This window comes from Kitasatospora sp. NPDC058492 (assembly GCF_042720685.1).
Lineage (GTDB): Bacteria > Actinomycetota > Actinomycetes > Streptomycetales > Streptomycetaceae > Kitasatospora.
In genome coordinates this window covers 8,898-64,475 of the sequence record NZ_JBHXMU010000019.1, presented here as the reverse complement: position 1 = coordinate 64,475, position 55,578 = coordinate 8,898, and the positions used below count along the sequence as shown (strand labels likewise).

General features: G+C 72.4%; 54 protein-coding genes and 2 pseudogenes (1 of these 56 cut by a window edge). 24 read left to right on the top strand and 32 right to left on the bottom strand.

What is annotated here, in order from left to right; translation table 11 throughout:
- A protein-coding gene (locus ACFWPI_RS15170) for a Crp/Fnr family transcriptional regulator (RefSeq protein WP_380370703.1) crosses the window boundary here: on the bottom strand, positions 1 to 116 show its beginning. The gene continues 601 nt to the left of window position 1, outside the view; the window shows 116 of its 717 coding nt (coding positions 1-116); it begins with the start codon at positions 114 to 116; its stop codon lies off the left edge, out of view.
- Positions 117 to 353: 237 nt separating this feature from the next.
- On the opposite strand from ACFWPI_RS15170, the gene ACFWPI_RS15165 reads away from it, so the two are divergent.
- From ACFWPI_RS15165 to ACFWPI_RS15145, 5 genes are all read left to right on the top strand, one after another.
- A complete protein-coding gene (locus tag ACFWPI_RS15165) occupies positions 354 to 1,133 on the top strand; it encodes a hypothetical protein (protein WP_380370705.1) in 780 nt (259 codons plus the stop codon).
- Complete coding sequence (locus tag ACFWPI_RS15160) at positions 1,124 to 1,876, top strand: hypothetical protein (RefSeq protein ID WP_380370707.1); 753 nt, start codon at positions 1,124 to 1,126, stop codon at positions 1,874 to 1,876. Before ACFWPI_RS15165 ends, ACFWPI_RS15160 begins: the two co-directional genes overlap by 10 nt.
- Entirely contained in the window at positions 1,873 to 2,169 is a 297-nt protein-coding gene (locus ACFWPI_RS15155; RefSeq protein WP_371516154.1) for a DNA-binding protein, read from the top strand. Before ACFWPI_RS15160 ends, ACFWPI_RS15155 begins: the two co-directional genes overlap by 4 nt.
- A 209-nt stretch (positions 2,170 to 2,378) precedes the next feature.
- Entirely contained in the window at positions 2,379 to 3,203 is an 825-nt protein-coding gene (locus ACFWPI_RS15150; RefSeq protein WP_380370709.1) for a hypothetical protein, read from the top strand.
- A gap of 74 nt (positions 3,204 to 3,277) precedes the next feature.
- Entirely contained in the window at positions 3,278 to 7,501 is a 4,224-nt protein-coding gene (locus ACFWPI_RS15145) for a hypothetical protein (RefSeq protein ID WP_380370711.1), read from the top strand.
- Positions 7,502 to 7,570: 69 nt separating this feature from the next.
- On the opposite strand, the gene ACFWPI_RS15140 is transcribed toward ACFWPI_RS15145, so the two are convergent.
- The 3 genes from ACFWPI_RS15140 to ACFWPI_RS15130 form a co-directional block, all read right to left on the bottom strand.
- On the bottom strand, positions 7,571 to 8,557 hold the full coding sequence (locus ACFWPI_RS15140) for an aldo/keto reductase (protein WP_380370713.1): 987 nt from the start codon (positions 8,555 to 8,557) through the stop codon (positions 7,571 to 7,573).
- A gap of 113 nt (positions 8,558 to 8,670) precedes the next feature.
- Positions 8,671 to 9,534 carry an ABC transporter permease gene (locus ACFWPI_RS15135; protein WP_363372650.1) on the bottom strand — a complete coding sequence of 288 codons (864 nt, stop codon included), beginning with the start codon at positions 9,532 to 9,534 and terminating at the stop codon, positions 8,671 to 8,673.
- Positions 9,534 to 10,505, bottom strand: coding sequence for an ATP-binding cassette domain-containing protein (locus ACFWPI_RS15130; protein WP_380370716.1), 972 nt, complete (start codon positions 10,503 to 10,505; stop codon positions 9,534 to 9,536). Before ACFWPI_RS15130 ends, ACFWPI_RS15135 begins: the two co-directional genes overlap by 1 nt.
- A 100-nt stretch (positions 10,506 to 10,605) precedes the next feature.
- Between ACFWPI_RS15130 and ACFWPI_RS15125 the strand changes: the two genes are divergently transcribed.
- The gene (locus ACFWPI_RS15125; protein ID WP_380370719.1) at positions 10,606 to 11,340 is read left to right on the top strand and encodes a TetR/AcrR family transcriptional regulator; all 735 of its coding nucleotides are present in this window, start codon (positions 10,606 to 10,608) and stop codon (positions 11,338 to 11,340) included.
- 47 nt (positions 11,341 to 11,387) lie between these two features.
- On the opposite strand, the gene ACFWPI_RS15120 is transcribed toward ACFWPI_RS15125, so the two are convergent.
- The 5 genes from ACFWPI_RS15120 to ACFWPI_RS15100 all read right to left on the bottom strand — a co-directional run bounded on the left by ACFWPI_RS15120 (position 11,388) and on the right by ACFWPI_RS15100 (position 14,995).
- Positions 11,388 to 12,806, bottom strand: coding sequence for a PLP-dependent cysteine synthase family protein (locus ACFWPI_RS15120; protein ID WP_380370722.1), 1,419 nt, complete (start codon positions 12,804 to 12,806; stop codon positions 11,388 to 11,390).
- 151 nt (positions 12,807 to 12,957) lie between these two features.
- Entirely contained in the window at positions 12,958 to 13,335 is a 378-nt protein-coding gene (locus ACFWPI_RS15115; RefSeq protein WP_063346728.1) for a hypothetical protein, read from the bottom strand.
- A gap of 261 nt (positions 13,336 to 13,596) precedes the next feature.
- Positions 13,597 to 14,346: a hypothetical protein gene (locus ACFWPI_RS15110; protein WP_380370729.1), complete on the bottom strand. Its 750-nt coding sequence runs from the start codon at positions 14,344 to 14,346 to the stop codon at positions 13,597 to 13,599.
- A gap of 17 nt (positions 14,347 to 14,363) precedes the next feature.
- Entirely contained in the window at positions 14,364 to 14,555 is a 192-nt protein-coding gene (locus ACFWPI_RS15105) for a hypothetical protein (RefSeq protein WP_063346730.1), read from the bottom strand.
- Complete coding sequence (locus ACFWPI_RS15100) at positions 14,552 to 14,995, bottom strand: ATP-binding protein (protein ID WP_380370731.1); 444 nt, start codon at positions 14,993 to 14,995, stop codon at positions 14,552 to 14,554. Before ACFWPI_RS15100 ends, ACFWPI_RS15105 begins: the two co-directional genes overlap by 4 nt.
- 170 nt (positions 14,996 to 15,165) lie before the next feature.
- Here ACFWPI_RS15100 and ACFWPI_RS15095 point away from each other — a divergent pair, with 170 nt between their 5' ends.
- The 5 genes from ACFWPI_RS15095 (at position 15,166) to ACFWPI_RS15075 (ending at position 19,804) form a co-directional block, all read left to right on the top strand.
- Positions 15,166 to 16,026 (top strand): helix-turn-helix domain-containing protein, encoded by an 861-nt coding sequence (locus tag ACFWPI_RS15095; protein WP_380370734.1) that lies wholly within the window; start codon positions 15,166 to 15,168, stop codon positions 16,024 to 16,026.
- On the top strand, positions 16,023 to 16,256 hold the full coding sequence (locus ACFWPI_RS15090; protein ID WP_380370736.1) for a DUF397 domain-containing protein: 234 nt from the start codon (positions 16,023 to 16,025) through the stop codon (positions 16,254 to 16,256). Before ACFWPI_RS15095 ends, ACFWPI_RS15090 begins: the two co-directional genes overlap by 4 nt.
- 20 nt (positions 16,257 to 16,276) lie before the next feature.
- The gene (locus ACFWPI_RS15085; RefSeq protein ID WP_380370738.1) at positions 16,277 to 16,510 is read left to right on the top strand and encodes a DUF397 domain-containing protein; all 234 of its coding nucleotides are present in this window, start codon (positions 16,277 to 16,279) and stop codon (positions 16,508 to 16,510) included.
- 146 nt (positions 16,511 to 16,656) lie between these two features.
- A complete protein-coding gene (locus tag ACFWPI_RS15080; protein WP_380370740.1) occupies positions 16,657 to 17,475 on the top strand; it encodes a hypothetical protein in 819 nt (272 codons plus the stop codon).
- An 808-nt stretch (positions 17,476 to 18,283) separates the two neighbouring features.
- Positions 18,284 to 19,804: a glycosyl hydrolase family 18 protein gene (locus ACFWPI_RS15075; protein WP_380370743.1), complete on the top strand. Its 1,521-nt coding sequence runs from the start codon at positions 18,284 to 18,286 to the stop codon at positions 19,802 to 19,804.
- 84 nt (positions 19,805 to 19,888) lie between these two features.
- On the opposite strand, the pseudogene ACFWPI_RS15070 reads toward ACFWPI_RS15075, so the two are convergent.
- A pseudogene (locus ACFWPI_RS15070) lies at positions 19,889 to 19,987 on the bottom strand (IS5/IS1182 family transposase); the annotation flags it as partial.
- A 69-nt stretch (positions 19,988 to 20,056) separates the two neighbouring features.
- Here ACFWPI_RS15070 and ACFWPI_RS15065 point away from each other — a divergent pair.
- The 3 genes from ACFWPI_RS15065 (at position 20,057) to ACFWPI_RS15055 (ending at position 22,070) form a co-directional block, all read left to right on the top strand.
- Entirely contained in the window at positions 20,057 to 20,470 is a 414-nt protein-coding gene (locus ACFWPI_RS15065; protein ID WP_380370800.1) for a hypothetical protein, read from the top strand.
- Between the two features lie 84 nt (positions 20,471 to 20,554).
- Positions 20,555 to 20,773 carry a ferredoxin gene (locus ACFWPI_RS15060; protein ID WP_363372684.1) on the top strand — a complete coding sequence of 73 codons (219 nt, stop codon included), beginning with the start codon at positions 20,555 to 20,557 and terminating at the stop codon, positions 20,771 to 20,773.
- 91 nt (positions 20,774 to 20,864) lie between these two features.
- Complete coding sequence (locus tag ACFWPI_RS15055; RefSeq protein ID WP_380370745.1) at positions 20,865 to 22,070, top strand: cytochrome P450; 1,206 nt, start codon at positions 20,865 to 20,867, stop codon at positions 22,068 to 22,070.
- Here the strand turns inward: ACFWPI_RS15055 and ACFWPI_RS15050 are convergent.
- Positions 22,033 to 22,341 carry a transposase gene (locus ACFWPI_RS15050; protein ID WP_380424831.1) on the bottom strand — a complete coding sequence of 103 codons (309 nt, stop codon included), beginning with the start codon at positions 22,339 to 22,341 and terminating at the stop codon, positions 22,033 to 22,035. The two genes, ACFWPI_RS15055 and ACFWPI_RS15050, sit on opposite strands and share 38 nt — an antisense overlap.
- A 268-nt stretch (positions 22,342 to 22,609) precedes the next feature.
- On the opposite strand from ACFWPI_RS15050, the gene ACFWPI_RS15045 reads away from it, so the two are divergent.
- Positions 22,610 to 23,752, top strand: a complete 1,143-nt coding sequence (locus tag ACFWPI_RS15045) for a serine hydrolase domain-containing protein (protein ID WP_380370805.1) — start codon at positions 22,610 to 22,612, stop codon at positions 23,750 to 23,752.
- Positions 23,749 to 24,351 (top strand): hypothetical protein, encoded by a 603-nt coding sequence (locus ACFWPI_RS15040; RefSeq protein ID WP_380370748.1) that lies wholly within the window; start codon positions 23,749 to 23,751, stop codon positions 24,349 to 24,351. The genes ACFWPI_RS15045 and ACFWPI_RS15040 overlap by 4 nt, the downstream gene beginning before the upstream one ends.
- A gap of 109 nt (positions 24,352 to 24,460) precedes the next feature.
- Here ACFWPI_RS15040 and ACFWPI_RS15035 read toward each other — a convergent pair whose 3' ends face one another.
- Both ACFWPI_RS15035 and ACFWPI_RS15030 read right to left on the bottom strand, forming a co-directional pair.
- Positions 24,461 to 25,270, bottom strand: coding sequence for an alpha/beta hydrolase (locus ACFWPI_RS15035; protein ID WP_363372692.1), 810 nt, complete (start codon positions 25,268 to 25,270; stop codon positions 24,461 to 24,463).
- 147 nt (positions 25,271 to 25,417) lie between these two features.
- Positions 25,418 to 26,932, bottom strand: a complete 1,515-nt coding sequence (locus tag ACFWPI_RS15030; protein ID WP_380370752.1) for a PQQ-binding-like beta-propeller repeat protein — start codon at positions 26,930 to 26,932, stop codon at positions 25,418 to 25,420.
- Between the two features lie 171 nt (positions 26,933 to 27,103).
- Here ACFWPI_RS15030 and ACFWPI_RS15025 point away from each other — a divergent pair, with 171 nt between their 5' ends.
- The 6 genes from ACFWPI_RS15025 to ACFWPI_RS15000 all read left to right on the top strand — a co-directional run bounded on the left by ACFWPI_RS15025 (position 27,104) and on the right by ACFWPI_RS15000 (position 31,633).
- Complete coding sequence (locus tag ACFWPI_RS15025; protein ID WP_380370755.1) at positions 27,104 to 28,561, top strand: protein kinase; 1,458 nt, start codon at positions 27,104 to 27,106, stop codon at positions 28,559 to 28,561.
- A 178-nt stretch (positions 28,562 to 28,739) separates the two neighbouring features.
- Positions 28,740 to 29,441, top strand: coding sequence for an alpha/beta hydrolase (locus tag ACFWPI_RS15020; RefSeq protein WP_380370758.1), 702 nt, complete (start codon positions 28,740 to 28,742; stop codon positions 29,439 to 29,441).
- A 90-nt stretch (positions 29,442 to 29,531) separates the two neighbouring features.
- The gene (locus tag ACFWPI_RS15015) at positions 29,532 to 29,885 is read left to right on the top strand and encodes a DUF6204 family protein (RefSeq protein ID WP_063346744.1); all 354 of its coding nucleotides are present in this window, start codon (positions 29,532 to 29,534) and stop codon (positions 29,883 to 29,885) included.
- 71 nt (positions 29,886 to 29,956) lie between these two features.
- Positions 29,957 to 30,508, top strand: coding sequence for a MarR family transcriptional regulator (locus ACFWPI_RS15010; RefSeq protein WP_380370762.1), 552 nt, complete (start codon positions 29,957 to 29,959; stop codon positions 30,506 to 30,508).
- Positions 30,509 to 30,707: 199 nt separating this feature from the next.
- The gene (locus ACFWPI_RS15005; protein ID WP_063346746.1) at positions 30,708 to 31,040 is read left to right on the top strand and encodes a sulfurtransferase TusA family protein; all 333 of its coding nucleotides are present in this window, start codon (positions 30,708 to 30,710) and stop codon (positions 31,038 to 31,040) included.
- Between the two features lie 122 nt (positions 31,041 to 31,162).
- Positions 31,163 to 31,633 carry a hypothetical protein gene (locus tag ACFWPI_RS15000; protein WP_363372707.1) on the top strand — a complete coding sequence of 157 codons (471 nt, stop codon included), beginning with the start codon at positions 31,163 to 31,165 and terminating at the stop codon, positions 31,631 to 31,633.
- Between the two features lie 55 nt (positions 31,634 to 31,688).
- Here the strand turns inward: ACFWPI_RS15000 and ACFWPI_RS14995 are convergent, their stop codons facing one another.
- From ACFWPI_RS14995 to def, 3 genes are all read right to left on the bottom strand, one after another.
- On the bottom strand, positions 31,689 to 33,122 hold the full coding sequence (locus tag ACFWPI_RS14995; RefSeq protein ID WP_363372709.1) for a transcription antitermination factor NusB: 1,434 nt from the start codon (positions 33,120 to 33,122) through the stop codon (positions 31,689 to 31,691).
- An 89-nt stretch (positions 33,123 to 33,211) separates the two neighbouring features.
- Positions 33,212 to 34,156 carry a methionyl-tRNA formyltransferase gene (gene fmt / locus ACFWPI_RS14990; RefSeq protein WP_380370767.1) on the bottom strand — a complete coding sequence of 315 codons (945 nt, stop codon included), beginning with the start codon at positions 34,154 to 34,156 and terminating at the stop codon, positions 33,212 to 33,214.
- Positions 34,157 to 34,226: 70 nt separating this feature from the next.
- Positions 34,227 to 34,772: a peptide deformylase gene (gene def / locus ACFWPI_RS14985; RefSeq protein ID WP_363372712.1), complete on the bottom strand. Its 546-nt coding sequence runs from the start codon at positions 34,770 to 34,772 to the stop codon at positions 34,227 to 34,229.
- A gap of 301 nt (positions 34,773 to 35,073) precedes the next feature.
- Between def and ACFWPI_RS14980 the strand changes: the two are divergent.
- Positions 35,074 to 35,425, top strand: a pseudogene (locus ACFWPI_RS14980) (hypothetical protein); the annotation flags it as partial.
- 381 nt (positions 35,426 to 35,806) lie between these two features.
- On the opposite strand, the gene ACFWPI_RS14975 reads toward ACFWPI_RS14980, so the two are convergent.
- From ACFWPI_RS14975 to pyrR, 14 genes are all read right to left on the bottom strand, one after another.
- Positions 35,807 to 37,903 carry a primosomal protein N' gene (locus ACFWPI_RS14975; protein ID WP_380370769.1) on the bottom strand — a complete coding sequence of 699 codons (2,097 nt, stop codon included), beginning with the start codon at positions 37,901 to 37,903 and terminating at the stop codon, positions 35,807 to 35,809.
- Positions 37,904 to 37,997: 94 nt separating this feature from the next.
- Complete coding sequence (gene metK, locus ACFWPI_RS14970; protein WP_063346752.1) at positions 37,998 to 39,206, bottom strand: methionine adenosyltransferase; 1,209 nt, start codon at positions 39,204 to 39,206, stop codon at positions 37,998 to 38,000.
- Positions 39,207 to 39,356: 150 nt separating this feature from the next.
- On the bottom strand, positions 39,357 to 40,604 hold the full coding sequence (coaBC, locus tag ACFWPI_RS14965; protein ID WP_380370773.1) for a bifunctional phosphopantothenoylcysteine decarboxylase/phosphopantothenate--cysteine ligase CoaBC: 1,248 nt from the start codon (positions 40,602 to 40,604) through the stop codon (positions 39,357 to 39,359).
- Positions 40,605 to 40,758: 154 nt separating this feature from the next.
- The gene (gene rpoZ / locus ACFWPI_RS14960) at positions 40,759 to 41,025 is read right to left on the bottom strand and encodes a DNA-directed RNA polymerase subunit omega (protein ID WP_030240625.1); all 267 of its coding nucleotides are present in this window, start codon (positions 41,023 to 41,025) and stop codon (positions 40,759 to 40,761) included.
- Positions 41,026 to 41,062: 37 nt separating this feature from the next.
- Positions 41,063 to 41,620: a guanylate kinase gene (gene gmk, locus ACFWPI_RS14955; protein ID WP_380370776.1), complete on the bottom strand. Its 558-nt coding sequence runs from the start codon at positions 41,618 to 41,620 to the stop codon at positions 41,063 to 41,065.
- A gap of 48 nt (positions 41,621 to 41,668) precedes the next feature.
- The gene (gene mihF, locus ACFWPI_RS14950) at positions 41,669 to 41,995 is read right to left on the bottom strand and encodes an integration host factor, actinobacterial type (protein WP_063346755.1); all 327 of its coding nucleotides are present in this window, start codon (positions 41,993 to 41,995) and stop codon (positions 41,669 to 41,671) included.
- Positions 41,996 to 42,394: 399 nt separating this feature from the next.
- Positions 42,395 to 43,228, bottom strand: a complete 834-nt coding sequence (pyrF, locus tag ACFWPI_RS14945; protein ID WP_380370779.1) for an orotidine-5'-phosphate decarboxylase — start codon at positions 43,226 to 43,228, stop codon at positions 42,395 to 42,397.
- 100 nt (positions 43,229 to 43,328) lie between these two features.
- Positions 43,329 to 44,444: a quinone-dependent dihydroorotate dehydrogenase gene (locus ACFWPI_RS14940; RefSeq protein ID WP_380370782.1), complete on the bottom strand. Its 1,116-nt coding sequence runs from the start codon at positions 44,442 to 44,444 to the stop codon at positions 43,329 to 43,331.
- Positions 44,445 to 44,550: 106 nt separating this feature from the next.
- Entirely contained in the window at positions 44,551 to 47,859 is a 3,309-nt protein-coding gene (carB, locus tag ACFWPI_RS14935) for a carbamoyl-phosphate synthase large subunit (RefSeq protein WP_380370784.1), read from the bottom strand.
- Positions 47,852 to 49,042, bottom strand: coding sequence for a glutamine-hydrolyzing carbamoyl-phosphate synthase small subunit (gene carA / locus ACFWPI_RS14930; protein WP_063346759.1), 1,191 nt, complete (start codon positions 49,040 to 49,042; stop codon positions 47,852 to 47,854). Before carA ends, carB begins: the two co-directional genes overlap by 8 nt.
- Complete coding sequence (locus ACFWPI_RS14925; RefSeq protein WP_380370787.1) at positions 49,039 to 49,605, bottom strand: hypothetical protein; 567 nt, start codon at positions 49,603 to 49,605, stop codon at positions 49,039 to 49,041. Before ACFWPI_RS14925 ends, carA begins: the two co-directional genes overlap by 4 nt.
- Positions 49,602 to 50,906 (bottom strand): dihydroorotase, encoded by a 1,305-nt coding sequence (locus tag ACFWPI_RS14920; RefSeq protein WP_363372726.1) that lies wholly within the window; start codon positions 50,904 to 50,906, stop codon positions 49,602 to 49,604. Before ACFWPI_RS14920 ends, ACFWPI_RS14925 begins: the two co-directional genes overlap by 4 nt.
- Complete coding sequence (locus tag ACFWPI_RS14915; RefSeq protein WP_063346762.1) at positions 50,903 to 51,877, bottom strand: aspartate carbamoyltransferase catalytic subunit; 975 nt, start codon at positions 51,875 to 51,877, stop codon at positions 50,903 to 50,905. Before ACFWPI_RS14915 ends, ACFWPI_RS14920 begins: the two co-directional genes overlap by 4 nt.
- Before the next feature lie 5 nt (positions 51,878 to 51,882).
- A complete protein-coding gene (gene pyrR, locus ACFWPI_RS14910; RefSeq protein WP_063346763.1) occupies positions 51,883 to 52,530 on the bottom strand; it encodes a bifunctional pyr operon transcriptional regulator/uracil phosphoribosyltransferase PyrR in 648 nt (215 codons plus the stop codon).
- Between the two features lie 330 nt (positions 52,531 to 52,860).
- Here pyrR and ACFWPI_RS14905 point away from each other — a divergent pair, with 330 nt between their 5' ends.
- Entirely contained in the window at positions 52,861 to 53,364 is a 504-nt protein-coding gene (locus ACFWPI_RS14905; protein WP_031072501.1) for a transcriptional regulator, read from the top strand.
- Between the two features lie 124 nt (positions 53,365 to 53,488).
- Here ACFWPI_RS14905 and ACFWPI_RS14900 read toward each other — a convergent pair whose 3' ends face one another.
- On the bottom strand, positions 53,489 to 54,430 hold the full coding sequence (locus tag ACFWPI_RS14900) for a hypothetical protein (protein WP_380370790.1): 942 nt from the start codon (positions 54,428 to 54,430) through the stop codon (positions 53,489 to 53,491).
- A gap of 130 nt (positions 54,431 to 54,560) precedes the next feature.
- The gene (locus ACFWPI_RS14895; protein WP_380370793.1) at positions 54,561 to 55,388 is read right to left on the bottom strand and encodes a thioesterase family protein; all 828 of its coding nucleotides are present in this window, start codon (positions 55,386 to 55,388) and stop codon (positions 54,561 to 54,563) included.
- Between the last annotated feature and the right edge of the window lie 190 nt (positions 55,389 to 55,578).

The following is a 55,578-nucleotide window of genomic DNA, read 5'->3' as shown; positions in this document are numbered from 1 at the left end:
TTCCTCCGCTCGGTGCCCTTGAGGACGCCGTTCCACGCGGCCGGACCCACGAGCGCCTGAAAGGTCCGGTTCGGGCCCATGAGCAGCCCCGACGAGGAGTTGTTGCACAAGTTCATGGCGGGAGATTAGGGGAGCGATCGCCAACCAAGGCCCAGGTAAGACGAGTTGGCGCATGAGACACGATCCGCCCGGCACCGGCTGCTACCCTGCCGCGCCCCTTCGCCGACCACGAACGAAGTGTGGTGCAGGACACACCACTAAGGGGTCGCGGGCCCCCTAATCCTCGCCGGCCGACCGCAGACTCTTCGTCGTCAGCCCGGCGACCGCCGAACCTTGCGTTCCTGGAGACCGCCATGCCCGAACCCCCGTCACTCCCCGGCATCGTCAGTCGGCCCCTGCCGCCGCTCTCCGGCCTGCTCTGCGTCGACCTGAAGGGCTTCACCAAATTGCCCGGTGCCGTCCACGCGCCGGTCAGCGCCTACCTTGAGGAGATCCTGGACGCCGCCCTCACCGCAGCCGGCCTCGACGACCTCCGGACCACGAAGCGGTTCCCCGTCAACTCCGGCGACGGGGTCACGTTCGGCTTCGATCCCACACTGCTGGGATTTGTCGTCCACCCCTTCCTCGACCGCCTCGACGAGAAACTCGCCAAGCACAACGCCGATTCGGGCCACGTCCGACTGCGGATGCGGGTCAGCGTCCACTCCGGCCACGTGGCGCCCGAAGGCGTACCCGGCGAGGGCAACGGGCCTGCAAGGAACGAGCTGCACCGATTGCTCGACTCCCAGGAGGTCAAGGCCGTCCTGGCCAAGGCCAGCGAGGAGACGACGCACCTGGTGGCGATCGTCTCCGACCGGGTGTACGAGGACGCGGTCGTGTCCCGGCACACCGGTCTGCACCCCGACCGGTTCCGCCGCATCCTGGCGACCGTCCCCGACAAGGAGTTCGCCCGTCGGGCATGGCTGTACATCCCCACCCCCTCAGGCAACCTCCTCATCGCCCCCGACAGCGCCCCACACCAGCCCCCCAAGGAAGTCGGAAGGCTTTCCCGCGCGATCAACCGCTTTCACTCGGCACTCAAGCCCTACATCGACCCGCACCGTTCGACTGGAGGAACCGCCCCATGGCTCTGATCACGTACAACAGTGTGCTCGACGTCATCCACCAGCGGGTAACCAGCGCCGCCCATTTGCGGCCGAACGCTCTCCAGGTCGAGGTCGGCGGAGCAACCCGCCTCCTCGACCTGCCGCAGGCGCGCGCAGCCCTGTACGAGCAGCCGGTTGACGAGTCGCTGCGCCGCGAGATCTGGCGTCGTGCCGTCGCACTCGCTCAGCACGACTCGCTGGCCATGGCCATCGGCTCGACGGAGGTAGCCGGGTGGGTCGAGGCCGTGGTCTGGCTCGCGTTGCCTCGGCTCAGGCGGGTCGCCCGGCAGGCCTCAGCCCGGCTGGGGGCGGACCGCCGCGATGTCGAATCCGAGATCATGCTCGCCCTGATCGAACGACTGGCCGAGGTCTCGCCGGACGACCCCGACGTCGGCCCGCGGTTGCTCAGCGCCGCGGACCGCCGGGGCTGGGACTTCGCCCGCCGCTCGGCCTCGGGCGGACGACCGGTCGAGGACATCGTCGCGGTGGCCGACGCCCGCACCTCGGAGTCGGCCGAGGACCTCTGGGATCTCGCGATCACCCCGCCGGACCGCCCGGACGGCCTGACCGCACCGCTGCGCCTCTCCTCCCGCTCGGCGATCGAGGGCGCGCGGCTCGGCGAGCTCGCCGACCATCTCGGCCTGCGCGAGGTCGTCCAGCGCGCCCATCGGCGCCGCCGGGGCCAGCGGCTCGGGACGCTCCCCCTCCGCTCGGCGGGGGCCGACCGATGACCACCCACGCCCAGGGGGCACTCACCTTCCCCGAGCTGTTCGGACTCCCCCTGGCCGTCGACCTTCGGACCGCTGCGCGCGCGTTCGGCATCTGCCTGGCCACCGCCTACAACCTCGTCCACCGCGGCGCCTTTCCCTGCCCCGTCATCCGCACCGGGTACCGCTACCGGGTGCCCACCGTCGGCCTGCTCAGCGCCCTGGGCATCGAGGAACTCCCCATCTATGAGGATGACTTGTCCCACCTGACAATTGCGCCACCGCTCCCGGGGCTCAGCTGGAAGGACCTCGCATGATCGCTGCGGCCACGGTACCCAAGCCCAGCCTCCCGGAGCCTTCACAGGGCCACCTGACCTGTGTCGTGATCGGTCCCGCCGGGGACCGCAACGCGTACGACGCCGGCCGGGAGGTCTACCAGCGGATCGTCCGCCCCGCCTGTGCCGCCCTCGGCCTCCGGCCACTCCGCTCGGACCCTGCCCAACCGGACGAGCTTCGCTACCGGCAGGTGCTCGGGGCCGACATCGTCATCGCCGACGTGACCGACGGCAGGCCGTCCGTCATGTACGAGCTCGGCCTGCGCCACACCACCGGGCGGCCTACCCTCCAGATCGGTGAACGCAGTCGGCAACCGCCCGGCCTTCCACGCACTGGCAGGATCGTGTTCGAGCGATCCGAGACCGGGCTCGCACACGCCCGCCGGGATCTCCAGGGCGCACTGGTCAGAGCCCTCCGGAACGGCTTCACGCCGTTCCTCCCCGTGCGGATCCTGCTCGGCCTCCGTCCCCGGCAGGAGCCGACGCCGACCGCCGTCACCACCCCGACCAACCTCCTCGCCACGTTCCAGAGAACCATGCCCCCACTGACCGAGAGCCTCAAGGCGGTCACCGGGCTGGTGAACGACATCGCCTCGCTCGCCGAGGAGCTCGTGCCGGACCTGGCTACCGCACCGGACGGCACGGCGGCCGAACGCCTCAGCACCGCGATCGCCCGCCCCGCCGTGGAACTCAGGTCCTGTGCAGCGGAGTTCGCCGCGCTGATTCCCGACATCGATGCCGCTGTACACACCGCACTCAGCAGACTCGACCACCACCCGCAGACCCGCGACGACGTCCAGAACCGTGACGTCGCACGCCAGCTCACCGACATGTCCCGGTTCGCCCGCGAGGCTCTCGAAACCCTCCGGCTCCTCCGCATCACCCTGGACTGGCTCACCACCACCGCTCCCACTCTCCACGGGCCGGGCAGAGACATCGCCGCCGCGCTCGACCTCGTCACCGATGCCATGGCCCGGGTCGAGACCTGGGACCGCATCGCCCGTTCTCTGACGTGATCTGAGGCGCGGGGGGCCGCCGGCTCCCCGCGCCGCCCCCTGCACAGGCCAAACTCCGTGGAAAGGACGACGAATTGCCTCTCGGAGTAGATCTCACCCGGCTCCGTAGCGACCTCGGAGCCGCACCGGCCCAGGTGTTCGAGAAGCTCTGCGTCCATCTCTTCCCCGCGATCCTTGAGCGCGACTTCGCCCCCGCCATCGCCGGCACACTGCTGGCTCTCCGGCCCCCCGACGGCGGACTGGAGGCCTGCGCGCGGCTCGCGGACGGTCGGATGGTCGGGATCCAGGCGAAGTACCACGGAAAACTGAGCTCCGCGCTCGGCGCCGTGGACAAGTCCATCAAATCAGCCCTCACCCACCACCCTGACCTCACCGACCTCCTGGTCTTCCTCCCCCAGGACCTCACCGCCGGGGGAGGCACCATGCCTGGTACGAAGCAGTGGGAGGCGGCGGCCGAGCGATGGGCGGCGCAGGTTCACCGTGCACGTCCCGGTTCGCCCATGCGGTTCCTCGCCTACACCAGAAGCGATATCGAGCGCGCCCTCGTATCGCTCGCCGAGGAGGCCATCCCGGCGTACTTCGACCCTTCCTACCTGCGCTTGTCCGACCTCCACCGGCACGCCGCGGCCGCCGCCCACACCGTTCGCCACTGTCGGGGGCGGGTCGACATCCAGTCTCCGCTGCTCGCCACCTTCCTGTCCGACACCCTCGCCGAGCTCGACAACCCTTCGGCACTCGCCAACCGGCTTGCCGAGACCGCATGCGCCCTTCGGGTATGGGATGGCTGGCGCCCGGCACTCGACGACCTGCCCACCCCGTCCGCCGGACCAGTGACGCAGGCTACTCAGAGATGGACCCGTTCCGACGGCGACCGCGCCCTCTGCGCCGAACAGCTGGACACGACCGCGAACCTGCTCGGCACGGAGAGCCGAACCGACCCGCAGTCCCTTCGCAGACAGATCGACCAGGTGCTCCAGCTCTGCGGCCGGGCGGCCGAGAGCATCACCGGCATGCACGAAGAGCTGATGGCCGCCGTGTGCGCGGCCAAACCGTTCGATCCACTCCCGTACGTGCAACGCGACTCTGTAGGCCGTCTGCTCGCCACGCTCGACGACCTCCAGACCTGCGGGCACCGGCTCCGGACCGTATGTGACGACCCCGCTCTCGCGGCCCGACAGACCGGCGCCCTCCTCGTCGGCGGCGGCTGGGGAACCGGCAAGTCCTACGGGCTGGGCGGCTGGGTCCAGGAACGCATCACGGACGGCGCGCCCACGGCCTTCGTCTGTGGACACGAGTTCGGTCCGGGCGAGGCTTTCGAGGCCCAACTCCCTCTTCGAGTCTCACCCGGCACCCGGGCCCACGGTCTGCGCGACCTGCTCGCGGCCCTCCAACAGCAGGCCCTGCTGACCGGCCGTCGCGCCGTACTCGCAATCGACGCGTTGAACGAGGTCCGCTGCCTGCACGGGGACGTCCGAACGGCGTTCGCTTCCTTGGCCGAACTGGTGCGGTGCTACCCACTGGTGACTCTGGTCGGCACCGTCCGGATGGACACCCGGCCGGCCGGCTCCGTGGGCACCTCGGAGACGGCCGGCACCCGGGTTCATGGCTTCCTCTGGAATCCCGGGATCTCCCGCCCAGGCCAGGCCTGGCGGGTGTACCAGGACATGTACGGGCTCCCGGAACTGCTGCTCCCGCCAGACGTCTCCGAACTGCGCCGCCCGCTGATGCTCGCCGTGCTGGCCTGGTGCCTGCACCGCTCCCCGCAGCCGGCCCCTGGCCCGATCGTCACACCGACCGTCGGCGACCTCTTCCAGTCCTGGCTGCTCATACTCGACGGCGACTACGCCGCACACCTGGACGAGGCGCACGCGCTCCGCGCCTGTCCGTCGCCGGCCCCGCCGCCCCTTGTCACCCTCGCCTGTGAGGTCCTGTCCGAGCGGGTCGGAGAGGAGGGCACCCTCGAATACCGCGCAGCCTGCCAGGTGCTGGCAGACACTCCTGGATTGAGCGATCCGGCCGTACTCCTGCGTTGGCTGGAGAATGCGGGCGTACTGGCCCTGGATCCGAACACCCGACGCGTCCGCTTCGCGATCCAGCGGTTCGCCGAACACGTCCGAGCTGTGAACCTGCTTCGTGGCCGACGTCCCTCCCGGGCCGTCGCCCGGATCGTTCACGCGGTGCACCGGGCGCGCGACGGCGATCCGGAGTCCGCCCAACGTGCCGACCACCAAAGGATGCTGGAGGCGTTGGCGGGTGCGACGCCGCATGTCGTCGAGGGCGCCGAGCTGTCGGACCTGGTGCCCCGTCGACATCGGTCCCTCGTCGCCGGCGCGGTTCTGGAGTCCCTGGAGGGCCGGGACCCGAAGCGGGCCGGCCGCTCATCCCGGGCCTTCCTGATCCGACAGCTTTGCGACCCCGGGTCCGCCCCGAATGCGCTGTACTCCGTCCTGGTGAACGCGACCTGCCACAAGCACCCGCTGGGAGTGGAGTTCCTGCAGGATCAGCTGACCGCCTGGCGCCGTAGCCGGTTTGAGCGCCGATTCGCGGGGCCCATCGTCGACCTCCTCGCCGATCCGAACGGAATCGCCCTTCTCCGCAGGCTCGTCCACTGGGCCGAATCCATTGGCCCTCGGGGCGACGCAGTGGTCGAAGAGGTCACCTCGCTGCTGCTCTGGCTCTCCGGCGTCGGCCACCACAGCTTCCGCGACGCCTGCATTCGCACGGCGGCGGACCTCTGGGTGAACCGGCCGGAACTGATCAGCCGACAGCTCACCCGCTTGGGCCACCACCGGGACGAACTCGTGGCGGAGGCGACTTGGCTCGCCGCATACGGGGCCCTCGCCCGCAGCTCGCCAGCGGACTCGGACCACCGGATCACGGATCCGATCACGGCTGCGATCACGCGTGCGATCGCTCGGCCGCACCTGCGCATCCACGACGCGGTCCTCACCGTCCGGGGCGTGCTCCGCCCGGACGCCATCGCAGACAGCGCCTTCCCCGCCGTCCCTCTGCGCCGCCCGCGGGTAGCGGTCCTTCCCTTCGGCAGTCGAATCATCGCGCGGGCGGCCTCAACGCTCTCCTGGTGCCCGTTCGAGGAGGAGAGCCCGAGGCCCCGCCAGACCTGGCTGACCTCTCGGGCATGGTTCCTCACCCTCGGACTGCCCAGTCGACTTCTCCGCAGAACCGACGCCGGGGAGTTCGAGACCTCCAGCCCCGCCGTGGCCAAGGCCCTCCAGCGTGCTCAACAGGAGTGGTTCGCCGAACAGGCCACCCGTGTCCTGCAGACGGCGTCCCCGCCGGATCCGGAAGAACAGGAGGAGGCCCGATACTGTCGGCGCGCCGTCGACCCGACCCTTGGCGCAGGGTGGAGAACCCGGATCAACACCCTTGCACGATCAGAGAACTGGTGGACACCGCCGTTCTCGGCCGCCGAGGCGCGGGCCTCGGCGGCCGGACCTCCGGCAGCTCTGACAGAGGTGCTCATCCGTTCCGATCCCAACGGCGCGCCATGGCTGCTGCTCAACGGTCTCTACCACCTACGCGGCGACGAGGAGCCGCCGAAGGAGGATCTGCCACGCCTGCATCTACCGCCGCACATCATCCGCCCCACCGACTCCTGGCGGCGCGCCTCGCCCGCACACCGGATCCCCCGGCTTCCTCCCGCTCTGCGGGTCGAGTCACACCTGGTGCCACGGACCGCACTCAGCAGGGCGTTGACGCAGGGCGACGGCGTGCCGAGGCGGCTGCAGCCTCTGGAGAACTGGCCGGGCCACAGCTTCCTGGCGGAGTACTACACCCGGCCCGAGTTCGGCGTGCCGCGCGTCGACTGGTCCGTCCCACTGCCGACCGCCGTCAATCACCCGGGGAGCCAAGCTGGGCCGCCGATCTACGGGCGCTTCGCCGACCCGGTCTCCCAGCCCGTCCCCAGTCGCCGGCTCACGGAGGCGCTCAGGGGCCACTGGACCGGCCACCATCTGGACTTCACCGACCCGTCCACAGGTGACCTCCTACTGACCGATCCCGGGTTCGCCGGCGCAGGGCCCAATGCCATCCTCCTCGCAGGATCCGCCGTCGACCGCCTGCCCGGGGACGACACCGTGCTGCTCTGGGCCGTGACGCTGGTCGACCCAGGTGAGGTGCGGGCGGCGAGCTGGTCGTCGTACTGCGTCCTCGACTCGGGTTCGGTCCACACACTGCCGTTCCCCGGGCCATCGACTGACTGGTGGGTACCGGCGAGGAGATGGCCGCAGCTGGGCCTGACCGACTGGCCCGACGTCTCCTCGAACGGGTCCGATTGACCTCGCCGATGTCCGCCCCGCTGTCCTGCCCCGGTCGTACCGCCGGGGCAGGACAGCGCCCGTGCGCGGCTACCAGGCGTAGTCCTCCGGGGCGGGCTGGTGGCCGGGGAAGAGTTCGTCGAGGCGGTCGAGGGTCTTCTGGTCGAGCTTCAGGTCGAGGGCGGCGACGGCGGCGTCGAGGTGGGCGGGGGTGCGGGGGCCGATGATGGGGGCGGTGACGGCGGGGCGGGTGAGGAGCCAGGCGAGGCCGAGGTCGGCGGGCTCGGTGCCGAGGTCGGCGGCGAGGTCCTCGTAGGCCTGGAGGCGGTCGCGGTGGGTGGCGAGGAGTGCGTCGGCCTGGGGCAGGGCGCCGCGGACGCGGGTGCCTTCGCGTTCCTTGCGGAGGATGCCGCCGAGCAGGCCGCTGCGCAGCGGGGACCAGGGCAGCAGGCCGAGGCCGTAGTGCTGGAGGGCGGGGATGACCTCCAGTTCGATGGTGCGGTCGAGGAGGTTGTAGAGGGACTGTTCGCTCACCAGGCCGAGGAAGTGGCGGGAGCGGGCGGCCTCCTGGGCCTGGGCGAGGTGCCAGCCGGCGAAGTTGCTGGAGCCGACATAGATGATCTTGCCCTGGGTGACCAGGACCTCCATCGCCTGCCAGATCTCCTCCCAGGGCGTGTCCCGGTCGATGTGGTGCATCTGGTAGAGGTCGATGTGGTCGGTGTTCAGGCGCCGCAGGCTGGCCTCGACGGCGCGGCGGATGCCGAGGGCGGAGAGCTTGCCCTCGTTGGGCCAGTCGCCCATCGGCCCGTACACCTTGGTGGCGAGGACGGTGCGTTCGCGGCGGCCGCCGCCCTGGGCGAACCAGCGGCCGATGATCTCCTCGGTCCGGCCCCTGAGGTTGCCCTCGCTGTCGCGGCCGTAGGCGTTGGCGGTGTCGAAGAAGTTGATGCCCCGCTCGTGGGCGGTGTCCATGATGCCGTGGGCCTCGGACTCCTCGGTGTGGGGGCCGAAGTTCATGGTCCCCAGGCAGAGTCGGGAGACGGTCAGGCCGGTGCGGCCGAGGTGGGTGTACTCCATGGCGCCCACCTTCGGCCGTACCGGCGCCGGTGTCCAGCACATTCCGTCAGACGAGCAGGCCCACAGGCGCGCAGACGAACCGGGTCGGACGGAATCGCCGGATTCCGGCCTGTTCAGCGCCCGTGCGTGGCGAACTTCCGTACGGCGAGCGGCACGCAGAGCGCGAGCAGCAGCCCGCTCCAGAGCAGCGAGGCGAGGACGGCGTGCTGCATGGGCCAGGCGCCGCCGGCCGCGGAGGGGTTGCCGAAGAGTTCGCGGCAGGCCTGGACGACGGCGCTGACCGGGTTCCAGTCGGCGACGACCCGCAGCCACCCGGGCATGCCGCCGGTGGGGACGTACGCGTTGGTGACCATCGCGATCGGGAAGACCGCGACGGAGAGTTGGCCGGCGGCCTCCTCCTTGCCGATGGTCAGGCCGAGGCAGGTGCCGACCCAGGTCATCACGAAGCGGAAGAGCAGCAGCAGGGCGAACGCGCCCGCCGCGTCCCCGGCGCCCTCGCGGACGCGCCAGCCGGCGGCGAGGCCGACGAGCGCGAGGAGGGTCAGGACGACGAAACTGACGAGCAGGTCGGCGAGGGTCTGCCCGAGCAGCAGTCCGGTGCGGGAGACGGGCATGGAGCGCAGCCGGTCGGTGATGCCGCGGCCGACGTCGCGGGCGGCGCCGACCATGGTCACCATGATGCCGTTGGTGGCGACCATGGCGAACAGGCCGGGCATCAGGAACTCGCGGTAGTCGCCGCCGCCCGGGATCCGCATGGCGCTGCCGAAGACGTACCCGAAGACCACCACCATGATCACCGGGACGCCCAGCGAGGCGGCCAACAGGCCGGGCGAGTGGCGGTAGTTGAGGAGGATGCGGAGCATCGACGTCCAGGTGTCGACGGCCAGCCGGGCGGGTCGGGACGGTTTCGGCGCGGGGCGGGACGGTGTCGGCGCGGGGCGGGACGACATCGGCGCGGGGGTGTACGCGGCGGCCATCAGGCGGCCCTCCTCAGGTTTTCGGCGGATTCGCGGGTGAGCGCGAGGAACACGTCGTCCAGCGAGGGGGCCCGTACGGCGGCGTCCTCGGCGGTGATCCCGACGGTGTCCAACTCCCGCACCAGCGAGGGCAGCAGGACGGACACGCCGGGCTGGGTCAGTACCGTCACGGTCCGTTCGGCCGCGTCGACCTGCGCGTCGCCGCCCGAGAGGGTGGACAGCACCACGGCGGCGGCGGCGAGTTGGGCCGGGTCGGCGAGGGTGACGGACAGCTGGCTGCCGATCGCGGCCTTGAGCCTGGCTGGTGGGCCGGTGGCGATGGCGGCGCCGTGATCGACGACGACGATGTCGTCGGCGAGCCGGTCGGCCTCCTCCAGGTACTGGGTGGTGAGCAGCACGGTGGTGCCGCCGTCGGCCAACTCCTTGACGGTGTTCCAGATTTCCTGGCGGCTGCGCGGGTCGAGCCCGGTGGTGGGCTCGTCGAGGAAGAGCACCGGGGGGCTGGTGACCAGGCTGGCGATGAGGTCGAGGCGTCGGCGCATGCCGCCGGAGTAGGTGCGGACGAGCCGGTCGCCGGCCTCGGTGAGGTCGAAGCGTTCGAGCAGTTCGTCGGCGCGGGCGCGGGCGCGGCGGGCGCCGAGGCGGTGCAGCCGGCCGAACAGGTGGAGGTTGTCGCGCCCGGTGATGCCCTCGTCGACGGCGGCGTACTGCCCGGCGAGGCCGATGGCCCGGCGGACGTCCTCGGCGGCGCGGGCGACGTCGTGTCCGGCGACGCGCGCGGTGCCCCGGTCGGGGGCGACGAGAGTGGCGAGGACGCGGACGGCGGTGGTCTTGCCGGCGCCGTTGGGGCCGAGCAATCCGCAGACGGTGCCGGCGGGAACGGTGAGGTCGAGGCCGCGGAGGGCCTCGGTGGTCCCGAATCGTTTCTCCACGCCTGCCATCTCGATGGCGGGTCGGGCGGTGTCGGACATGGCTCTGCCCCTTCTCTAGGTACAGCGTACGTAGAAGCGTGAGCCAAATGCTACTACGTACGTCGTACGTATCTAAGATGGGGGGCGAGGTGATCATCCAGTGCCGTCCAACGAACCCCCCAGCAACAGCGAGCGCCCAGCCACCCCCGAGGCGCCCGAACTGATCTGGCTGCGCCCCGAACGCACCGGCCGCGGGCCGAAACCCGCCCACAGCCGGACGTCCATCGCCGCCGCGGCCGTCGAGATCGCCGACGCGGAGGGCCTGGACGCCGCCTCCATGCGCCGGGTCGCGGCCGCCCTCGGGGCGGGCACCATGTCGCTCTACAACTACGTGCCGAAGAAGGAGCACCTGCTCGACCTCATGCTCGACGCCGTCACCGCCGAGTACGAGCTGCCGGCCGCGCCGAGCGGCGACGTCCGCGCCGACCTCGCGGCGCTCGCCCGCCAGCAACTCGCCATCTTCCGCCGCCACCCCTGGCTGCCGACCCTGGTGCTCGCCCGCCCGGGCATCGGCCCCAACGCCCTGCGCTACACCGACCACTTCCTCGCCGTCACCGCCTCCACCGGCCTGGGCGGCGGCGCCCGGATGGAGGCCATGGCCCTGTTCAACGGCTTCATCTGCCAGTACGCCCAGTACGAGCAGACGGCCGCCGCGGGCGCCAAGTGGCAGGCGGAGCTGGTCGGTTACCTCACCCGGGCCGCCATGAGCGGCGAATACCCGCACCTGGCCCAGGCGTTCGCGACGTCCGGACCGCCCTCCGATCCGGACGCCGCCTTCGACCGCTCGCTGGACCGGGTGATCACGGCCATCCTGGCCCCGCCGACGCCCCGCTGAGCCCGCTGCTCAGCCCCGCCGACCGGCCCCGCCCTCAAGCCGCGCCCTCAGGCCCCGCCCTCAAGCCGGGGCCGCGACAGCACCGCCGCCGCCCGCCCGTCGACCAGCACCAACACGGCCTCGTGCGCGCCCCCCAGCGCCGCCCGCGCCTCGGCCGGCGACTGCCCGACGCCCACCGCCGGCAGCGCCGGCCCGAGCAGCGCGCCCAGCGGACCACCCGGCGAACCACCCAACGGATCGCCCGGCTTGGCGCCGCCGTCCGCGAGCGCCGCCGCCAGCACCGCCCGCGACACCGAGCCGACCACCTCCGTCGCGCTCACCCCGTACGGCCTCGCCGCCCGCGCCAGCACCACCGGCGCCACCCCGCCGGGCACGGCGCGCAGCACCTCCAGCGCCTCGCCGACCGTCGCACCGGCGTCGACCGCGACCAGCGGGCCGGCCCCGGCGAGCAGCGACCGAAGGCCGCCCGCCGACTCCGACTCCTCCTCCAGGAAGCCCCACTGCCGCATCCAGTCGTCGCTGTGCACCTTGGACAGGTACGAGCGCCCGGAGTCCGGCAGTAGCACCACGACCAGGTCGTCCGGCCCGAGCCGCCGCGCGACCCGCAGCGCCGCCGCCACCGCCGTGCCCGAGGAGGGCCCGGCCAGGATGCCCTCCTCGCGGGCGAGCCGACGGGCCGTCAGCAGCGACTCGCGGTCGGGGATGCGCTCGAAGGCGTCCACCACCTCCGAGCGGTAGGCCTGCGGCCAGCGGTCCTCGACGGTGCCGGGGTGGAGGAAGTGCCCGATGCTCTCGACGAACCACGGGCTGCCGTCCCCGCCCCCGTACATCGAGGACTCCGGGTCGGCGCCCACGACGGTCACGGAGCCGCCGGACACCTGCTGGAGGTACCCGCCGGTGCCGGTGACGGTCCCGCCGGTGCCGACGCCCGCGACGAAGTGGGTGACCCGGCCGCCGGTCTGCTCCCAGATCTCGGGGCCGGTGGTACGCACATGGGCGTCCGGATTGGCCAGGTTGTCGTACTGGTTGGCGAGCCAGGCGCCGGGGATCTCCTCCACCAGCCGCTGCACGACGTTGAACAGGTGGGCCGGGTCCTCGGCGGGCACGGCCGTCGGGGCGAGCACCACCTCCGCGCCGTACGCCCGCAGGATGTCGGACTTCTCGGGCGCCGACTTGTCGGACACCCCGGCGATCACCCGGTAGCCGCGCTGCCGCCCGACGATGGTCAGCCCGATGCCGGTGTTGCCGGAGGTCGCCTCGACGATCGTCCCGCCCGGCCGCAGCAGGCCGTCCCGCTCGGCGGCCAGCACCATGGACAGCGCGGCGCGGTCCTTGACGCTGCCGCCGATGTTGAGGAACTCGGCCTTGGCGTAGATCGGCGCGGGCAGCCCGGCGCCGAGCCGGGCGAGGCGGAACAGGGGCGTCCCGCCGATCGCGTCGAGTACGGATTCGTGCACTGCGGCCATCACGGCCCCTTTCACTGGCTGTCCGCCCGAGCCTGCCCGAACGCGCGGTCAGATAGTCGCTGGTGCTGTGACCACGTGACCGACCGCGAACCGCAGCCCCGGAGTGCCGAAAGGGACAAGTTCACGAGAAGGACAGCGACAGAAGGACGACTCAGGAGGCGAACGGCTCGATCTCCCCCGCAAAGACGATGACCTGGTCGATGAGGCTCCGCCGCAGATGGACGACGTCCGTTCCCGCCAGGCGGGGGCCTCCGTCCGGCGTGGTGAAGACCCACTGGTACCGGGCCCACTCGTCAGGCATGTCCACCGCTGAGCAGCGCGCCATCGTGCCGGTCCCCGCCGGGTGGTGCCGGATGTCCAGCACGAACTGCTCGACCGCCGCGATTCCTTCGCTGCGGCCCAACGGCCCCCAGAAGACCACGTCCGAGGTCAGGGCCTGGGAGAGCAGGGCAGTCACATAGCTGTCGTCCGAGGCGTTGAACGCGGAGATGAAGGTGTCGATCGCGGAGCGTGCCGTCTCTTCCTGCATGCCCCAGTAATACCAGCCGTTGCTCGTGCGCTCGTCCCGCGAGCCGCCTTCCGATCACGGTGGGCCATCCCGGTCACAGCACTGGCAGCCCCGGATCGTCGAGGCCGAGTCGGCGAGGGTTCTCGACCGTAAAGGGGCGCGGACAAAGGCGCGTGGCGCCTCTTGCGCGCCCCTCAGATTTGCCGCGCTCCAAAGTGCGCAACGGTACGGCCCGCGCCCGCCCCGCCGATCGGGTGTGTGCGGAGAGTGATCGGCGCGCGATCAGATCAGTGGGTCGAAGAGGTCGCGCCCCCAGTGGCCGAGCCAGGACGCGGTGGCGGACCACCGGGCCTGACCTTCCGCACCTTCCGTACCTTCCGTGGACTCGTCGTACGGCAGCACTGCGGTCGGGGCGAGCCAGCCCTCCCCCGGGTCGATGCGGACCCGCAGCACCTTGAGCGGTCTGCGCAGGGCGACGAACATCCGCAGGTCGTCGGTGTGCGGGCAGTGGGTCTCGTAACGGTCGTGGACGGTACGGCAGATGGACTTGATGTCGGTGTCCGCGAGCAGGAGGTGGCGGCTGCCGGGGCCGAGGTTGACGCAGAGGCGGCGGCGGGCGGTGTCGCGGTCCGGGTACGGCAGGTTCTGGTGGTTGTCGACGTGCAGGCCGAGGCACAGGCCGCTCTCGGGCAACCGGTGGGTGACCAGCTCGCCGGGCGGGTCCTCGGCCGGATCGAGGGCGACGTGCAGCGGATCACCGAGGAGGCCGACGAGCGCGGCGACGGTGTGGACGTCGGTGACGGTCCCGGGGAGGCGGAAGAACTCGACCAGGCCGCTGTCCTTGGTGAAGAGGCCCGGCGCGTAGCGCTCGGGGTGCTCCTCGGGGAGCGGGGACCAGTCGCCGGCGGGGACGACGGCTCCGTTCTCGTAGTCGGGCTCACCATGGACTCTGCGGACGTTGCCGATGTCGCAGCGGGCGCGGAGGGCCGCCGGGTCGCGGAAGGCGATGGCGGCGGGGTGCATGGTCGTCATGAGGGGGGCTCCTCGGTTCAGTCGTTGTCGTCGTCGGAGTTGTCGCTGTGACGGTTGATGCCGGTCATCAGGGCGGCGGCCAGGGTGGTCCACCAGACGACGTCGGCGGTGGCCGGCTCGCGCGGCGGGACGAGGTTCGAGGCGAAGCAGGCGAGGGCGAGGCTGGCGGCGGTGATCGCAGCCGTGGTGGCGAGCTTGATGGTGCTCAACTTTCGGGCGAGGGAACGTTGCTGTCCGCGGTACGGAGGACGCGCGCCCAGACGCGCTTGCCCGCGCCGCACCGCGCGATCACCCCGAAGTCGACGGCGAGCCGGCGGGCGAGTTCGATCCCACGGCCGCACTCGTTGAAACGGCCCGGACGCCGCTCCAGGAGCGGGAGGTCACTGCGGGGGTCCCAGACTTCGAGGCGGCAGCCGCCGTCGAACTCCTGAAGGTAGAGCCGGACTTCGCCGTCGCCGTGACAGGCGTGGACGACGGCGTTGGTCACGAACTCGGAGGCGATGAGGACGAGGTCGTCGACCGGGTCACCGACCCAGCCCCAGGAAGTGAGCTGGTCACGGACCAGGCGGCGGGCGGTACGGACCGAGGTTTCGTGCTCGGTGAGGGTGGTCTCCCAGGATCGGAGGACCGGGTTACGCAAGGTGGACATGAGTCACCCCACACCTTCAGTGGCGTGTTCGTTCGGTCACAGTGAGTGTGGCTGACATCAAATCGAACCCGCAACCCGAACGCAATGACAAATCCGTGGATCTTGAAACGAGTTGAGTCGCCTGCGCATCATGGCGAGACTGGACCCAAACTCAGAGGGAGGGGCGCCACTTGAGCAAGGACCTGTCAGCGATCAGGCAGATCCGCCTCGGCGACGAGCTGCGCAACTGGAGGCTGTACAACAACAAGACCCTTGCCGATTCGACAGCAGGCCTGAAGGGTTGGAACCCCGCCCGCCTCAGCAGAATCGAGCGTGCCCACCAGCAGATCAGCGCAGCCGACTTGAAGACGCTGCTGGATCACTACGGCATCGATGGACAAGAACGCGAGGACTTCGAGAGCCTGCTCAGCGACGGCCCTGCGAGGCGTTGGTGGCGTGGACTGGACTTTGCTGACAGCATCACCTCGGCCTTCGCGGAGTACCTTGATCTCGAAGCCGACGCCTCGCAAATTTCCGAGTACTTTCCTGCCGCGTTCCCCGGGTTGCTTCAAACCGAGGGCTACGCAACCGAGATGATCGCGGCCAGCCTCAGCGCTCCTAATGACGAGCAGATTGAGGCCGCCACAGAGGTCAGGATTCGTCGCCAGCGCAGGCTCACCGACAGTCACCCACTCAACTTCGAGGCGTACTTCGGAGAGGTCGCCCTGCTGGTGGCCGGAGATCAGAGGGTTCTGGCGGATCAGATCCGGCACGTCATCAAGGTGTCTCAGTACCCGAACGTGACCGTCCGCATGGTGCCACTCAGCGCTGGCAGGCCTGGAATTCTGGCATCAGGCGTGGTGCTGATGCGCTTCCCTGGGGATCCAGAAGGAGGATTCGTCTTCATCGAAGCAGTCGGCGGTATGCTCCCGCGTAGAACGGGACGCGACGTACGACGAGCCGAGCGCGCCATTGGCCGTGTTGAGCGCTGCGCGTTGTCACCCGAGGACACCATCACCGCCCTTGAGCGCAAGTTGGAAGAGCTGACGTGAGCGAGAAGCGCAACCCGTACGACCACAACCCCGCCGACGCCGGCTGGACCAAGTCCCCCTTCTCCGCTGACGACAACGGCAGCTGCGTGATCATCGCGCGCTTCCCCAACGGTGACGTCTGGCTCGGCGACGACAAGAACCCGAACCACCCCCACCTCGCCTTCGACCAGGCCGAATGGACCGCCTTCATCCAGGCCATCGAAGCCCACGACCCCCGCTTCACCGCCTGATCACCCACCGGGAGGCCAAGATGCGCGACCGCCACGACCCCTACGACCACAACCCCACCGACGCCGACTGGGCCAAGTCCCCCTTCTCCGCAGAAGGCAACGGCGACTGCGTGATCATCGCGCGCTTCGACAACGGCGACGTCTGGCTCGGCGACGACAAGAACCCGAACCACCCCCACCTCGCCTTCGACCAGGCCGAATGGACCGCCTTCGTCCAAGCCATCGAAGCCCACGACCCCCGCTTCACCGCCTGACTGCCCACCGCCCGGGCCGGGACCGCCGGGAAGCCCTGAGTGGCTGTTGCCGGCACCGGGCCGGTTCACGCTCGCGAAGGCCGCGGCTGGGCAAGGCGCCGGGTCATGAGCATCGTCGCCGAGCTGCCCGAGGCTAGGTTGGCGCGGTGCATCCGATCCGTTTCGAGGCCGCCACGACAGATGGCGTCCATCTCTTCCACTACCTCCCCGGCAATGACCTGGCGGTGACTCGGCACTGGCCTGGCCTGTGGCAGGAATGGCCTGAGGAGGGGACGCCGCACACCGAGTGGGCCGTGAACAACAACAACATGGAGGAAGTCGCCGTCTATGTGGGCCTGGTGTGGCGTCTGACGGCCGGCCTGGACCGCTATGTGATCCCGACGTACTACTGCGACGACGCCGAGCGTTTCCTGAAGCAAACGCCGATGCCGGTGAGCTGGGAGTACGAGGTCGACGCCAAAGCGCCGACCTCCACCACACGGGACAAGGGCTTCGTACCTGGTCGTACGGCGAAGCCCCTTCGGGTGGAGCCGACCGCCGCGGAGCTGGACCATGCCGGTCGTGCGGGCTTGTTCCGGTTGTCGACGCCTCGCGACCTGGTATCCGCGCTGCATGCGGTGATCTTCGATGCCTCGTCGGAGACCACGGTGTTCGCAGTCGCCCCCGGACCGGAGCGTCGCCAGCGTCTGGTGAGCGCGTTGAGCGGCCCGACTCGCCCTACTCTGGCCGAAGTCCTTGAGGGAGAAGGGGTGTTCGTGGACCTGACGATCGGCTCGGATTTCGACTACTACGACTCGGTCATGGTGGCTTCGCGCGCCGATCTGCGGCACCGGGTCGATGACCTGGCTGCCGACTATGCGCGCAGGATCTCGGCATATGAACTGCGCCTGGACGAACTCGCAAGTGTTCCGGACTTCCTCCGGGCGATGCCGGAGCTTGCCGGTGTGGACTTGGACGTTCCCTGAGCCCTCGATCACTCGATCGAGACCCTCGTTCGATCGGCAAGCCGCTTGATCGGTACGACAACAGCTTCCGAGTGCCGTCGAGCAGCTGGCGGTGGACCGCGGGGACGGCGGTGACGCGCAGGGTGTAGCCCTGGCCGCGCCGCACCGTGACGCCCTGATCGAGGGCGGTGGGCCGGCGGACTCCAGCCCGGTGGTGCGGAGGAAGTCGGCGACCGTGCCCGGCATGTCGAGCGTGACCGGCAGCTCGGGGACGGTGCAGGGCGAGGCGGTCGCGGTGGAGCACGTCGAGGACGTCGAGCACGTCGAGGATGTGCCCGGTGCCGCGTACGAGGCGGAACATCTCGCAGATGTGCACGGTCTCGCCCGGCCGCGCACAGGTGAGCGGTTCGCGGAACTTCGGGCGCTGGAGGGGGTGGAGGCCGCTGAGGGTGCCCGGGGCCTCCTCGAAACGCCGTCGGCGTCGAGGGTCAGGCGCCGAAGCCGTCCTCAAACTCCGCGCACTGCTCGCCAACGGCACCCTCGATGCGAACCACTGACCGAGGGCCGGGACCTGGAGCCGATACGGCGCCGGCGATCACAGCCGGTCACCAGCAGGCTGGTTCCACTGATCCCCGAGGCCGCACCCGGCGCCGCTCACCGCGTCCCCAGCGGTGAGTGGCGCCGGCATTACCGATCATCTGATCGACCGTCAACCAGTTCATCCGAACTGCCCCACACGCACAGCTCCCGCCATTACGCTCCCAAGCGTGATCACGCCCGGCGTCGATCCGGGCGCATTCCGTCATCACCACCACAGGGAGCGCATGCCATGAGCGAGCTGGTGTACCCGTCCGACCCCGGCCTCAACGGCCACGCCGTGGACGCGGCCGAACGCACGTACAAGATGAACGGCTTCGACCCGGCGCGAGAGGACTCGAAGCTCTCCTACACCCCCTGCCGGGTCGCCAAGCCCGCCTTCAACACCTACCACCGCAGCGGCGAGCAGACCGTGTCCGGCTTCCTGGACACCACCTGGGCCTACGACAGCCGCCTGACGGACGACACCGGCGGCCCCACCGGCGGGCCGGGCGCGGACCTGACCCGGCTGGAGGCCGCGAACGGCGCCTTCGACGAGATCGTCCTCGGCCTGGTCGGCCTCGTCGGCGGCCAGGGCAGCCTGGCGGCCGCCACCTCCCAGGCCGCCCAGGACTTCGGCATCGCCTCCTCCGAGCGCGGCGCCGTGACCTTCATCGACGCCTGGAGCGCGGCGGCCGCCTACCTCGGCTACGGGTTCGACGGCTGGGTCTCCAACGACTACCAGGACCTGTTCACCCAGCCGAAGGCCCAGGGCCTGCTGGGCGCCGCCCGGCGCCTCAAGGAGCGCAACCCGGACCTCTCTGTCGGCCTGCACATCGGCGGCTGGGACCTGAGCGAGGCGTTCCACGCCATCGCCCAGGAGCCCGCCTCCCGGCGGCGGTTCGCCCAGTCCGTCGTACGGATCTTCCGCGTCTTCCCGATGTTCTCCACCCTCCACCTGGACTGGCGCTGGCCCGGCTCGGCCGGCGCCCCGGAGGCCGGGTACGGCCCGGAGGACGCCGGGAACTACGCCGAGCTCATCCGCGAGACCAGGGCCGCGCTGTCCGCCGCCGACCGGAGCGCGACGATCGCCGTCGCGGTGCCGGCCTCCTCAGCCCAACTGGACGCGATGAACGTCCCGCTCCTCATCGAGGCCGGCGCCGACCGGCTGGACCTGATGTCCTTCGACTTCTTCGGCAGCCCCTGGTCCGAGGGGCTCGGGCACCACACCTCGCTGCGCCGCGATCAGAACAGCAGCCAGACGGACTGCGTCGACAACGCCGTCACCCACCTCATCGAACACGCCGGCGTGGCGCCTCACCGCATCCACCTCGGCTACGCCACCACCACCCGCAACGCCAAGCACGCACACATCACCGGCATTTCGCCCCTGCGCGGCAGGTACGACAACGGCGCGGGCGAGACGGTCGGCTCCTTCGCCCCCGGCACGAGCACCTGCGCCGACGTGCTGCGCAACTACCTCGACCTGGAGCAGGGCAAGGGCCGCAACGGCTTCGAGCTGTACACGGACGTCGTCGCCGACGCCGACTACCTCCACAACCCCAGCACCGGCGTCTTCCTCTCCCTCGACACCCCGCGCTCCGTCCGTGCCAAGGCCGAGTACGCCCGCGCCCGGGGCCTCGGCGGCCTGTTCGCCGAGCACGCCGAGGCCGACCCCGGTGTGCTCACCAACGCCGCCCGCGAGGGCCTGGGGCACACCGTCACCGCGACGGTCGTCGACATGAAGCCCCTCTACGTCACCGGCCGCAGCTGACGGCGGGCGGCGCCGTCCGCACCGCGGGCATCACGGGAGGTCCCGTGATGCCCGTCGTCGGCCCGCTAGGTTCTGTCCGCGCGATCACGAGCGGAGCCAGATGACCGGTGCGGCGACAGTGACCGTGCCGAGGAAGATGTACACGCGCTTGTCATACCTGGTCGCGACGGCGTGGTGCGACCGCCTCGGGACCGTCCGAGGGCCTCGCCGGCCGCCCGGGCGGCCGGCGAGCCGGGGCTCGGCCCGTGGGCGATGCTCGGCAAGACCTTCAAGGGACTGACCGACCGGACGCTCGTTTGGCAGACCGCCGAGTTGCTCGCCCGGGAGACCGGGCGGGACGCCCGGACGGTGCCGGTCCGGCCGGAACTGGTCGTCGAGGTCGCCTTCGACGGCCTCCGGCGCAGCCCCCGCCACCCCGCCGGGCTGGCCCTGCGGTTCGCCCGGGTGGTGCGCTACCGGCCGGACAAGAGCGCCGCCGAGGCCGACACGGTGGCCTCCGTAAGGGAGTTGGCCACCGCCGAAGGGCCCGTGAGGCCGTCCGCGCGGCCGGGTCCGCCGACCCGTCCGGCGAAGTACCGCGGGCTGAAACGCATAGCGCCACAATGGGGGTTCACACACAGGGGCCGAATCAGCCATTCTCGATCCGGCCACCGTACCCCTCCGTGAACGGACCAGCGATGGCTAGGTTGACCGTGACAACGAGAGGCGGCCGCCGGGCAGTCGGCGCCGCCCTGGCGAAAGGTGCCCGACATGCAGGTGAGCGTCGACCGGGACCGTTGCTGCAGCTCCGGCATGTGCGTGATGAACGCCCCCGCGGTCTTCGACCAGGACGACCGGGACAGTCTCGTGATGCTCCGTCAGACCGTCGTGCTGCCCGAGCAGTTCGACGACGTCAGACTCGCCTCCGAGCTCTGCCCGGGCCGGGCGATCACCGTCACCGGGGACGAGCCCGCGCGGACCGGGGCCTGACGGACCCCCGCCGCCGGCCCCGCAGGCCGCCGGGAACCTTCCCGGGCCCCGAACCCCACGAGAACACCCGCGACGTGAGGAGACCCCCGCCTTGACCACCGCACCCACCACCCCCGTCCTCCCACTGCCGGCCCGGCACTCCGGCGGCTGCCCCTTCGGCCCGCCGCCCGCGTACCCCGAGGCCGCCGCCACCGGGCCGGTGACCAGGGCCGAGCTGCCCGACGGCGACCTCTGCTGGCTGGTCACCGGCTTCGCCGAGGTCCGCACCGTGCTGTCCGACCGCCGGTTCAGTGCCGACATACGCCACCCGTCCTTCCCGCTGCTGGTCGCCGGCGCTCGCGAGCTGATCACCGACAATCCGGACTTCCTGCGGCTCGACGACCCCGAGCACGCCCGCCAGCGCCGCATGCTCACCGGGGAATTCCTGGTCAAGCGGGTGGAGGCGCTGCGCCCGGAGATCCAGCGGATCGTGGACGAGGCACTGGACCGGATGACCGCGGGCCGGACCACGGCCGACCTGGTCACCGACTTCGCGCTGCCGGTGCCCTCGCTGGTGATCTGCCTGCTGCTCGGCGTGCCGTACGAGGACCACGACCGCTTCCAGAACCTGAGCCGCACGATGCTCAGCCAGGAGAGCACCGTGGAGCAGCTCCGGGAGGCCCAGGAGGAAATCCTGCACTACCTGCGCGACCTGACGGCCCGCAAGCGCGCACAGCCGCAGGACGACGTCCTCAGCCGACTCGCGGCGCGGGACGACCTGACCCCGGACGACGCGGCCGCCATGAGCGTGCTGCTGCTGGTCGCCGGGCACGAGACGACCGCGAACATGATCGCGCTGTCGACCGCGCTGCTGCTGGAGCACCCCGAGCAGATCCCCGGCCTGGCCGACCCGGCCACCCTGCCGGGCGCGGTGGAGGAGCTGTTGCGGCTGCTGACCATCGTGCACACCGGCCTGCCCCGGGTGGCGCTGGAGGACGTGGAGCTGGGCGGCGTCACCGTCCGGGCCGGGGAGGGCGTGATGGCGATGCTCTCCACCGCCAACCGGGACGAGGCGGTGTTCGGCGGCGCCGGCCATCGGGCGACGGACGAGCTGGACCTGTACCGGGACGCCCGGCGGCAGCTGGCGTTCGGCTTCGGCGTGCACCAGTGCCTGGGCCAGCCGCTGGCCCGCGCCGAACTCCAGATCGCCCTGGAGACGCTGTTCCGCCGGCTGCCGGGGCTGCGGCTGGCCGGCGAGCGCGAGTTCCGTACCGAGTCGTTCATCTACGGGATGCGGTCACTGCCCGTGACCTGGTGAGCGGGGCCCGATGGAGAACTCTCACCGGGCACCCTCCGCGTGAGCCTTTGCGCAGGCGGGCGGCCTGACCGTCCGCCTTCTCCGGGATCGTGTGCCGGATGCCGCGCCTGCGCAGGTAGGCGCGGCACGGGCCGTTGCTGTAGGCCTTGTCGGCGGCCACGCTGTCGGGCGTCTTCCGGGGCCTGCCCGGCCCTGTCCGCGGGACACGGATCTTCTCCGGTACCGGCTCGAACTGCGTGCAGTCCGCCCGCTGCCCCGGCGTGACGACCAGGGACAGCGGGCGGCACCGGCCGTCCGCCCCTTTGAGGCCACCGCTGGGACCACAGCGCGGTCAGCGCGTCCAGTGCTTCACGATCCACTCCGAGCCCTCTCCCCAGTCGTCCACCCTCATGCCCGACGACGGCTCCCCGCCCGACGAGGGCCGCCCCGACCGCTGGTCGGGAAACGGGTCGTGCCGAGCGGCCCGACGCCGTACCGTGGTCCGGTCGACGATCTTGGGGCAGCGACCCCACGAGGACCAGAGGACGGGGCTGGACACCATGCAGCAGTACCAGGGCTGGGCCGACGAACGGTTCGGCGCCGTGGCGGACGTCTTCGCCCGCAACTTCGCCGAGTTCCCCGAACTCGGCGCCGCCGTCACGGTGTTCGCCTGCGGCCGCAAGGTCGTCGAATTGTGGGGCGGGACGGCCGACGAACGCACCGGCCGGGCCTGGACGCAGGACACCGTCGTCCCGGTCTTCTCCTGCGCCAAGGGCCCCGTGAGCATCAGCACCCACCTGCTCGCCCAGCAGGGCCTCCTCGACCTCGACGCGCCGATCGCCCGCTACTGGCCCGAGTTCGCCCGCCACGGCAAGCAGGACATCACCACCCGCATGATCCTCGGCCACCGCGCGGGCATCCCGGCCCTGGACGCGGCGCTCTCCTTCGAGGAGATCGCCGCCTGGGCTCCCGTCGTCCGCGCGATCGAGGAGCAGGAGCCGCTCTGGGAGCCCGGCACCGCCTACGAGTACCACGGCCACGTCCTGGGCTTCGCGGTCGGCGAGGTGATCCGCCGGATCACCGGGCTCACGCCGGGCGCGTTCCTCCGCAAGGAGATCGCCGAGCCGCTCGGCCTGCCGGCCTGGATCGGCCTGCCGGAGAGCGAACTCCCGCGCCTGGCCCGGCTGGTGGAGGCGGAGGGCCGCCGCCCGATGCCCGGCCCGGAGCACCTGCTGACCCGGATCGTGACGATGAACGGCGCCCTGGTCTTCCCCGGCCTGGACGTGCCGCACGGCTGGAACGACCCGGCCCTGCACGCGATCGAGCTGCCCGGCGCGGGCGCGGTCGCCTCCGCCACCGGGCTGGCGGGGCTGTACGCGGCGGCCGCGACCGGCCTGGACGGCGGCCCGCGCCTGCTCTCGCACGAGACCGTCACCGACGCGGTGCGCGAAGTCTCCTCCGGCGCGGGCTTCCTGGGCTTCGACATGGGCGCCCGCTGGGGTTCCGGCCTGCTGCTCGACTCCCCCGCCTTCCGCCCGCTGCTGGGCGAGCGCAGCTTCGGCAACGACGGCGCGGGCGGCCAGTTCGCCTTCGGGGACGACGAGTTCGGCGTCGGCTTCGGCTACGTCGCCAACCGGATGATCGGCCACGGCGACGCCCGCGCCAACCGGCTGATCGAGGCGGTGCGCGGGTGCCTGGGGTGACGGACTTCCTCGCGCGACTCACCGCGCTGGCGGCCACCGGCGGCCTGGACGGCCCGGACGGGCTGCGCTACAACGCCTCGCTGCCCGAACTCGCCGCCCACTACGGCGACCCCTGGGACGGCGGGCGGATCCACCGCGAGTCCCGCTGGCCGCACGGCTTCAGCTGGGGCGACGTGCAGACGGTGTTCTGCCGCTGCCGCCGGCTCCAGTCGCTGTCCCTGCCCGTGTGGCACGGCGAACTCGAACTCCCGCTGGCCGGCGGCGGGTTGCTGACGCTCGACACGCACGTCACCGAGTCGGCCCTGATCGCCGCGCTGACCGCCGCCGGCTGCCGCTGGGAGACCGTGACGTACGAGAACGTCCCCGACCAGCGCACCCTGGAGGTGGCGGTGGCCGAGGAGGTCCGGGTGGCGTTCGTCCTCACCGACCGCGACGGTCACCAGGCCCGCGACGGCCACGCGGACCGCGAGGGCGGTGACGCGCCGCCGCCCGAGGACTGGCTGCTGAACAAAGCCCTGCTGTGGGGCTACGACCACACCGACTGCCCCGAGCCGGACCGCACCCTCCCGGACGACGGCTGGGGCGCCTCGCCCAACTGACGCGTACGGCCGGCCCGTTGCGCTCGACCTGTTGCACTCGGCCCGCTGCGCCCCCGCGCGCAACGGGCCGGGCGCGCCCCCGAAGTGGGCGCACCCCCGGAGCGGGGGCTCACGCCAGGGCGCGCGGCAGCACCACCCGCACCCACTCCTCCGGCTGCGACAGGTGCGGTGCGTGGCCGGCACCGGGGTACAGGTGCCGTTCCACCTTCGCCAGGGTGAGGTCGATGATGTCCAGCACCTCGCCGTACATCGGCGGGCTGTTGTCACTCTGCGTGAGCAGGGCCGGTTCCGTGAAGCGGGCCAGCGCGGTCAGGTCGAGGTCCAGGGCGTCCGGGTCCCGCAGCTCGTCCAGGTAGGTCGGCGCGTTGCGCACGTACGTGTGCCGCACCGGCGCGGGCAGCTGCGCCCAGGCCCCCGGCCCGAAGGTGACCGTCTCCACGAACAGCTCCGCCGCCGCGGCCGACTCTGCCTGCTCCAGCAGCTCCCGGACGGCGGTGATCCGGTCGGCGAGCGCGGTGGCGACCGGCCGCAGCTCGGGGTCGGCGAGCAGGATGCCGGCGCCGGGCGGCTCGTGCACGGCGATCCCCCGCAGCAGGTCGGGCCGGGCGGCGGCGAGCCGCAGCGTGATCAGCGAACCGTACGAGTTCCCGCAGACGAACGCCGGCGCGAGTCCGAGCCCCTCGATCAGCCCGGCCAGGTCGGCCGCGTCCTCGTAGACCGAACCCTGGGTGAGCGGGTCCTCACTGCGGCTGTGGCCCCGCCGGTCGTAGGCGACGACGGTGGTCGACTCGGCCAGGCCCGGCATCACGCGCGCCCAGCTGTCGGCGTCGCTCCACGAGCCGTGCACCAGGACGACGCCGGGCCCCTCGCCACGGGCCTCGTAGTGCAGCGACACCCCGTTCACCCTGATCTCGGCCATCACGAGCCTCCCGATCTCGGCGGTGCTCCCCCACCAGCCTGACACAGCCGCTCGGGGCGGCACCCCCGGGCCGAGTCCGTCACCGAGCGTGACGAACAGCGGGCGGCCAAGGGCTCCGGAAGGGCTCGGCTCAGACCCCGGACCGGCTCAGCCCATGCCCCGGGCCGGCGGCTCGTCCCGCGTGCCGTCCTCCGCCACCACCGTGAACCGGCCGGGCCCGGAGACCGACAGGTCCACCGGGTGGACGGACTTCGAGTCGTTGACGTCCAGTTCACTGCTCTTCCGCCCGGTCGCGGCGTCGACCCGGGTCAGCTTGTCCCGGGTCAGCGCCCACACCGACGCGCCGTCCACCAGCAGCCCCGTCACCTGGTCGTCCAGCCCGGCCGTCCAGCGCTTCCCGCCGTCGGCGAGCGAGTAGGCGACCAGGCGCCCGGTGGCGATGCGGCTGGGGTTCTTCCCCCCGCTGATCCGGACGTCGTCCGGCTTCTCGCCGGGGACGATCAGCTGGTCGCCGACGACCACCCCGCCGAACAGCGGACGGGCGGCGAACGCGTCGTAGGCGTGGGCACCGCCCAGCATGACGTCGAGGTCGTACTCGTCCCCCGCGACCGGGATCGACGCCCGCTGCCGCCCCGCCCCGTCGAAGCTGAGAACGGCGTGCGTCCCGCGCTCGCCCTGCGCGTCGACCCAGACCGCGAGGGGCTCGGTGGAGACCACCGCGACGTCCTTCAGCCCGCCCGTGACCGGCAGGGCGACCCGGGTCCGCTCCTGCCCGTCCGCCGGGGCCAGCGACCGCAGCACCGGCGCGGCGTCGCCGCACTGCGCGACCGTCACCACCTCCGCCGCCCCGCCCGCCACCTGCAACGGCGCGCAGCCGGCGTCCGCGTCGCCGCGCCAGGAAGCGCGCCCGTCGGCCAGATGCACCGCGCGCCAGCCGGTCCGCTCCTGGAGGACGGCCTCGTCCCCGGCGACGGCGAGCAGATCGGGCGCCGCCGTGTCCCCGACGCGGCCGGGCGCGTCCGCCGCGGCGGTCCAGGCGGCCGTGCCGTTGGCGAGGTTGAGCGCAGTCACCGCCGCGCACGGCCGGTCGTGCGGGGAGTGGCCGAGCAGTCCGAGGCCGTGGCCCGTCCCGCGGCTCATGGCGCAGACGGAGTCCTCGCCCGGCGGCGTCCACCGCCACGCGACCTGCCCGGTGGCGCCGCGGTAGGCCACCACCTGGTCGGGCCGGACCCGCACCACCACGTCCCCGCTGGTCCAGCTGCCGACGGCGCGGATCGACGACGGCCGGTCCAGCGGCGCCTCCCAGGCGTCGTTGAGGCCGGTCCCGGCGAAGGAGACGAACACGGCGAGCCCGAACAGGATCCCGACGGCGACCGCGGGGAAGCCGCGCCGGGGGTGGAGCAGCGCCCACAGCAGGCCGGCCCCGCAGGGCATCAGGCCGAGGATGCTGACGATGCCCATGAAGTCGAGGCTCTCGCCGCCGTACCCCTGGGACGGCCCGATCAGCACGGCCAGGCCCATGCTCGCGAACATGGCCCCCAGCACCCCGCCGGAGACCACCATCCAGGCCTCCTTGTCCATCGCGAACCCGCCCCTGGCGAGGCGGACGGACCTGCGGGCCCACCCGGCCCCGGCGGCACTGTCCACGGGCCCCTCGGCCATGTCGGTCACTCCCCCGTCAAGCGCCGCCCACCGCATGAGCGACGATCATCGGATGATCGCAGAGCCTCGCTGGATCCTGAACAAAGACAACGGAAAACTCCCGGCCCCACCGACGGACGGTAGGTTGGCCCGGGGGCCGGGGCGCGGCACCGGGGCACGAAAGGGGCGGGGATGCAGCCGGGCGACGTACTCGACGGGCGGTACGAGCTGGTCGAGCAGATCGGCGAGGGCGCCTTCGGCGCGGTCTGGAAGGCCCGCGACGCGCGGATCCAACGGCTCGTCGCCGTCAAGGTGATGCTCCCGGGCAGCAACAACACCCCCAAGGACGCGGCCCGGTTCGTCCGCGAGGTGGCCACCGCCGGCGCGCTCAACCACCCGTCCATCGTCACCGTGCACGACTTCGGCCAACACGACGAGGCCGGCCGGCCGTTCTACTTCCTGGTCATGGAACTGCTCGACGGCGCCCCCCTCAGCCGCCACCTCGGCGATGGGCCGCTGCCCCTGCGCCAGGCCCTCACCTGGGCCGTCCAGATCTCCCAGGCCCTCGCCACCGCCCACCGGGCCGGCGTCGTCCACCGGGACGTCAAACCCGCCAACGTGATGATCCAGTCCTCCGGCGAAGTCAAGGTCGTCGACTTCGGCATCGCCCGGGTCGGCACCGCCGACGACGGCATCACCAGCACCAACGTCATCGTCGGCACCCCCGCCTACATGGCCCCCGAACGCTTCGACAGCCGCGGCCTCGACGCCCGCTCCGACCTCTACGCCTTCGGCTGCCTCCTGTACGAACTCCTCACCGGCCGCACGCCGTTCCGCGGCACCCTCTACGAACTCATCCGCCAGCACGGCGAGGTCCACCCCGCCGCCCCCGGCACCCTGCGACCCGGCCTGCCCGCCGACGTCGACACCCTCGTCCTCGAACTGCTCGCCAAGGACCCCGACCGGCGGCCGCCGCACGCCGACCAGGTCGCCGAACGCCTGCTCCACCTCGCCGAGCAGGCCGAACAGCCCCCGGCCGGCTACCACGCCACCGTCCGGGACGTCCCCGCCGCCGAGGAGGACCCGTACGTCCTCGCCCGCCGACGGGAGGCGGACGCGCTGTTCCAGCACACCCGCGACCAGGCCGCCCAGGTCGCGCTGCAGTTCGAAACCAGCATCGCCCAGCGGCGCCGCCAGCTCGACCAGGACCTCGCCGACCAGCGGGCCCACGCCGAGGCCCGGGCGCAACAGATCGTCACCGACGCCCAGCAACGCGGCGAGGAGCTCGAACGGGAGGCCGCCGCCCGGGCGGCCGCCAGCCTCAAGCAGCTCACCGAGGCCGAACAGCGCACCGACCTGCTGCGCCGGCAGACCGACAAACTGCGCAACGACGCCGAGAGCCTGCGCCGCACGGTCGACAACGCCCGCCGCCAGGCCTCCGACTTCCTCGCCGACGCGGCCGCCAAGGCCGGCCTCGGCCCGGCCACCGAACCCCGCCGCTCGATCGCCCCGCCGGCCGGCACGCAAACCGGCTCCCAGAGCGGCGCGCAGACCGGCTCGCAGCGCCGGAAGCTCCCGAGCATGCAGGACCTGCTCTCCGGCCGGAGCCGCTCCACCGGCGGCGGAGACCAGCCGGGCCGCCCCTCCTGACCTCGCCCCGACGCCCCGCCCCAACGCCTCGTACCCGGAGGCGAGTCGGCCCGCCAGGCCCAGTCCACGCGGGCCCCGCCCCCGCGCCACCGGCTGGGCCCTGCGGCCCCTGCTCACGCACCGCGACCCGCCCACGGAACCGTAGAATCCGCAGGTAGACACCAGGGAAGGATTTCGCGTGTTCCAGGCGCAGCGGCCGCGCACCGCACAACTGACCCCACGACTCGGCGACGACGGGACGGGGCGGGTCGAAGCCGTCGCCCTGCTGCTGCCCGGCGGGTTCCTGCGCAGCCGGCGCGGACCGCTGAAGGTCGCCGAACTGGGCCTGCGCCGCCTCACCGCCGAACTCGCCGACCGCGGCCGCCCGCACGGCCTCGCCGTCCACCTGCTGCGCTACCGCTACAGCGGCTGGAACGGCACCGACGCCGACACCGCCGTCGACACCCGCTGGGCCCTCGACGAACTCGCCCGCCGCTACGGCGACGTACCCGTCGTCCTCATCGGCAACTCCCTCGGCGGGCGCGCCGCCTTCTGGTGCGCCGGGCACCCGAACGTCGTCGGCGTCGCCGGCATCGCGCCCTGGCTGCCCAGCGGCGACCCCGTCGACCACCTCGCCGGCCGGCGCGTCCTGATCGTCCACGGCACCGGCGACCACAGCGCCGCCAACGCCAACCAGTCCCTCGAATACGCCCTGCGGGCCCGCCCGGTCGTCCCCGACCTCGCCCGCTACGAAGCCCCCGGCGCCAACCACTACCTCATCCGGCAGACCGCCGACATCAGCGCCCTCACCACGGACTTCACCCTCGACACCCTCAAGGCCGAACCGGCCCCGCTCGCCTCCGGCACCGTCTGCACCCGCCTGCCCACCCGGCGCGCCTAGGTCCGCCCGGGAACTGTCGACCAGCGAGACCCGACCAGCGGCACGAAATCGGGTTGGCGGTCGACCGCCCGCCTTGCCTATGGTCGGGGGATGACCACTCGAACCTTCCGCATCATGGTGCGCGGCGTCTTCGACGGCCTGAGCGCCGAGCAGCACGCCGAACTCCTCGCCCGCGCGCCCGAACACGACGTGCTGCGCGCGGCCTTCACCCGCGAGGGACACCTCAGCTACGACCTCGGCGCGCGGGCCGCCTTCACCTTCCGCTTCCTCGACTCGGGCGAGGCGGAGGAGGACATCCTGGCGGCCGCCGAGCGGGCCGAGCAGGCGGCGCGGGCCTGGCTGGCCGAGCGCGGCTACGGCTACAAGAACCTGCGCTCCCAGGCCGAGGACCTCTCGCAGGCACCGCTCGGCAAGCGGCAGCGCCGCGCCGCCAACGCCGGCTAGCCCCCTCCCCCTCCCGCTACCTCCTTGACGGCTCACCGCACCGGTATGCTTGAGTAGTCAAGGAGGTAGCAATGACAGACCCGCACGCCAACCCGCACACGAACCCACCGGCCGACCCGCAGGCCAACCCTCAGACCGACCCGCACCCGGGCACCCGGCCCGACCCGCTGGACACCGCCCTGCGGCTGGTCCGCGCCCAGGCCGCCGTGGCCAAGCGCTTCGACGCGGGCCTCAGCCGCCTGCACGGCGTGAGCCTGTCCGACTTCACCCTGCTGCTCCACCTCGGTCACGCCCCCGGCGGCCGGATGCGCCGGGTCGACCTCGCCGAGGCCCTCGGCGTCACCGCCTCGGGCGTCACCCGCGGACTGGCGCCGCTGGAGCGGATCGGCCTGGTGAGCCGGGAGGCGGCGGCCCGCGACGCCCGGGTCGCCTACGCGGCCCTGACGCCGACCGGCCGCGAACGACTCGCCGAGATGCTGTACACGGCCCGGAAGGTCGCGGCCGAGCTCTTCGCCGCCGACCAGTGGAGCCCCGACGACCTCGACCGCCTCGCCGTCCTGCTCACCCGCCTCGGCGGTACCGCCCCCGACCAGCGGCCGGGGGCGGCCACAGCCCGCGACTAACGGACCAACGGACTGCTGGACTGCCGAACTACGAAACTGCTAGATCCCGAACGGCGCCGCGTACCGCACCGTCCCGGACGGCAACGGGTGCCGCTCTCCGGGTCCAGGGCGAGGGCCATCAGCGCCTCGCCCCGGCCCGGCGCCTAGGCTGAGCCCTGCACCCCGGCACCGCCGCACCACCGCGAAGGGCAGCAACCCCATGACCCACACCCCCGGGCAGCAGCCCGGCCAGGAGCCCGCCCCCGACCTGACCGTCGACGGCACCGGCCTGCTCTGCGTCCAACTGCTGCTGCGCCTGCGCGCCCGGATCGCCGACCTGCCGGCCGGCGCGGTGGTGCACATCCACACCACCGACCCCGCCGCCCCCCTCGACCTTCCCGCCTGGTGCCACCTGACCGGCCACGACTACCTCGGCCCCGTCCCGCACCCGGCCACCGACCGCGAGGTGTACGCCCTGCGCCTCACCGCCGCAGCCCGCCCGACCCGCGCCGACCGCCCCTGGCACCCCGCGCCGGACCCGGCCACCGACTGACCACCCCCGGCCCGAAATCCCCACGCGCCCCCGCCGGCCGCCCCGCCCGGCTCCCTTCGGCGGTCCGGTGTGCCACGATGGGGAGAGCCGAACGGCCAAGCCTCACAAGGAGGTTGACCACCATGGATCCGATCCTCAGCTGCCACTGGCACGACCAGGACGGCGAGTGGGCACTGTCCGTCAGCCGCAACGGCGGCGGCTGGGAGCTGCTCGCCGCCGCGCCCCGCTGGTCCGAGTCGCTCCCGTTCGCCGGGCCGGAGGACGTCCGCCGGCTCGCCCAGGCGCTGCTGGACCTGCCGTCCGATCCGGAGCCGTACGAGTTCGAATGGCGGCTCTCCCGGACGGAGTTCGAGCGCACCGAGAACGAGCGCACCCACTTCGCGACGCTCGCCGTCGGGCTGGACCCCACCGACGGCCACCGCCCCTACCTCGCCTACCAGTCGTACTACCACCGGGGGCAGGCGAGCGGGCTCGGCCTGGAGGTGATCTGCGAGGACCCCCCGGTCGACCGCCTCCGCGCCCAGGCCCACGCCCTCCTCACCGACCTCCCCGGCCCCCCGCCCGCCCGGCCGCAGCCCCCCTCACCCGGCTGAGCGCACCGCTCTCCCCAGTCCCCCCACCAGGTCACGGGATCACGGGATCAGCGGATCACGCCGTCCGCCGCAGCAGCGCCAGGTACATCGCGTCCGTCCCGTGCAGGTGCGGCCAGAGCTGCACGTCCGGCCCGTCCCCGAGCGCGGGGACGCCGGGCAGCAGCGGGCGCGCGTCGATCCACTCGACCCGGCCGCCCTCGGCCCGCAGCACGTCGTCCACGACGGCCCGGGTCTCCGCGAGGTGCGGCGAGCAGGTCGCGTACCCGACCACCCCGCCGACCCGGGTGGCGTCGATCGCCGAGCGCAGCAGGTCCCGCTGGAGCGGGCCGAAGGCCGCGACGTCGGCGGGGCGGCGGCGCCAGCGCGCCTCGGGGCGGCGGCGCAGGGCGCCCAGGCCGGAGCACGGCACGTCGACCAGCACCCGGTCGAAGCCGCCGGAGCGCCAGGCCGGGCGGGTGCCGTCCGCGGTGATCACCGTGTACGGGCCGGGGTTGCCCTCCAGCGCCCGGGCGACCAGCCGCGCGCGGTGCGGCTGCTTCTCGCTCGCGACCAGCCCGGCGCCGCGTTCGGCGGCCAGCGCCGCGAGCAGCGCGGCCTTGCCGCCGGGGCCGGCGCAGCCGTCCAGCCAGAGCCGGTCCGGGCCGTCCAGCGGGGCGTTGGCCAGGGCGAGGGCGACCAGCTGGCTGCCTTCGTCCTGGACGCCCGCCCGGTTGTCCCGGACGGCCTCCAACGAGCCCGGGTCGCCGCCTTCGGCGAGCCGCAGCGCGAACGGGGACCAGCGGCCGGGCTCGGCCTCGGGCAGCGCGTCGGCGAGTTCGCCGACGTCGACCCGGCCGGGGCGGGCGACGAGGGTCACCTCGGGCCGCTCGTTGTCGGCACGCAGCAGGTCCTCCAGGGCGCTGCGCCCGGAAGCGTCGGGCTGCCAGCGGCCGAGCGAGTCCCAGAGCGCGGAGACGACCCAGCGCGGGTGCGAGTGGACGACGGCGAGGTGGTCCTCGGCGTCCTTCTCGTACGGCGGGGCGACCTTCTCGATCCAGGCGTCCAGGTCGTGGGCGCTGATCCGGCGCAGGACGGCGTTGACGAACTTGGCCTTGCCGTCGCCGAGCACCACCCGGGCCAGCTCGACGGTGGCCGAGACCGCCGCGTGGCTGGGGATGCGGGTGGTGAGCAGCTGGTGGGCGCCGAGCGAGAGCACGTCCAGGACCGGCGGGTCGACCTTGCTGAGCGGCCGGTCGATGCAGGCGGCGATGATCGCGTCGTAGGTGCCCTGCAAGCGCAGGGTGCCGTAGACGAGCTCGGTGGCGAGGGCGGCGTCGCGCCGGTCCATGCCCTTCTGCTCGGCTTCGCGGAGCAGCGACGGCAGGATCAGGTTGGCGTACGCGTCGCGCTCGTCGACGGCGCGCAGCGCGCGGAACGCGACGATCCGGGCCGGGTCCTTCTTCGGGCGGCGGTGCGGGCGGGGGGCGCGCTGGGCGCTGGGGGTGGTCACAGGGTGCCTCAAGGTGCTGCGGTGGTTATCGGTGGCTATCAGACGATTATCAGTGGTTATCAGACGAACAGTAACGCTAAACCTGAGCCTCAGCCCTCGGAGCCGAAGCGCTCCCCGGACTCCAGCCGCGCCCCGCGCGCCCAGTCCGCCGCCCGCATCTCCTTCTTCCCCTGCGGCCGGACCTCCCCGAGTTCGACCTCGTGGCTGCCCGTCCCGACCCGCACGCTGTTCTTGCCGACCACGGCCAGCTCCCCGGGCGCCAGGGCGGACGAGTCGGTCAGCAGCTTCACCGGCCCGGTGATCTTCAGCCGCTCGCCGCGGAACTCCGTCCAGGCGCCGGGCGCCGGGGCGCAGCCGCGCACCACACGGTCGATCCGCAGGGCGGGGTGGCTCCACTCGATGCGCGCGTCCTCGACGGTGATCTTCGGGGCGAGCGTGACGCCCTCGGCCGGCTGCGGGAGGGCGTGCAGGGAGCCGTCCTCGATGCCGTCCATGGTGGCGGTGAGCAGTCGCGCGCCGGACACCGAGAGGCGGGTGAGCAGTTCGCCGCTGGTGTCGGTCGGGCGGATCTCCTCGGTGATCACGCCGTAGACCGGACCGGAGTCCAGGCCCTGCTCGATCAGGAAGGTGGCCGCGCCGGTGACCTCGTCGCCGGCCAGCACCGCGTGCTGGACGGGGGCCGCGCCGCGCCAGGCGGGCAGCAGCGAGAAGTGCAGGTTGACCCAGCCGCGCTTGGGGATCTCCAGCGTGCCGGGACGCAGCAGCGCGCCGTAGGCGACCACCGGGCAGCAGTCGGGGGCGAGTTCGGTGAGCCGGGCGACGAACTCCGGGTCGCTGGGCTTCGCCGGCTTGAGGACCTCGATCCCGGCCTCCTCGGCGCGCTGGGCGACGGGGCTGGCGACCAGCTTGCGCCCTCGCCCGGCGGGGGCGTCGGGGCGGGTGACCACCGCGACGACCTCGTGCCGGTCGGAGGCGAGCAGGGCGTCCAGGGCGGGAACGGCGACCTCGGGGGTGCCGGCGAAGACGAGACGCATCAAGTGCCTTTCTGCAAGAAGACGTTGGAGATCAGAGGGTTCGGCGCCAGAGGGTTCGGCGCCAGAGGGTTCAGCGCGCGGCGCCGAACGTGCTGTGCGGGGAGACCTTGACGACCGGCGCGGGCGCGCCGCCCCAGTCGGTGTCGCGGATCGCCTTCAGCGCGGCCTTGCGCTGCTCGCGGTCGAGCCGGTCGATGAAGATGATGCCGTCGAGGTGGTCGGTCTCGTGCTGGATGCAACGGGCGAGCAGCCGGGTGCCCTCCAGGGTGACCGGATCGCCGTACATGGTGAAGCCCTTGGCGACCACGCCGTAGGCGCGCTTGGTGTCGTAGCGCAGGCCGGGCAGCGAGAGGCAGCCCTCGGGGCCGTCCTGCTCCTCCTCGGTCAGCGACAGGTCCGGGTTGATCAGGTGCCCGGTGACACCGTCCACGTGATAGGTGAACACCCGCAGGGAGACGCCGAGTTGGGGCGCGGCGAGGCCTGCACCAGGGGCGTTGAGCATGGTTTCGGTGAGGTCGCCGACCAGGGTGCGCAGTTCCTTGTCGAACGTGGTCACCGGCTGGGCGGTGGCCCGCAGGACGGGGTCTCCGAAGAGCCGGATCGGCTGGATCGCCATGGGGTACGGGCTCCTGTCCGTCGAGGGTGCGGGGTTGCGGGCAACTACGGGTTCCCGGCAAGTCTATGCAACGCACCCGGCCCGCCGCCCATGCCCTCGCACCGCCCCTCGCACCACCCTTCGCGCGGCCCCGAACGCCCCTCCCCCACCCCGGCACCGGCTTCTGGCATATCCCGAGTCTGCCCGGCGGCGTTACCCCGGCCCCCGCTTCGGCGTTGGTCAAGTGAGATTGACCGGGGCCGGGCGCACGGGACACCGCGCCCCGGCCGAGCTGAACCGTACGGAAGGTGGCACGTAGGCCATGGCCGAGCAGATCAACCACGACGCCCGGGCGCGGGCAAGCCTGCACCTGCTGGTGCGGGACATCGAGCGGGTGAGGCGGCAGGTCGACGCGCTGCGGACGCTCACCGCCCAGTTGGGCAACGTCTACCGTCCGCGCCGGCCCAGCACGTCGGCCGGCTTCGTGGTGTACGGACGGGCGCCCGCGCCGACCGTGCGCCTGGCGCAGGAGCTGAGGGAGAGCGTGGAGACCCTGGTCGCGGCGGCGGTCGAGTTCGACCGGGCGCTGGGCTTCTCCTGGGACTCGGTGGGCTCGGCCCTCGGGGTCACCAAGCAGGCCGTGCACCGCCGGTACGGGATGCGCCGCCCGACCAGCGAACTCCTCGCCGCCAGCGGTGCCGTCCCGGGCCAGGGCCGCCCGGACCGCTCGGAGGAGCTGCCCGCCGTGCCGTCCGGCGGCCTGGCGGCGACCGTCCCGGCGGCCCGCCAGGGCGGCCTGGACCGCAGCAGCCTCGACCGCAACGCCCTGGAGCGCAACGCCCTGGAGCGCGGCAACCTCGAACGCGGCAACCTCGACCGCACCGCCCCGGAGCGCGGCCCCCTCGACCGCCCCCCGGCCGACCGCACCACCCCCGAGCGCACCCCGATCGACCGCACCCCGATCGACCGCACCGGCATCCCGCTGCGCGGCTGACGCCGCCGTCCGACCAGCGCCATCCGGGGCGGGGTGGCCACTCACCCCGCCCCCGCCGGCCTCACCCGATGTCGGTCGGATCCACCCGCACCCGGACCGCCTCCGGCGTCCGCAGCGCGATCCGCGCGATCTGCGCCGCCTTGAGGGCCGCCGCCAGCGCCGCCCCCTGCCCTGGCGGCACCCGCAGCAGCGCGCGCTCCTGTTCCTCCCCGCGCAGGGCCGGGGCCGGTACCGGCCCGAGCACGTCCGCCTCCGAGGGCAGCCGGATCAGCCCCAGCAGGTCGGCCACGGCCGCCGGGCTGCCGCTGACCGACGCCATCCGCGAAACCGGCGGGAAGTGCAGCTGCGCCCGCTCGTCGCGTTCCAGCCCGGCGTGGCCCAGCGGGTCCCAGCGGACCAGGGCCTGCACCGGCCGCGCCGACGGCTCGGCGACCACGACCACCGAGCCGCCCTCCTCGGCGGACCGAACCAGCGCGGCGGCCGCCAGCCAGAGCCGCAGCGTCTCCTCCCCGGCCCGCAGGTCGGGCCGGCCGAGCAGCGCCCAGCCGTCCAGCAGCAGCGCGGCCCCGTACCCGGTGCCACCGTCCACCACCGGCTCCGCACCGGGCGTGGAGATCACCAGCGACGGCTCGTCCGGGACGGTGGCCAGCACCGCGTCCCGTCCGGAGGTGCGCACCGGGATCCGCGGGAACGCCTTGCCCAGTTCCTCCGCCGTGCGCCGGGCGCCGACCACTTGGGCGCGCAGCCGGAACGAGCCGCACTCGGGGCAGTGCCAGTCCGTCTCCGCCTCCCCGCACCAGCCGCAGTTCAGCGCGGCGTCGGCCGCGGGCGCCTCCAGCGGGCCCTCGCACCGCCGGCACCGGGCGGGGGTGCGGCAGCGCGCGCAGGACAGCCGGGGCACGTAGCCGCGCCGGGGCACCTGGATGAGCACCGGGTGTCCGGCGGCCAGTGACTCCCGGGCGGCCTCCCAGGCCACCGAGGGCAGCCGGGCGGACTGGGCGGCGCCGTCGCGGTGCTGGTCCTGGTCGGTGACGGTCCGCACCCGCGGCGCGATCCGGCGCACGGTCTCCCGGTCGGCGGTCAGCGGGCGGGCCCACCCGGTGCTGACCAGCTGCGCGCCCTCCACCGTGACGGCGTGGCCGCCGAGCAGCACGGCCGCGCCCTCTTCGGCGGCGCGCAGCAGCGCGACCTCGCGCACGTGCGGGTGCGGGGCGCGCGGGTCGCTGTGGCTGTTGTCGCCGTCGGACCAGACGACGACCAGCCCGAGGTCGCGCACCGGCGCGAACATGGTGGCGCGGGTGCCGATCACGGCGTGCACCGAGCCGCGGCTCACCGCCAGCCAGCGCCGGTAGCGCTCGCGCGGGCCGAGGTCGGCCTCCAGGGCCACGTGCCGGCCCGCGCCGAGCAGTTCGGTGAGCGCCTGGTCGACCCGGGCCACCGACCGCCCCTCGGGCAGCACGACGAGCGCGCCGCGCCCGCCCGCCAGCGTGGCGGCGACGGCGCGCGCGATCTCGTACGGCCAGCCGGGGCCGGGCAGCGCCGCCCAGACGGCGCGCGGCGCGCCGCCGTCGGCCAGCGCGGCGAGGAAGTCGGGCCCGGCCGGGTAGCGCTGCCAGCCCCCGGGGGCGGGGGCCGGGGGGCGCGGGAGCGCCGGCGGCGAGGGCTCGGCCTCGGCCTTGGCGTGCCGGGGCGGGACGGCCAGTTGGAGGACGTCGGCGAGGGTGCCGGCGTAGCGGTCGGCGACGGTCCGGCAGAGCCGGAGCAGCTGGGGGGTGAGCACGGGCTCGGGTGAGAGCACCTGGGCGAGCGGGGCGAGCGGGCCGGGGAAGTCGCTCTTCTCCAGCCGGGCGACGATGAATCCGTCGTGCAGTTCCCCGCCCTCGCGCTGGCCCTTCACCACGCGCGCGCCGAAGCGCACCCGCACCCGGGCGCCCGGGCGGGCCTCCTCGGCCATCGCGGCCGGCACCTCGTAGTCGAAGAACTTGTCGATGGTGAGCACGCCCTTGTCCACCACGACCCGGGCCACCGGCAGGTGCTCGGCCCGCTTGGCGCCGCGCCACGTCCGGGGCTTGGCCCGCTTGACCGTCTCCCGGATGAACGCCAGCTGCTCCGGCTCGGCCCCGTTCTCCGTGTTCTCCGTCTCCCCTGTGCTGCTCATCGCTCCCAGTACTACCAGGTCACACCGACAGAACGCACAGAAGCGGCGCCCACCCCGCCCGGGGGTAGGCGCCGCTTCCGGACGATCAGGCCGTTCAGTCCTTCACGGCCGCCTTCAGCTGCTCCACCCGGTCGGTGCGCTCCCAGGTGAAGTCGGGCAGCTCACGGCCGAAGTGGCCGTACGCCGCGGTCTGGGAGTAGATCGGGCGCAGCAGGTCCAGGTCGCGGATGATCGCGGCCGGGCGCAGGTCGAAGACGTCGGTGACGGCCTTCTGGATGGACAGCACCGGCACGGTCTCGGTGCCGAAGGTCTCGACGAACAGGCCCACGGGCTCGGCCTTGCCGATCGCGTACGCGACCTGCACCTCGGCGCGGCGGGCGAGGCCGGCGGCGACGATGTTCTTCGCCACCCAGCGCATCGCGTACGCGGCCGAGCGGTCGACCTTGGACGGGTCCTTGCCGGAGAAGGCGCCGCCACCGTGGCGGGCCATGCCGCCGTAGGTGTCGATGATGATCTTGCGGCCGGTGAGGCCGGCGTCGCCCATCGGGCCGCCGATCTCGAAGCGGCCGGTCGGGTTCACCAGCAGGCGGTAGCCCTCGGTGACCAGCTTGATGCCCTGGTCGGCGAGCGCCTTCAGCTCGGGCTCGACCACGAACTCGCGGATGTCGGGGGTGAGCAGCGACTCCAGGTCGATGTCACTGGCGTGCTGGGTGGAGACCACCACGGTGTCGAGGCGGACGGCCTTGTCGCCGTCGTACTCGATGGTGACCTGGGTCTTGCCGTCGGGGCGCAGGTACGGGATGGTCCCGTTCTTGCGGACCTCGGTCAGGCGGCGCGAGAGGCGGTGCGCGATGGTGATCGGCAGCGGCATCAGCTCGGGCGTCTCGTCGGACGCGTAGCCGAACATCAGGCCCTGGTCGCCGGCGCCCTGCTTGTCCAGGTCGTCCTCGTCGCCCTCGACCCGAGCCTCGTACGCGGTGTCGACGCCCTGAGCGATGTCGGGCGACTGCGCGCCGATGGACACCGACACGCCGCAGGAGGCGCCGTCGAAGCCCTTCTTGGAGCTGTCGTAGCCGATCTCCAGGATCTTGTCCCGGACGAGCTGGGCGATCGGCGCGTACGCCTTGGTGGTCACCTCGCCGGCCACGTGCACCTGGCCGGTGGTGATGAGCGTCTCCACGGCGACCCGGGAGGTCGGGTCCTCTCGCAGGAGAGCGTCAAGGATGGTGTCGCTGATCTGGTCAGCGATCTTGTCGGGGTGTCCCTCGGTGACGGACTCCGAGGTGAACAGGCGGCGAGACACAGCGCTCCCTGGGGTTGCAGCGGCTGCTGACTGAAGGCCCCCGGCGAACCGAGGACATCCGGAAAGACTTGATTCCTGGAGTCTAACGGGATGCCTCCGCCGAACGTCACCCGCTTCCGGAAATCTCGACCGATCTCCAGCAGGGCTTGATCAGTCGCCGACCGTTTCCAGCCGCTTGACGACCAGGTCCCAGACCACGTCCGCCAACGCCTCCTTCGGACCCACCGGAACGGCCGTCTCACTGCCGTCCGAGCCCAGCACCACGGCCTCGTTGACGTCCGTCCCGAAGGCCTTGCCGTTGCCCACCTCGTTGACGACCAGCAGGTCGCAGCCCTTGCGGGCGAGCTTGGCGCGGCCGTTGGCGAGCACGTCGTCGGTCTCCGCCGCGAAACCCACCACGAGTTGGCCCGAACGGGCGCGGTGCGCCGCCAGCTCGGCCAGGACGTCGGGGTTGCGGACGAGGGCGACCGGCGCCGGCTCGACGCCCTCGACCTTCTTGATCTTGCCGCTGGCGTACTCGGCGGGCCGGAAGTCCGCCACGGCCGCGGCCATGACCACGGCGTCGGCCGACGCCGCCGCCTTCAGGGCCTCCTCGCGCAGCTCCAGCGCGGTCGAGACGTGCACCACGTCGACCCCGGCCGGGTCGGCGAGCTCCGCGTTGGCCGAGACCAACGTCACGCGCGCCCCACGGGCCGCGGCCGTCACGGCCAGCGCGTAGCCCTGCTTGCCGGAGGAGCGGTTGCCCAGGAACCGCACCGGGTCCAGCGGCTCGCGGGTGCCGCCGGCCGAGACCACCACGTGCCGGCCCGCCAGGTCGGTCGGGGCGGCCCCGCCCCGGCGCAGCACGGCCCGGCAGGCGTCGAAGATCGCGGACGGCTCGGGCAGCCGCCCCTTGCCGGTGTCCTTGCCGGTGAGCCGCCCGACGGCCGGCTCCAGCACGATCACGCCGCGGCGGCGCAGCGTGGCGACGTTGTCCCGGGTGGCGGGGTGCTCCCACATCTCGGTGTGCATGGCGGGCGCCAGGACGACCGGACAGCGGGCGGTGAGCAGGGTGTTGGTGAGCAGGTCGTCGGCGAGGCCGTGGGCGGCCTTGGCGATCAGGTCGGCGGTGGCGGGGGCGACCACGACCAGGTCGGCCTGCTGGCCGATCCGCACGTGCGGCACCTCGTGCACGCGCTCCCAGGTCTCGGTGGCGGCCGGGCGGCCGGAGAGCGCGGCCCAGGTGGCCTCGCCGACGAAGTGCAGCGCGGCCTCGGTGGGCACCACGGTGACCTGGTGGCCGGACTCGGTGAACCGGCGGAGCAGCTCGCACGCCTTGTAGGCGGCGATGCCGCCGCTGACGCCGAGGGCGACGCGCGGCGCGTCCGCCGGCCCGCTCCGGTCCGAAGTCGCGCTCATACTCCCGCTCTCCTCCACTCCTGGGACGTGCACACCCTACGGCCCCTCAGCCGCCGCGCGCACCGTGGTCGATCCCACAGCCCCCGGGAATGCCGAAGGGCCCGGCGGAAACGATTCCGCCGGGCCCTTCCACAAGAAACTTCGGAGCACCGCCTCAGGCGGCTTCGATCGCCTCGGCGGTCAGCATGCCCGCGTTGATCTCGCGCAGCGCGATCGACAGCGGCTTCTCGTGCACGTGGGTGTCGACCAGCGGGCCGACGTACTCGAGCAGGCCCTCACCGAGCTGGGAGTAGTACGCGTTGATCTGACGCGCGCGCTTGGCGGCGTAGATCACGAGGCTGTACTTGGAGTCGGTGGCCTCAAGCAGCTCGTCGATCGGCGGGTTGATGATGCCCTCGGGCGCGGTCATGGAAGAGGACACGCGAAAACCTTCCGAAAGGGTGGAAAAGACAGACAGGTCAGGCTACACCGAGCAAGGCTAGCAGTTCGGCCGCTACCTGCTCGACGGAGGTGTTGACAAGGGTCGTGTCGAACTCGGTCTCGGCCGCGAGCTCGACCTTGGCCGCCTCCAGCCGCTTCGCGATCACGTCCTGCGACTCCGTGCCCCGACCGGTCAGCCGTCGGACCAGCTCGTCCCAGCTCGGCGGGGCCAGGAAGACCAGCTGCGCCTCGGGCATCGACTCGCGCACCTGGCGGGCGCCCTGGAGGTCGATCTCCAGCAGGACGGGCTCGCCGCGCTCCAGCTTCTCCAGCACCGCCGAGCGCGGGGTGCCGTAGCGGTTGCCGGCGAAGACGGCCCACTCCAGCAGCTCGCCGTTGGCGATCAGCTTGTCGAACTCGTCGTTGTCGACGAAGTGGTACTGGACCCCGTTCTGCTCGCCCGGCCTCGGGTGCCGGGTCGTCGCCGACACCGAGAGCCAGACCTCGGGGTGCTGCTTCCTCATATGAGCGACGACCGTGCTCTTGCCGACCCCCGAAGGGCCGGAGAGCACGGTCAGCCGCGGACGCTCACTCATGCACCGATTATCCCGGATCGCGGACGCTCCCGGGACCACGGGGCACGGTCAGGCGGCACCGCCGCCGAACTCCCGCTCCAGGGAGGCGATCTGGTTCGTACCGAGGCCGCGGACGCGCCGGCTCTCGCTGATGCCGAGGCGTTCCATGATCTGCTTGGCACGGACCTTGCCGACGCCGGGAAGGGACTCCAGCAGTGCGGAGACCTTCATCTTGCCGATGACGTCGTTCTCGGCCTTTCCGGCCTTGATCACCTCGTGCAGGGAGGCGCCGGAGTGCTTGAGCCGGTTCTTGACCTCGGCGCGCTCCCGGCGAGCCTCGGCGGCCTTGGCGAGCGCGGCGGTGCGCTGTTCAGGGGTAAGGGGCGGAAGAGCCACGCCGTTCACCTCAGGGTGTGGAAGGAAGGGATTGAGCTATGACTGGTTTGGATCCCAGGACACCGTCCGCAAGGGGAACCACAGGGCCCTTGACCTGCGGGAGCTACGGGTTTCGCGGCTCGCCGATGACCTATCGCCGGACACTACCCGGATTGCGGCGCCACGTCAGGAAAAGAACACGAAAAGTCCTGGTCAGCCAAGGCCGACCAGGACTTTCCAGGGCAAAATGACCGCGATTGCGAAACTTTGACGCCGCCAATGTGACGGCGCTCACGTCAACTTCGGTGGGGTCCGGGGACCCTCGCCGGGCTGCGCACACTGCGCAGGGTCATCGCCCCGCTACGCGCTCGCGCCCGCGATCGCCGCTACTTCACCACGTCCGCTACTTCACCGTGTCTGCTACTTCACCGCGTCCGCGTACTCGCCGACGAACCGCTCGGCCGCCGAGCGCAGGGCCGCCACCGACGGACCGTGCTTGAGCACGTCCCGGCTGACGCTCGGCACCACGTTGATCACCGCGGCGCCGAACACCCGCGGCAGGTCGGCCATCGTCGCGCCCTGGGCGCCGATCCCGGGGGCCAGCAGCGGGCCGTTGATGGCCAGTTCCACGCCCGCGTCGGCGAGCGTCGCGCCGACGACCGCGCCGAAGGAGCCCAGCGGGGCGGCGTCGCCGTTCTCCGCCGCCAGCTGCCGCAGCACCGAGGCCGCGACCGACTCGCCGTTCGCGCCGACCGCCCGCTGCACCTCGTGGCCCTCCGGGTTGGAGGTGAGCGCCAGCGCGAACACCCCGCAGCCCTGCGCGCGGGCCAGGTCGAGGGCCGGGCGCAGCGAGCCGAAGCCCAGGTACGGGCTGACCGTGACGGCGTCCGAGAACAGCGGGCTGCCGGGCGACAGGAAGGCCTCCGCGTAGGCGGCCATGGTGGAGCCGATGTCGCCGCGCTTGGCGTCCATCAGGACCAGCGCGCCGGCCGCCCTGGCCTCCTCGACGGACTTCTCCAGCACCGCGACGCCCTTGCTGCCGAAGCGCTCGAAGAAGGCGGCCTGCGGCTTGAGCACGGCCACCCGGTCGGCCAGCGCCTCGACGACGGTGCGGCTGAAGGTCTCCAGGCCGGCGAGGTCGTCGCCGAGCCCCCAGGCGGCGAGCAGGGAGGCGTGCGGGTCGATGCCGACGCAGAGCTGGCCACGGGTGTCGAGGGCCTGGCGCAGCCGGGCGCCGAACGGGGCGAGGGTCATGTCGTCCTTCCGGAAGGTCGTGGGGAGGCCGCACGGAGGCCGTGCGCGGGTCCTACACGGCTCGCACGGGGCGTCGTACGGAGCCGTGGCGTACGGAGGTTCAGGAGGAGGCCTTGGCGCCGTCGACGGCACTGCCGACGGCGGCGGCCAGGTCGCGGTAGCCCGCGGCCCGGATCCGGGCGGAGAGGCCCCGGTGGATCCGGCGGCACCAGAACGGACCCTCGTAGATGAAGGCGCTGTAGCCCTGGACGAGGTCCGCGCCGTGGACGATCCGCTGCCAGACGTCCTCGGCGGTCTCGACGCCGCCGACCGAGACCAGCGTCAGCCGGCCCCCGGTCCGGGCGCGCAGGCGCTGGAGCACCTCCAGGGCGCGGGCCTTGAGCGGGGCGCCGGACAGGCCGCCCATGCCGATCTCCTCGACCCGGGCGGCGTCGGTGCGCAGGCCTTCGCGGCCGATCGTGGTGTTGGTGGCGATGATGCCGTCCAGGCCCAGTTCCAGGGCGAGGTCGGCGACCGCGTCGACGTCCTCGTCGGCCAGGTCGGGGGCGATCTTGACCAGCAGCGGGACGTGGTGCGCGGTGGTGCGGTCGGCGGCCTCGCGGACGGCGGCGAGCAGCGGGCGCAGGTGGTCCACGGCCTGGAGGTTGCGCAGCCCGGGGGTGTTCGGCGAACTGACGTTGACGACCAGGTAGTCGGCGTACTTGGCCAGCCGCTCGGTGGACTTGACGTAGTCGGCGACGGCGTCGGCCTCCTCGACCACCTTGGTCTTGCCGATGTTGACGCCGATCACCGGGGTGGAGCTGGTGTGCGGGCGGGCGGCGAGGCGCGCGGCGACCCGGGCCGAGCCCTGGTTGTTGAAGCCCATCCGGTTGATCAGCGCGCGGTCCTCGACCAGGCGGAACAGCCGGGGCGTCGGGTTGCCCGGCTGGGGCTCGCCGGTGATGGTGCCGATCTCGACGTAGTCGAAGCCGAGCATCGCCAGGCCGTCGATGCCGACGCCGTTCTTGTCGAAGCCGGCCGCCAGGCCGAACGGGCCCGGCAGGTCGAGGCCGAGGGCGGTGGTGTGCAGCGCCCGGTCGCGCGGGGCGAGCACCAGCCGCGCCAGCGTGCGCAGGCCGGGCACCGAGGAGGCGAGCCGGATCCAGAAGAAGGCGAGGTGGTGGGCCTTCTCGGGGTCCATCTTCTTGAAGACGAGGTCGAACAGCAGCTTGTACAAAAACCCAACTCCCGGATCAGGGCCCGGATCTGAGCGTGAGCACCCGGATCAGGGCATGGAAGTGGGGGGCACCCGGCTGGCCTCGGTGCCCCCCACTGCTGTGGTGCTACTTGCGGCCGGCGTTGATCAGCGCGGCGTGCTCCTGGAGCGACATCACCCCGACCTCGTCGCGCAGCAGCGCGTCCATGCCCTGGACGGCCGCGCCCATCGCCTGGACCGTGGTCAGGCAGGGCACGCCGCGGGACACGGCGGCGGTGCGGATCTCGTAGCCGTCGAGGCGCCCGCCGGTGCCGTACGGCGTGTTGATGATGAGGTCGACCTCACCGTCGTGGATCAGCTGGACGATGGTCCGCTCGCCGTTGGGGCCCTCGCCCTCGCTGTGCTTGCGCACCAGCGTGGACGGGATGCCGCCGCGGTGCAGCACCTCGGCGGTGCCGGCGGTGGCGAGCACCTCGAAGCCGAGGCCGACCAGCGCGCGGGCCGGGAAGACCAGGTTGCGCTTGTCGCGGTTGGCGACCGAGACGAAGACCTTGCCCTTGGTCGGCAGCGCGCCGTAGGCGCCGGCCTGGGCCTTGGCGTAGGCCGTGCCGAAGACCTTGTCGATGCCCATGACCTCGCCGGTCGAGCGCATCTCCGGGCCGAGCACGGTGTCCACGCCGCGGCCGTGGATGTCGCGGAAGCGGCTCCACGGCATCACGGCCTCCTTGACCGCGATCGGCGCGTCGGCCGGCAGCGTGCCGCCGTCGCCCTCGGCCGGGAGCAGGCCCTCGGCGCGCAGTTCGGCGATGGTGGCGCCGAGCGAGATCCGGGCGGCGGCCTTGGCCAGCGGCACGGCGGTCGCCTTGGAGGTGAACGGCACGGTGCGGGAGGCGCGCGGGTTGGCCTCCAGCACGTACAGGATGTCCCCGGCCAGCGCGAACTGGATGTTGATCAGGCCGCGGACGCCGACGCCGCGCGCGATGGCCTCGGTGGAGGTGCGCAGGCGCTTGATGTCGTAGCCGCCGAGGGTGATCGGGGGCAGCGCGCAGGCGGAGTCGCCGGAGTGGATGCCGGCCTCCTCGATGTGCTCCATGACGCCGCCGAGGTAGAGCTCGGTGCCGTCGTACAGCGCGTCGACGTCGATCTCCACCGCGTCGTCGAGGAAGCGGTCGATGAGCACCGGGTGCTCGGAGATCAGGCCGGCGTGGCGCTCCAGGTAGGAGGCGAGCGAGGCCTCGTCGTAGACGATCTCCATGCCGCGGCCGCCGAGCACGTACGACGGGCGGGCGAGCACCGGGTAGCCGATCTCGTCGGCGATGGCCTTGGCCTCGGCGAAGGAGAAGGCGGTGCCGTGCTTGGGGGCGGGCAGGCCGGCGTCGCGCAGCACGCGGCCGAAGGCGCCGCGCTCCTCGGCGAGGTCGATCGCCTCGGGCTGGGTGCCGACGATCGGCACGCCGTTGTCCTTGAGCGCCTGGGCCAGGCCGAGCGGGGTCTGGCCGCCGAGCTGGACGATCACGCCGGCCAGCGGGCCGGCCTGCTGCTCGGCGTGGACGATCTCCAGCACGTCCTCCAGGGTGAGCGGCTCGAAGTAGAGCCGGTCGGAGGTGTCGTAGTCGGTGGAGACGGTCTCCGGGTTGCAGTTGACCATCACGGTCTCGTACCCGGCGTCGGCCAGCGCGAAGGAGGCGTGCACGCAGGAGTAGTCGAACTCGATGCCCTGGCCGATGCGGTTCGGGCCGGAGCCGAGGATGATCACGGCCGGCTTGGTGCGCGGGGCGACCTCGTTCTCCTCGTCGTAGGACGAGTAGAAGTACGGGGTCTTGGCGGCGAACTCGGCGGCGCAGGTGTCGACGGTCTTGAACACCGGGCGGATGCCGAGCGCGTGCCGGACCTCGCGGACGACGTCCGGCTTCAGGCCGCGGATCTCGCCGATCTGCTGGTCGGAGAAGCCGTGCCGCTTGGCGTGGCGCAGCAGCTCGGGGGTGAGCTTCGCGGCCTCGGTCAGCTCGGCGGCGATCTCGTCGAGCAGGAAGAGCTGGTCGACGAACCACGGGTCGATCTTGGTGGCCTCGAACACCTCCTCCGGGGTGGCACCGGCCCGGATGGCCTGCATCACGGTGTTGATCCGGCCGTCGGTCGGCACGACCGCCTTGACCAGCAGCTCGGCCTTGTCGCCGACCGGGCCGGTCCAGGAGAACTGGGAGCCCTTCTTCTCCAGCGAGCGCAGCGCCTTCTGCAGCGCCTCGGGGAAGTTGCGGCCCATGGCCATGGCCTCGCCGACCGACTTCATGGTGGTGGTCAGCGTGGCGTCGGCGCTCGGGAACTTCTCGAACGCGAACCGGGGGACCTTCACCACGACGTAGTCGAGGGCCGGCTCGAAGGAGGCCGGGGTCTGCTCGGTGATGTCGTTGGGGATCTCGTCGAGCGTGTAGCCGACGGCCAGCTTGGCGGCGATCTTGGCGATCGGGAAGCCGGTCGCCTTCGAGGCCAGCGCGGAGGAGCGCGACACCCGCGGGTTCATCTCGATGACGATGACCCGGCCGCTGTCGGGGTTGACGGCGAACTGGATGTTGCAGCCGCCGGTGTCGACGCCGACCTCGCGGATCACGGCGATGCCGATGTCGCGCAGGATCTGGTACTCACGGTCGGTGAGGGTCATCGCCGGGGCGACGGTGATCGAGTCACCGGTGTGCACGCCCATCGGGTCGAAGTTCTCGATGGAGCAGACGACCACGACGTTGTCGTTCTTGTCGCGCATCAGCTCCAGCTCGTACTCCTTCCAGCCGAGGATGGACTCCTCCAGGAGCACCTCGGTGGTCGGCGAGAGGGCCAGGCCCTGGCCGGCGATGCGGCGCAGGTCCTCCTCGTCGTGGGCGAAGCCGGAGCCGGCGCCGCCCATGGTGAAGGAGGGGCGCACGACGACGGGGTAGCCGCCGAGCGTGTCGACGCCGGCCAGCACGTCGTCCATCGAGTGGCAGATGACCGAGCGGGCGGACTCGCCGTGGCCGATCTTGGCGTTGACCGCCTCGACGACGCCCTTGAACAGCTGGCGGTCCTCGCCCTTGTTGATCGCCACCACGTCGGCGCCGATCAGCTCGACGCCGTACTTCTCCAGCGTGCCGGCCGAGTGCAGGGAGATCGCGGTGTTGAGCGCGGTCTGCCCGCCGAGGGTCGGCAGCAGCGCGTCGGGGCGCTCCTTGGCGATGATCCGTTCGACGAACTCCGGGGTGATCGGCTCGACGTAGGTGGCGTCGGCGATCTCCGGGTCGGTCATGATCGTGGCCGGGTTGGAGTTGACCAGCACGACCCGCAGGCCCTCGGCCTTGAGGACGCGGCAGGCCTGCGTGCCCGAGTAGTCGAACTCGGCGGCCTGGCCGATCACGATCGGGCCGGACCCGATCACCAGGACGGACTTGATGTCAGTGCGCTTAGGCACGCTGGCCCTCCATGAGCTTCGCGCTGTGCTTGTCGTCGCCGCGCATGAGCTCGACGAACCGGTCGAAGAGGTAGGCCGCGTCGTGCGGGCCGGCCGCCGCTTCGGGGTGGTACTGCACGCTGAAGGCGGGGACGTCGAGCGCCTGGAGGCCCTCGACCACGTCGTCGTTGAGGCAGACGTGGGAGACCTCGACCCGCCCGAAGGGGGTGTCGCTCACCCGGTCCAGCGGTGCGTTCACGGCGAAGCCGTGGTTGTGCGCGGTCACCTCGACCTTGCCGGTGGTGCGGTCCTGCACCGGCTGGTTGATGCCGCGGTGGCCGTACTTGAGCTTGTAGGTGCCGAAGCCCAGTGCGCGGCCGAGGATCTGGTTGCCGAAGCAGATCCCGAAGAACGGGGTCCCGCGCTCCAGCACGCCCTGCGCGACGGCGACCTGGTGGTCGGCGGTGGCCGGGTCGCCCGGGCCGTTGGAGAAGAAGACGCCGTCCGGCTGGACCGCGTAGAGGTCCTCCAGGGTGGAGTTGGCCGGCAGCACGTGCACCTCGATGCCGCGCTCGGCCATCCGCTGCGGGGTCATCCCCTTGATGCCGAGGTCCAGCGCGGCGACGGTGAACTTCTTCTCACCGATCGCGGGCACGACGTACGCCTCGGTGGTCGCCACCTCGGCGCACAGGTCGGCGCCCTTCATCTCGGGCGACTGCTGCACCCGGGCGAGCAGTTCGGCCTGGTCGGTCAGCGCCTCGCCGGAGAAGATGCCGCAGCGCATCGCGCCGCGCTCGCGCAGGTGGCGGGTGAGCGCCCGGGTGTCGATGCCGCTGATGCCGACGACGCCCTGGCGGACGAGCTCCTCGTCCAGCGAGCGGGTGGAGCGCCAGTTGGACGCCACCCGGGCGGGGTCGCGCACGACGTACCCGGCGACCCAGATCCGCTTGGACTCGTCGTCCTCGTCGTTCCAGCCGGTGTTGCCGATCTGCGGGGCGGTCATCACGACCACCTGGCGGTGGTACGACGGGTCGGTGAGGGTCTCCTGGTAGCCGGACATGCCGGTGTTGAAGACGGCCTCGCCGAAGGTCTCGCCGGTCGCGCCGTAGGCCTCGCCGCGGAAGGTCCGGCCGTCCTCCAGGACGAGCACGGCGGGGGTGCGCTCCCGCCGTCGGCGCTGCGTGGTGGGGGCAGGTGCGGTCATTGAGCGGCCTCTTCCGTCTTCGTCTTCGTACGTGTTGCGAGTTGGGCGATCGCCTCGACCCAGGCGGCGTGCTCGTCGGGGTGGTCGGCCCGGAAGCCCGAGTCCAGCTCGGTGCCCTCGTGCGTCCAGCTGACGACGAGCAGCCCGGCCGGGACGACCTTGCCGGCGATCCCGGAGTCCGTGCGGGCACCGGTCAGGTGCCCGGCCGGGATCCAGAGGTCGACGTCACCGGGGCGCCGCACCAGCAGGCCGTCCTGGCCGAGGGTGAGGTCGGCGCGGCTGCGGGTGCCCAGGCCGTGCGCGACGACCCGGTCGAGCCAGTTCCCGGCGGTGGTGGAGCCGTGGTACCGCCCGCTGGTCTCCAGGATGGTCCGCCCGGCGCCGGCCGGCACGGCGGGCAGCGGCGGGATGCCGGCCTGGAGGGTGCGCCGCCAGTTCCAGCCCTGCCGCATCAGCCAGTAGACGAGCCCGATGACGATCAGCAGGCCGACGGCCCAGCCGATGTACCCGGGCCAGTTGGTGACCTTGGCCTGCTCCTGGGCGAGCGCGGCCGGGCCGGTCACGCCGCCCCGCCCTGCTCGGCCAGCTCGCCGGCCAGCACGGTGGCGCGCCCGCGCAGGAAGGTGGCGTGCACCCGTCCGGGCAGGTCAAGGCCCTTGTAGGGGGTGTTGCGGCTGCGGGTGGCGAAGCTGTCCGGGTTCACGGCACCACGGTACGCGGGATCGAACAGCACCAGGTTGGCCGGCTCACCGACCGAGACGGGACGGCCCTGTCCGGCGAGACGGCCGATCCGGGCCGGGCGGTGCGACATGCGGTCGGCGACGCCCTCCCAGTTCAGCAGGCCGGTGTCCACCATGGTCTGCTGCACGACCGACAGCGCGGTCTCCAGGCCGACCATGCCCATCGCGGCGACGGCCCACTCGCAGTCCTTGTCCTCGTCCGGGTGCGGCGCGTGGTCGGTGGCGACGGCGTCGATGGTGCCGTCCGCGAGCGCCTTGCGCAGCGCCTGGACGTCCTCGGCGGTGCGCAGCGGCGGGTTGACCTTGTAGACCGGGTCGTAGGAGCGGACCAGCTCGTCGGTGAGCAGCAGGTGGTGCGGGGTGACCTCGGCGGTGACGTCCCAGCCCTTGGCCTTGGCCCAGCGGATGATCTCGACCGAGCCGGCGGTGGAGACGTGGCAGACGTGCAGCCGGGAGCCGACGTGCGCGGCGAGCAGCACGTCCCGCGCGATGATCGACTCCTCGGCGACGGCCGGCCAGCCGCCGAGCCCGAGCTCGCCGGAGACCTGGCCCTCGTTCATCTGGGCGCCCTCGGTGAGCCGCGGCTCCTGGGCGTGCTGGGCGACGACGCCGTCGAAGGCCTTGACGTACTCCAGGGCGCGGCGCATCAGCACCGCGTCGTCCACGCACTTGCCGTCGTCGGAGAAGACCCGCACGTTCGCGGCGGACTCGTGCATCGCGCCCAGCTCGGCGAGCTTGTTGCCCTCCAGGCCGACGGTGACGGCGCCGACCGGCTGCACGTCGCAGTAGCCGGCCTCCTGGCCGAGCCGCCAGACCTGCTCGACCACGCCGGCGGTGTCGGCCACCGGGGTGGTGTTGGCCATCGCGTGCACGGCGGTGAAGCCGCCCATCGCGGCGGCCCGGGTGCCGGTGAGCACGGTCTCGGCGTCCTCGCGGCCGGGCTCGCGCAGGTGGGTGTGCAGGTCGACGAGACCGGGCAGCACGATCAGGCCGCCGGCGTCGATCTCGATGTCCGCCTCGACCGCCAGGTCGGTGCCGATCGCCTTGATCACACCGTCGGCGAGGTGGAGGTCCTGCGGGGCACCGCCGAGGATCTGGGCGTTGCGGATCAGGTAGGTGGTCACTGAGCGGTCTCCACGGAGTCGGTGCGGGCGTCGTTGAGGGTGGCTCCCCCGAGCAGCAGGTACAGGACGGCCATCCGGACCGACACGCCGTTGGCGACCTGCTCGACCACGGTGCAGCGCGGCGAGTCGGCGACCTCGGCGGTGATCTCCATGCCGCGCACCATCGGGCCGGGGTGCATCACGATGGCGTGCTCGGGCAGCTGGGACATCCGGGTGCCGTTCAGGCCGTAGCGGCGGCTGTACTCGCGCTCGGTCGGGAAGAACGCGGCGTTCATCCGCTCGCGCTGCACCCGCAGCATCATCACCGCGTCCGTCTTGGGGAGCACGCGGTCCAGGTCGTAGCTGACCTCGCAGGGCCAGTTCTGAATGCCGATCGGCAGCAGCGTCGGCGGGGCGACGAAGGTGACCTGGGCACCGAGGGTGGTCAGCAGGTGCACGTTGGACCGGGCGACCCGGCTGTGCAGGATGTCGCCGACGATGGTCACCCGGCGCCCGGCGAGGTCGTTGCCCAGCCCGGCGTTGAGGTGGCGGCGCATGGTGAAGGCGTCGAGCAGCGCCTGGGTGGGGTGCTCGTGGGTGCCGTCACCGGCGTTGATCACGCTGCCGTGCAGCCAGTCGGACTGGGCGAGGCGGGCCGGCGCGCCCGAGGCGTGGTGCCGGACGACGACCGCGTCGGCGCCCATCGCCTGGAGGGTGAGCGCGGTGTCCTTGAGGCTCTCGCCCTTGGAGACCGAGGAGCCCTTGGCGGAGAAGTTGATGACGTCGGCGGAGAGCCGCTTCTCGGCGACCTCGAAGGAGGTCTTGGTGCGGGTCGAGTCCTCGAAGAAGAGGTTGACGACGGTGCGGCCGCGCAGCGTGGGCAGCTTCTTGACGGCCCGTCCGGAGAGCTGGGCCAGCTCCTCGGCGGTGTCCAGGATCAGCAGCGCGTCGTCGCGGGTGAGGTCGGCGGCGGAGACGAGGTGGCGCTTCACGCGGGCTACTCCGGGAGGTGCGGTTCGGACGGCTGGGAGGCCAGGGCCTGCGAACCCTGTTCATCGCGCGCGGAGCGCGACGCATCGGTGTAGGCGCGGTCGCCGACCAGCACGGCGTCCACGCCGTCGCTGTCGGACAGGCGCACCTGCACGGCCTCGCGCAGCGAGGTGGGGAGGTTCTTGCCCACGTAGTCGGCCCGGATCGGCAGCTCGCGGTGGCCGCGGTCGACCAGGACGGCGAGCTGGACGGCGCGCGGGCGGCCGATGTCGTTCAGCGCGTCGAGCGCGGCCCGGATGGTGCGGCCGGAGAAGAGCACGTCGTCGACGAGGATGACGAGCTTGCCGTCGATGCCGCCGGACGGGATCTCGGTGTGCTCCAGGGCGCGGGCGGGCTTGAGCCGCAGGTCGTCCCGGTACATGGTGATGTCCAGGGCACCCAGCGGGATCTCGCGCCCGGTGATCTGGGCCAGCCGGCCGTGCAGGCGGCGGGCGAGGTGGACGCCCCTGGTGTGGATGCCGAGCAGCACGACGTCCTCGGCGCCCTTGGCGCGCTCGACGATCTCGTGCGCTATCCGGGTGACGACCCGGGCGATGTCCGTGCCGTCCAGCACCTGGTGCGGCGGTCGCGGCGTCGAATCTTGGTGTGTGGTCATGCCGAAGCGGACCTCCTTCCCCGCCTCACTGGACGGGCCTTAAAGGATGTCTGGGACTGCCCCCGCCGACCTGGCGCGGGCTTCGAGCCATCCTAGCAGCGGGCCGGGAGGCAACCGGACACGCACCATTCCGCTTCGCCGGGTTCACGCCCCGGACGCGCCGCGGATGCGGGCCATTCGCACGACTGCCCCATTCGGCTTGACGCAGCTACCTTACTCTACGTAACCTCACAGTGAGTTACGAGACGGACGTCGAACCCACCGGTAACGGCGTCGACCATCGTCCGTGACCCACCACTGAACGCGAAGCAATCTCGTCCGGGGAGATCAATGTCCAGCGACTACGCGAAGCAACTCGGGGGCAAGCTCCGAGCGATCCGCACTCAGCAGGGTCTCTCCCTGCACGGTGTCGAGGAGAAGTCCCAGGGGCGCTGGAAGGCAGTCGTCGTCGGCTCGTACGAGCGCGGCGACCGTGCGGTCACCGTGCAGCGGCTGGCCGAGCTGGCGGAGTTCTACGGCGTCCCGGTGCAGGAGCTGCTGCCCGGCGGCACCCCCGGCGGCGCGGCCGAGCCGCCGCCGCGCCTGGTGCTCGACCTGGAGAGACTGACCCAGGTCCCGTCCGAGAAGGCCGGCCCGCTGCAGCGCTACGCGGCGACGATCCAGAGCCAGCGCGGCGACTACAACGGCAAGGTGCTGTCGATCCGCCAGGACGACCTGCGCACCCTGGCGGTCATCTACGACCAGTCGCCGTCGATCCTCACCGAGCAGCTGATCTCCTGGGGCGTGCTGAACCCCGACGCGCGCCGTGCGGTGCGCGAGGAGGAGGCGAGCTGACGCTCGCCGCACCGGCTCCCGTCGGCTCGGTCCGCGGTCCGGGCCACGCCCCGGGCCTTGCAGAAACGTCACGGCGCGGCACCCCGCATCCCGGGGGCCGCGCCGTCGCGCGTCCACGGCCGGCTCAGCAGACCGTCCCCAGGCTGTAGCCGGGCTGCGCCGCCACGCCGTCCAACCGCACCGGCCCGGCAGCCGGCGCCCAGTCCTGCCCGCCGCTCGACCAGGCCCAGGAGGCCGGCAGGAAGTGCTCGTCAGCGGCTGCGCCGCGGGCGCCGCCCGCCGCCACCGAGCCCTGCGAGCCGTGCAGCACCGCCACCCCCGGCAGCTCCAGCGCCAATCCGGCGCACAGCACCGCGCAGACCAGCTCCAGGTCCTCGTCGTTGATCCGGACCACTCCGTCCTCCCACTGCAGCACCCGGGCCGCCGCGGTCAGCCGCCCGCCCGGCGCGTCCACCCGCAGCCGCAGCTCGTACACCCCGGCGCCCGCGCCGACCAGCATCCGGCGGAACACCTCGGCGCCGCGCTGACGGGCGGCGCGCACCCAGCGGGCGTGCTCCTCGTCGACCTCGCCCGCGGCCCCGGACAGGCCGCCGTCCAGCAGCAGGTCGGCGTGGCAGAGCGTCAGCCCGCTCTCCCGGGCCCGGACCAGGCGCGGCACGAAGTCCCCGGCCAGTTCCTCGCCCTGATAGGCCAACAGCTGGGTCTGCAACGGCGGATTGACCAGGTAGCGGTCGCGGGCGAGCGGCTCGGCCGGGTCCAGCCCGTGCAGCACGCAGAACTCCGCGAAGTCCTGCGGGTGGAACATCCGGGCCCGCACGGTGTCGAAGCGCTCCAGGGCGTCGGCCAGCAACTCGGCGGTCTCGGCCAGGTACTGCTCGTGGTCGGCGGCGTTCGACAGCCCCCAGGCGCGGGCCCGGGCGAAGTCGGCCGCGCTGGTCAGGATCCCGATGACGAACGCCTGCTCGGCCCCCTCGACCCGCCGCCGCTGGTGCGGCGCCCGCACCGTGGGTCGCGGGCCGCCGGCGGTGCAGTCGGAGTTGCGGCGGGCGCGGCCACTATGGCTCATCGAATGGCTCCTGGCGTCGGCAGGTGACGGTCAGCGGCCGGCTCGCCGCTGACCGTCTATCTCCCCATCCGCGCGCGCCGCACACGTACGGCGTGTCACAGGAATGTAACCGACGGTAAGACGATGTGATTCACGCCGTCCGCGGCACCCGGGCCAGCTGGCGGGACTGCGCGACCAGGCGGCCGGACTCGTCCCAGACCTCGGCGTCCTCCTCGAAGTACCCGCCGGCCACGTTGCGGGTGGCGTGGGTGACCCGCAGCCAGCCCGGGACCGGCCTGGCCCGCAGGTGGACGGTCAGTTCGACGGTCGGGGCCCAGCCGGGCATGCCCAGGTCGAAGGTCACCGGCGGCAGCGCGTCGGCGACCAGCAGGAGCAGCAGCGGGTCGGGATCGCGGCCGTCGGCGAGCCGGAACCAGCCCTGGATCCGCCCGTTGCCGGACGGCTGCCCGAGCGCCCAGCCGATGGTGGCCGGGTCCAGCCGCAGGTCGAAGCGCTCCAGCAGTTCGGCCTGGGCGATCAGCTCCCGGGGCGCGTGCTCGACGCCGATGCACTGGTCCGGCGGCGGCAGCTGCGGCGGCAGGGCGCTGGTGCGCACCTCGCCGTCGGCGGTGGAGAGGTCGCCGTGGCTGGCGACCACCCGCAGCCGCTCCACGCCGTCCTGGCTGAGCGAGGCGGTGCCGGTGGAGAGCCCGCGGCCGGTGCGCAGCACCTCGGTGCGGACGGTGGCCGGGCCGGGCGTGGAGGCGGACAGGTAGTAACCACTGATCGACACCGGGTCGGGGTGGTCGCCGTGCTCCAGCGACAGCGCGTGTCCGGCGACGGCGAGCAGCAGCCCGCCGTTGACCCCGCCGCCGATCTGCCAGCCGGCACCGAGTTCGGCCTCGTAGCGGCCGGGCTCGTCAGGGTGCCGGGTCAGGGCGATGCCCTGGTCGAACTCGCTGCGGGTCGCGGTGGTCATGGGGGGTGGCCTGCCCTTCACTGCGGTTTCCGAACGCCAAGTTACTGGCGAGTAGGGCACCACCTTACGCCGCCCGGGTAAAACGCGCGACGGGCGCGGGGACCCCCGACCGGGGGCCGCGGGGCGGGTGGGGGGGTGGGGGGTTGTTTAGAAAAAAAAAAGACCACCACACAAGGGAGGGTAGGGGTTT

Bases quoted from the DNA above. Each gene is read 5' to 3' on its own strand.
- ACFWPI_RS14975 (WP_380370769.1), bottom strand. From the start codon at position 37,903: ATGAGCAGCACAGGGGAGACGGAGAACACGGAGAACGGGGCCGAGCCG.
- coaBC (WP_380370773.1), bottom strand. From the start codon at position 40,604: ATGAGCGCGACTTCGGACCGGAGCGGGCCGGCGGACGCGCCGCGCGTC.
- pyrF (WP_380370779.1), bottom strand. From the start codon at position 43,228: ATGACCCTCGCCCCGTTCGGCGCCCGGCTGCGCCAGGCCCTCGACACC.
- def (WP_363372712.1), bottom strand. From the start codon at position 34,772: ATGGCGATCCAGCCGATCCGGCTCTTCGGAGACCCCGTCCTGCGGGCC.
- ACFWPI_RS15110 (WP_380370729.1), bottom strand. From the start codon at position 14,346: ATGACGACCATGCACCCCGCCGCCATCGCCTTCCGCGACCCGGCGGCC.
- ACFWPI_RS15165 (WP_380370705.1), top strand. From the start codon at position 354: ATGCCCGAACCCCCGTCACTCCCCGGCATCGTCAGTCGGCCCCTGCCG.
- carA (WP_063346759.1), bottom strand. From the start codon at position 49,042: ATGACCGCACCTGCCCCCACCACGCAGCGCCGACGGCGGGAGCGCACC.
- ACFWPI_RS15005 (WP_063346746.1), top strand. From the start codon at position 30,708: ATGACCCACACCCCCGGGCAGCAGCCCGGCCAGGAGCCCGCCCCCGAC.
- fmt (WP_380370767.1), bottom strand. From the start codon at position 34,156: ATGCGTCTCGTCTTCGCCGGCACCCCCGAGGTCGCCGTTCCCGCCCTG.
- ACFWPI_RS15135 (WP_363372650.1), bottom strand. From the start codon at position 9,534: ATGGCCGCCGCGTACACCCCCGCGCCGATGTCGTCCCGCCCCGCGCCG.
- ACFWPI_RS15075 (WP_380370743.1), top strand. From the start codon at position 18,284: ATGAGCGAGCTGGTGTACCCGTCCGACCCCGGCCTCAACGGCCACGCC.
- ACFWPI_RS15000 (WP_363372707.1), top strand. From the start codon at position 31,163: ATGGATCCGATCCTCAGCTGCCACTGGCACGACCAGGACGGCGAGTGG.
- ACFWPI_RS15035 (WP_363372692.1), bottom strand. From the start codon at position 25,270: ATGGCCGAGATCAGGGTGAACGGGGTGTCGCTGCACTACGAGGCCCGT.
- ACFWPI_RS15045 (WP_380370805.1), top strand. From the start codon at position 22,610: ATGCAGCAGTACCAGGGCTGGGCCGACGAACGGTTCGGCGCCGTGGCG.
- gmk (WP_380370776.1), bottom strand. From the start codon at position 41,620: ATGAGTGAGCGTCCGCGGCTGACCGTGCTCTCCGGCCCTTCGGGGGTC.
- ACFWPI_RS15015 (WP_063346744.1), top strand. From the start codon at position 29,532: ATGACCACTCGAACCTTCCGCATCATGGTGCGCGGCGTCTTCGACGGC.
- ACFWPI_RS15030 (WP_380370752.1), bottom strand. From the start codon at position 26,932: ATGGCCGAGGGGCCCGTGGACAGTGCCGCCGGGGCCGGGTGGGCCCGC.
- ACFWPI_RS15160 (WP_380370707.1), top strand. From the start codon at position 1,124: ATGGCTCTGATCACGTACAACAGTGTGCTCGACGTCATCCACCAGCGG.
- ACFWPI_RS15115 (WP_063346728.1), bottom strand. From the start codon at position 13,335: ATGCAGGAAGAGACGGCACGCTCCGCGATCGACACCTTCATCTCCGCG.
- ACFWPI_RS14905 (WP_031072501.1), top strand. From the start codon at position 52,861: ATGTCCAGCGACTACGCGAAGCAACTCGGGGGCAAGCTCCGAGCGATC.
- ACFWPI_RS15060 (WP_363372684.1), top strand. From the start codon at position 20,555: ATGCAGGTGAGCGTCGACCGGGACCGTTGCTGCAGCTCCGGCATGTGC.
- ACFWPI_RS14895 (WP_380370793.1), bottom strand. From the start codon at position 55,388: ATGACCACCGCGACCCGCAGCGAGTTCGACCAGGGCATCGCCCTGACC.
- ACFWPI_RS15155 (WP_371516154.1), top strand. From the start codon at position 1,873: ATGACCACCCACGCCCAGGGGGCACTCACCTTCCCCGAGCTGTTCGGA.
- ACFWPI_RS15100 (WP_380370731.1), bottom strand. From the start codon at position 14,995: ATGTCCACCTTGCGTAACCCGGTCCTCCGATCCTGGGAGACCACCCTC.
- ACFWPI_RS15130 (WP_380370716.1), bottom strand. From the start codon at position 10,505: ATGTCCGACACCGCCCGACCCGCCATCGAGATGGCAGGCGTGGAGAAA.
- ACFWPI_RS15085 (WP_380370738.1), top strand. From the start codon at position 16,277: ATGCGCGACCGCCACGACCCCTACGACCACAACCCCACCGACGCCGAC.
- pyrR (WP_063346763.1), bottom strand. From the start codon at position 52,530: ATGACCACACACCAAGATTCGACGCCGCGACCGCCGCACCAGGTGCTG.
- ACFWPI_RS15140 (WP_380370713.1), bottom strand. From the start codon at position 8,557: ATGGAGTACACCCACCTCGGCCGCACCGGCCTGACCGTCTCCCGACTC.
- ACFWPI_RS15010 (WP_380370762.1), top strand. From the start codon at position 29,957: ATGACAGACCCGCACGCCAACCCGCACACGAACCCACCGGCCGACCCG.
- ACFWPI_RS15025 (WP_380370755.1), top strand. From the start codon at position 27,104: ATGCAGCCGGGCGACGTACTCGACGGGCGGTACGAGCTGGTCGAGCAG.
- ACFWPI_RS14900 (WP_380370790.1), bottom strand. From the start codon at position 54,430: ATGAGCCATAGTGGCCGCGCCCGCCGCAACTCCGACTGCACCGCCGGC.
- ACFWPI_RS15120 (WP_380370722.1), bottom strand. From the start codon at position 12,806: ATGGCCGCAGTGCACGAATCCGTACTCGACGCGATCGGCGGGACGCCC.
- ACFWPI_RS15065 (WP_380370800.1), top strand. From the start codon at position 20,057: ATGCTCGGCAAGACCTTCAAGGGACTGACCGACCGGACGCTCGTTTGG.